General features: G+C 52.4%; 49 protein-coding genes, 1 other RNA gene, 3 pseudogenes and 3 other annotated features (2 of these 56 cut by a window edge). Of the genes and pseudogenes, 29 read left to right on the forward strand and 24 right to left on the reverse strand.

Annotated features, from left to right (window positions below; all coding sequences use genetic code 11):
* The 5 genes from ybaO to amtB form a co-directional block, all read left to right on the forward strand.
* Positions 1 to 234, forward strand: the final stretch of a protein-coding gene (gene ybaO / locus SF0392; protein NP_706341.2) for an LRP-like transcriptional regulator. It extends 312 nt beyond the left edge of the window; only the last 234 of its 546 coding nucleotides appear in the window; its start codon lies off the left edge, out of view; it ends in the stop codon at positions 232 to 234.
* Between the two features lie 29 nt (positions 235 to 263).
* Complete coding sequence (mdlA, locus tag SF0393) at positions 264 to 2,036, forward strand: multidrug transporter membrane protein\ATP-binding protein (RefSeq protein ID NP_706342.1); 1,773 nt, start codon at positions 264 to 266, stop codon at positions 2,034 to 2,036.
* Positions 2,029 to 3,810 (forward strand): multidrug transporter membrane protein\ATP-binding protein, encoded by a 1,782-nt coding sequence (gene mdlB / locus SF0394; protein NP_706343.2) that lies wholly within the window; start codon positions 2,029 to 2,031, stop codon positions 3,808 to 3,810. The genes mdlA and mdlB overlap by 8 nt, the downstream gene beginning before the upstream one ends.
* Positions 3,811 to 3,990: 180 nt before the next feature.
* Positions 3,991 to 4,329 (forward strand): nitrogen regulatory protein P-II 2, encoded by a 339-nt coding sequence (gene glnK / locus SF0395; protein ID NP_706344.2) that lies wholly within the window; start codon positions 3,991 to 3,993, stop codon positions 4,327 to 4,329.
* Positions 4,330 to 4,358: 29 nt separating this feature from the next.
* Positions 4,359 to 5,645: an ammonium transporter gene (gene amtB / locus SF0396; protein NP_706345.1), complete on the forward strand. Its 1,287-nt coding sequence runs from the start codon at positions 4,359 to 4,361 to the stop codon at positions 5,643 to 5,645.
* A gap of 48 nt (positions 5,646 to 5,693) precedes the next feature.
* Here the strand turns inward: amtB and tesB are convergent, their stop codons facing one another.
* Positions 5,694 to 6,554 (reverse strand): acyl-CoA thioesterase II, encoded by an 861-nt coding sequence (gene tesB / locus SF0397; RefSeq protein NP_706346.2) that lies wholly within the window; start codon positions 6,552 to 6,554, stop codon positions 5,694 to 5,696.
* Between the two features lie 217 nt (positions 6,555 to 6,771).
* Here tesB and ybaY point away from each other — a divergent pair, with 217 nt between their 5' ends.
* Both ybaY and SF0399 read left to right on the forward strand, forming a co-directional pair.
* Positions 6,772 to 7,344, forward strand: coding sequence for a hypothetical protein (ybaY, locus tag SF0398; RefSeq protein ID NP_706347.1), 573 nt, complete (start codon positions 6,772 to 6,774; stop codon positions 7,342 to 7,344).
* Positions 7,345 to 7,369: 25 nt separating this feature from the next.
* Positions 7,370 to 8,797: a mobile genetic element, on the forward strand.
* Positions 7,437 to 8,783 (forward strand): insertion sequence IS4 transposase InsG, encoded by a 1,347-nt coding sequence (locus SF0399; protein NP_706348.1) that lies wholly within the window; start codon positions 7,437 to 7,439, stop codon positions 8,781 to 8,783. (Overlaps the previous feature by 1,347 nt.)
* 15 nt (positions 8,798 to 8,812) lie before the next feature.
* On the opposite strand, the gene ybaZ is transcribed toward SF0399, so the two are convergent.
* The gene (gene ybaZ, locus SF0400; protein ID NP_706349.2) at positions 8,813 to 9,124 is read right to left on the reverse strand and encodes a hypothetical protein; all 312 of its coding nucleotides are present in this window, start codon (positions 9,122 to 9,124) and stop codon (positions 8,813 to 8,815) included.
* 154 nt (positions 9,125 to 9,278) lie between these two features.
* Here ybaZ and ffs point away from each other — a divergent pair.
* A non-coding RNA gene (gene ffs / locus SF4554) (4.5S RNA; component of ribonucleoprotein particle) lies at positions 9,279 to 9,392 on the forward strand.
* Between the two features lie 110 nt (positions 9,393 to 9,502).
* Positions 9,503 to 9,856 carry a hypothetical protein gene (gene ybaA / locus SF0401; RefSeq protein NP_706350.1) on the forward strand — a complete coding sequence of 118 codons (354 nt, stop codon included), beginning with the start codon at positions 9,503 to 9,505 and terminating at the stop codon, positions 9,854 to 9,856.
* Between the two features lie 41 nt (positions 9,857 to 9,897).
* Here ybaA and ylaB read toward each other — a convergent pair whose 3' ends face one another.
* From ylaB to acrA, 7 genes and pseudogenes are all read right to left on the reverse strand, one after another.
* Positions 9,898 to 11,448, reverse strand: a complete 1,551-nt coding sequence (gene ylaB, locus SF0402) for a hypothetical protein (RefSeq protein NP_706351.2) — start codon at positions 11,446 to 11,448, stop codon at positions 9,898 to 9,900.
* 163 nt (positions 11,449 to 11,611) lie between these two features.
* Entirely contained in the window at positions 11,612 to 12,082 is a 471-nt protein-coding gene (ylaC, locus tag SF0403) for a hypothetical protein (RefSeq protein NP_706352.2), read from the reverse strand.
* A gap of 115 nt (positions 12,083 to 12,197) precedes the next feature.
* Positions 12,198 to 12,749: a sequence feature (Similar to Escherichia coli K12 transferase gi: 1786664 (184 aa). BLAST with identity of 98% in 183 aa. This CDS ontains frameshift. The sequence has been checked and is believed to be correct.), on the reverse strand.
* Positions 12,198 to 12,749, reverse strand: a pseudogene (ylaD, locus tag SF0404). (Overlaps the previous feature by 552 nt.)
* A gap of 171 nt (positions 12,750 to 12,920) precedes the next feature.
* Positions 12,921 to 13,139 (reverse strand): gene expression modulator, encoded by a 219-nt coding sequence (gene hha / locus SF0405; RefSeq protein ID NP_706353.2) that lies wholly within the window; start codon positions 13,137 to 13,139, stop codon positions 12,921 to 12,923.
* A gap of 25 nt (positions 13,140 to 13,164) precedes the next feature.
* Positions 13,165 to 13,539, reverse strand: a complete 375-nt coding sequence (gene ybaJ, locus SF0406; protein ID NP_706354.1) for an Hha toxicity attenuator — start codon at positions 13,537 to 13,539, stop codon at positions 13,165 to 13,167.
* Positions 13,540 to 14,084: 545 nt separating this feature from the next.
* On the reverse strand, positions 14,085 to 17,234 hold the full coding sequence (acrB, locus tag SF0407; RefSeq protein ID NP_706355.1) for a multidrug efflux system protein AcrB: 3,150 nt from the start codon (positions 17,232 to 17,234) through the stop codon (positions 14,085 to 14,087).
* Between the two features lie 22 nt (positions 17,235 to 17,256).
* Positions 17,257 to 18,450 (reverse strand): multidrug efflux system transporter AcrA, encoded by a 1,194-nt coding sequence (acrA, locus tag SF0408; RefSeq protein ID NP_706356.2) that lies wholly within the window; start codon positions 18,448 to 18,450, stop codon positions 17,257 to 17,259.
* A 141-nt stretch (positions 18,451 to 18,591) separates the two neighbouring features.
* Here acrA and acrR point away from each other — a divergent pair, with 141 nt between their 5' ends.
* Complete coding sequence (gene acrR, locus SF0409) at positions 18,592 to 19,239, forward strand: DNA-binding transcriptional repressor AcrR (RefSeq protein NP_706357.1); 648 nt, start codon at positions 18,592 to 18,594, stop codon at positions 19,237 to 19,239.
* A gap of 127 nt (positions 19,240 to 19,366) precedes the next feature.
* Complete coding sequence (gene aefA / locus SF0410) at positions 19,367 to 22,729, forward strand: hypothetical protein (protein NP_706358.1); 3,363 nt, start codon at positions 19,367 to 19,369, stop codon at positions 22,727 to 22,729.
* Between the two features lie 211 nt (positions 22,730 to 22,940).
* On the opposite strand, the gene ybaM is transcribed toward aefA, so the two are convergent.
* Positions 22,941 to 23,102, reverse strand: a complete 162-nt coding sequence (gene ybaM, locus SF0411; protein NP_706359.1) for a hypothetical protein — start codon at positions 23,100 to 23,102, stop codon at positions 22,941 to 22,943.
* Positions 23,103 to 23,115: 13 nt separating this feature from the next.
* Positions 23,116 to 23,643: a primosomal replication protein N'' gene (gene priC, locus SF0412; protein NP_706360.1), complete on the reverse strand. Its 528-nt coding sequence runs from the start codon at positions 23,641 to 23,643 to the stop codon at positions 23,116 to 23,118.
* 69 nt (positions 23,644 to 23,712) lie between these two features.
* Between priC and ybaN the strand changes: the two genes are divergently transcribed.
* The 8 genes from ybaN (at position 23,713) to hemH (ending at position 31,738) form a co-directional block, all read left to right on the forward strand.
* The gene (gene ybaN / locus SF0413; RefSeq protein NP_706361.1) at positions 23,713 to 24,090 is read left to right on the forward strand and encodes a hypothetical protein; all 378 of its coding nucleotides are present in this window, start codon (positions 23,713 to 23,715) and stop codon (positions 24,088 to 24,090) included.
* A 152-nt stretch (positions 24,091 to 24,242) separates the two neighbouring features.
* Positions 24,243 to 24,794: an adenine phosphoribosyltransferase gene (gene apt, locus SF0414; protein ID NP_706362.2), complete on the forward strand. Its 552-nt coding sequence runs from the start codon at positions 24,243 to 24,245 to the stop codon at positions 24,792 to 24,794.
* Between the two features lie 128 nt (positions 24,795 to 24,922).
* Positions 24,923 to 26,848: a DNA polymerase III subunits gamma and tau gene (gene dnaX / locus SF0415; protein ID NP_706363.1), complete on the forward strand. Its 1,926-nt coding sequence runs from the start codon at positions 24,923 to 24,925 to the stop codon at positions 26,846 to 26,848.
* 52 nt (positions 26,849 to 26,900) lie between these two features.
* Entirely contained in the window at positions 26,901 to 27,230 is a 330-nt protein-coding gene (gene ybaB, locus SF0416; protein NP_706364.2) for a hypothetical protein, read from the forward strand.
* Positions 27,230 to 27,835, forward strand: a complete 606-nt coding sequence (recR, locus tag SF0417; protein NP_706365.1) for a recombination protein RecR — start codon at positions 27,230 to 27,232, stop codon at positions 27,833 to 27,835. The genes ybaB and recR overlap by 1 nt, the downstream gene beginning before the upstream one ends.
* A gap of 109 nt (positions 27,836 to 27,944) precedes the next feature.
* Positions 27,945 to 29,819 carry a heat shock protein 90 gene (gene htpG / locus SF0418; protein ID NP_706366.1) on the forward strand — a complete coding sequence of 625 codons (1,875 nt, stop codon included), beginning with the start codon at positions 27,945 to 27,947 and terminating at the stop codon, positions 29,817 to 29,819.
* A 180-nt stretch (positions 29,820 to 29,999) separates the two neighbouring features.
* Positions 30,000 to 30,644 (forward strand): adenylate kinase, encoded by a 645-nt coding sequence (adk, locus tag SF0419; RefSeq protein ID NP_706367.2) that lies wholly within the window; start codon positions 30,000 to 30,002, stop codon positions 30,642 to 30,644.
* A gap of 131 nt (positions 30,645 to 30,775) precedes the next feature.
* Positions 30,776 to 31,738 carry a ferrochelatase gene (gene hemH / locus SF0420; RefSeq protein ID NP_706368.1) on the forward strand — a complete coding sequence of 321 codons (963 nt, stop codon included), beginning with the start codon at positions 30,776 to 30,778 and terminating at the stop codon, positions 31,736 to 31,738.
* A gap of 137 nt (positions 31,739 to 31,875) precedes the next feature.
* On the opposite strand, the gene ybaC is transcribed toward hemH, so the two are convergent.
* The gene (gene ybaC / locus SF0421) at positions 31,876 to 32,694 is read right to left on the reverse strand and encodes an acetylesterase (RefSeq protein ID NP_706369.1); all 819 of its coding nucleotides are present in this window, start codon (positions 32,692 to 32,694) and stop codon (positions 31,876 to 31,878) included.
* Between the two features lie 151 nt (positions 32,695 to 32,845).
* Here ybaC and gsk point away from each other — a divergent pair, with 151 nt between their 5' ends.
* Positions 32,846 to 34,150, forward strand: coding sequence for an inosine/guanosine kinase (gene gsk / locus SF0422; protein ID NP_706370.1), 1,305 nt, complete (start codon positions 32,846 to 32,848; stop codon positions 34,148 to 34,150).
* Positions 34,151 to 34,282: 132 nt separating this feature from the next.
* Here the strand turns inward: gsk and ybaL are convergent, their stop codons facing one another.
* Complete coding sequence (gene ybaL, locus SF0423; protein ID NP_706371.1) at positions 34,283 to 35,959, reverse strand: cation:proton antiport protein; 1,677 nt, start codon at positions 35,957 to 35,959, stop codon at positions 34,283 to 34,285.
* Positions 35,960 to 36,196: 237 nt separating this feature from the next.
* Complete coding sequence (gene fsr / locus SF0424) at positions 36,197 to 37,417, reverse strand: fosmidomycin resistance protein (protein NP_706372.1); 1,221 nt, start codon at positions 37,415 to 37,417, stop codon at positions 36,197 to 36,199.
* Between the two features lie 217 nt (positions 37,418 to 37,634).
* Between fsr and ushA the strand changes: the two genes are divergently transcribed.
* Positions 37,635 to 39,287, forward strand: a complete 1,653-nt coding sequence (gene ushA, locus SF0425) for a bifunctional UDP-sugar hydrolase/5'-nucleotidase (protein NP_706373.1) — start codon at positions 37,635 to 37,637, stop codon at positions 39,285 to 39,287.
* A gap of 36 nt (positions 39,288 to 39,323) precedes the next feature.
* Here the strand turns inward: ushA and ybaK are convergent, their stop codons facing one another.
* On the reverse strand, positions 39,324 to 39,803 hold the full coding sequence (ybaK, locus tag SF0426; protein ID NP_706374.1) for a hypothetical protein: 480 nt from the start codon (positions 39,801 to 39,803) through the stop codon (positions 39,324 to 39,326).
* Between the two features lie 203 nt (positions 39,804 to 40,006).
* Positions 40,007 to 40,801 carry a ligase gene (gene ybaP / locus SF0427; RefSeq protein NP_706375.1) on the reverse strand — a complete coding sequence of 265 codons (795 nt, stop codon included), beginning with the start codon at positions 40,799 to 40,801 and terminating at the stop codon, positions 40,007 to 40,009.
* Between the two features lie 83 nt (positions 40,802 to 40,884).
* Between ybaP and ybaQ the strand changes: the two genes are divergently transcribed.
* On the forward strand, positions 40,885 to 41,280 hold the full coding sequence (gene ybaQ / locus SF0428; protein NP_706376.1) for a hypothetical protein: 396 nt from the start codon (positions 40,885 to 40,887) through the stop codon (positions 41,278 to 41,280).
* 214 nt (positions 41,281 to 41,494) lie between these two features.
* On the opposite strand, the gene copA is transcribed toward ybaQ, so the two are convergent.
* Positions 41,495 to 43,999: a copper exporting ATPase gene (copA, locus tag SF0429; protein ID NP_706377.1), complete on the reverse strand. Its 2,505-nt coding sequence runs from the start codon at positions 43,997 to 43,999 to the stop codon at positions 41,495 to 41,497.
* A 261-nt stretch (positions 44,000 to 44,260) separates the two neighbouring features.
* Here copA and ybaS point away from each other — a divergent pair, with 261 nt between their 5' ends.
* From ybaS to ybbI, 3 genes are all read left to right on the forward strand, one after another.
* Complete coding sequence (ybaS, locus tag SF0430) at positions 44,261 to 45,193, forward strand: glutaminase (RefSeq protein ID NP_706378.1); 933 nt, start codon at positions 44,261 to 44,263, stop codon at positions 45,191 to 45,193.
* Positions 45,194 to 45,195: 2 nt separating this feature from the next.
* Positions 45,196 to 46,488, forward strand: coding sequence for an amino acid/amine transport protein (gene ybaT, locus SF0431; RefSeq protein NP_706379.1), 1,293 nt, complete (start codon positions 45,196 to 45,198; stop codon positions 46,486 to 46,488).
* A gap of 124 nt (positions 46,489 to 46,612) precedes the next feature.
* Positions 46,613 to 47,020, forward strand: a complete 408-nt coding sequence (ybbI, locus tag SF0432; protein NP_706380.1) for a DNA-binding transcriptional regulator CueR — start codon at positions 46,613 to 46,615, stop codon at positions 47,018 to 47,020.
* Here ybbI and ybbJ read toward each other — a convergent pair whose 3' ends face one another.
* On the reverse strand, positions 47,021 to 47,476 hold the full coding sequence (gene ybbJ, locus SF0433) for a hypothetical protein (protein ID NP_706381.2): 456 nt from the start codon (positions 47,474 to 47,476) through the stop codon (positions 47,021 to 47,023).
* Positions 47,476 to 48,393: a protease gene (ybbK, locus tag SF0434; RefSeq protein ID NP_706382.1), complete on the reverse strand. Its 918-nt coding sequence runs from the start codon at positions 48,391 to 48,393 to the stop codon at positions 47,476 to 47,478. The genes ybbJ and ybbK overlap by 1 nt, the downstream gene beginning before the upstream one ends.
* A 145-nt stretch (positions 48,394 to 48,538) precedes the next feature.
* Between ybbK and ybbL the strand changes: the two genes are divergently transcribed.
* Together ybbL and ybbM are read left to right on the forward strand one after the other, a co-directional pair.
* Positions 48,539 to 49,216, forward strand: coding sequence for an ABC transporter ATP-binding protein YbbL (gene ybbL, locus SF0435; RefSeq protein NP_706383.1), 678 nt, complete (start codon positions 48,539 to 48,541; stop codon positions 49,214 to 49,216).
* Positions 49,176 to 49,982 (forward strand): metal resistance protein, encoded by an 807-nt coding sequence (gene ybbM / locus SF0436; RefSeq protein NP_706384.1) that lies wholly within the window; start codon positions 49,176 to 49,178, stop codon positions 49,980 to 49,982. Before ybbL ends, ybbM begins: the two co-directional genes overlap by 41 nt.
* A 62-nt stretch (positions 49,983 to 50,044) precedes the next feature.
* Here the strand turns inward: ybbM and ybbN are convergent, their stop codons facing one another.
* The 3 genes and pseudogenes from ybbN to tesA all read right to left on the reverse strand — a co-directional run bounded on the left by ybbN (position 50,045) and on the right by tesA (position 52,384).
* Complete coding sequence (ybbN, locus tag SF0437; protein ID NP_706385.1) at positions 50,045 to 50,935, reverse strand: thioredoxin-like protein; 891 nt, start codon at positions 50,933 to 50,935, stop codon at positions 50,045 to 50,047.
* A 24-nt stretch (positions 50,936 to 50,959) separates the two neighbouring features.
* Entirely contained in the window at positions 50,960 to 51,769 is an 810-nt protein-coding gene (gene ybbO / locus SF0438) for an oxidoreductase (RefSeq protein NP_706386.1), read from the reverse strand.
* Positions 51,759 to 52,384 (reverse strand) — a sequence feature (Similar to Escherichia coli K12 acyl-CoA thioesterase I; also functions as protease I gi: 1786702 (209 aa). BLAST with identity of 99% in 208 aa. This CDS contains an in-frame stop codon. The sequence has been checked and is believed to be correct.). Its footprint overlaps the gene before it by 11 nt.
* Positions 51,759 to 52,384, reverse strand: a pseudogene (gene tesA / locus SF0440). It overlaps the preceding feature by 626 nt. Before tesA ends, ybbO begins: the two are co-directional and overlap by 11 nt.
* Here tesA and ybbA point away from each other — a divergent pair.
* Entirely contained in the window at positions 52,352 to 53,038 is a 687-nt protein-coding gene (gene ybbA / locus SF0439) for an ABC transporter ATP-binding protein (RefSeq protein NP_706387.1), read from the forward strand. The pseudogene tesA and the gene ybbA overlap by 33 nt on opposite strands.
* Positions 53,035 to 55,450: pseudogene (locus tag SF0441) on the forward strand. Before ybbA ends, SF0441 begins: the two are co-directional and overlap by 4 nt.
* Positions 55,451 to 56,162: 712 nt before the next feature.
* On the opposite strand, the gene ybbB reads toward SF0441, so the two are convergent.
* A complete protein-coding gene (gene ybbB, locus SF0442; protein NP_706389.1) occupies positions 56,163 to 57,257 on the reverse strand; it encodes a tRNA 2-selenouridine synthase in 1,095 nt (364 codons plus the stop codon).
* A gap of 68 nt (positions 57,258 to 57,325) precedes the next feature.
* A protein-coding gene (ybbS, locus tag SF0443) for a DNA-binding transcriptional activator AllS (RefSeq protein NP_706390.1) crosses the window boundary here: on the reverse strand, positions 57,326 to 57,671 show its 3' portion. The gene runs 581 nt beyond the window's last position; only the last 346 of its 927 coding nucleotides appear in the window; its start codon lies off the right edge, out of view — the gene reads right to left on this strand; it ends in the stop codon at positions 57,326 to 57,328.

The following is a 57,671-nucleotide window of genomic DNA, read 5'->3' on the forward strand; positions in this document are numbered from 1 at the left end:
AGCAGCGAATGGTATTGCCGCTTTGTCACGGTGGTTACCGAAATGCCAGAAGTGCTGGGGGTCTGGCGCATGGCTGGTGAATACGATTATCTGATGCGCGTCCAGGTTGCCGACATGAAACGCTACGACGAGTTTTATAAGCGTCTGGTAAACAGCGTGCCGGGGCTGTCGGACGTCACTTCCAGCTTCGCGATGGAACAGATTAAATACACCACTTCTTTACCCATCGAATAAATATCCAGAATCAGGTCAGGACACAACGCGTGCGATTATTTGCTCAATTAAGCTGGTATTTCCGTCGGGAATGGCGTCGCTATCTTGGGGCTGTCGCCTTGCTTGTCATTATCGCGATGCTGCAACTGGTTCCGCCAAAAGTGGTTGGTATTGTTGTCGATGGCGTGACAGAACAACACTTTACTACCGGGCTGAGCCTGATGTGGATCGCCACCATGGTGCTGATTGCCGTTGTGGTTTATCTCCTGCGTTATGTCTGGCGCGTATTGCTGTTTGGCGCGTCTTACCAACTGGCTGTTGAACTGCGTGAAGATTATTACCGTCAGCTAAGCCGGCAGCACCCGGAGTTTTACCTGCGTCATCGCACGGGTGATCTCATGGCTCGTGCGACCAATGACGTCGATCGCGTCGTGTTTGCCGCCGGAGAAGGGGTGCTGACGCTGGTGGATTCACTGGTAATGGGCTGCGCTGTGTTGATTATGATGTCTACGCAAATTAGCTGGCAGTTGACCTTATTTGCCCTGTTACCGATGCCAGTGATGGCGATCATGATTAAGCGCAACGGCGATGCCTTGCATGAACGCTTTAAGCTGGCACAGGCGGCGTTTTCCAGTCTTAATGACCGCACCCAGGAAAGCCTCACCAGTATCCGCATGATCAAAGCCTTTGGTCTGGAAGATCGCCAGTCGGCGTTATTTGCCGCGGATGCCGAAGATACCGGCAAAAAAAACATGCGGGTGGCGCGTATTGATGCTCGCTTCGACCCGACCATCTATATCGCGATTGGTATGGCGAACTTGCTGGCGATTGGCGGCGGTAGTTGGATGGTGGTGCAGGGCAGTTTAACGCTGGGCCAGCTCACCAGTTTTATGATGTATTTAGGTCTGATGATTTGGCCAATGCTGGCGCTGGCATGGATGTTTAACATTGTGGAACGTGGTAGTGCTGCATACAGCCGTATTCGCGCCATGCTGGCGGAAGCGCCGGTGGTGAACGATGGTAGCGAACCCGTGCCGGAAGGGCGTGGCGAACTGGATGTAAATATTCACCAGTTCACGTATCCGCAGACTGACCATCCTGCGCTGGAAAACGTCAATTTCGCCCTGAAACCCGGTCAGATGCTGGGTATTTGCGGGCCGACTGGTTCCGGCAAAAGTACCCTGTTGTCGCTCATTCAGCGTCATTTCGACGTCAGCGAGGGGGATATTCGCTTTCATGATATTCCTCTGACGAAGTTACAACTCGATAGCTGGCGTAGCCGCCTGGCGGTGGTCAGCCAGACGCCATTCCTTTTTTCTGACACCGTGGCGAATAACATCGCGCTGGGTTGCCCGAATGCCACCCAGCAAGAGATTGAGCATGTCGCGCGGTTAGCCAGCGTACATGACGATATTTTGCGTCTACCGCAAGGTTACGATACAGAAGTGGGCGAGCGCGGCGTGATGCTTTCCGGTGGGCAAAAACAGCGTATCTCCATTGCTCGAGCGTTATTAGTCAACGCGGAAATCCTCATCCTTGATGATGCGCTTTCGGCGGTGGACGGACGCACAGAGCACCAGATCCTGCATAACCTGCGTCAGTGGGGACAGGGAAGAACGGTAATCATCAGTGCCCATCGCCTTTCGGCACTGACGGAAGCCAGTGAAATTATTGTGATGCAGCACGGACATATCGCCCAGCGTGGCAATCATGATGAGCTGGCGCAACAAAGCGGTTGGTATCGCGATATGTATCGCTATCAACAACTGGAGGCGGCGCTCGACGACGTTCCGGAAATTCGCGAGGAGGCCGTCGATGCGTAGTTTTAGCCAACTGTGGCCGACTCTCAAGCGCCTGTTAGCGTATGGTTCGCCGTGGCGTAAACCGCTGGGGATTGCGGTCCTGATGATGTGGGTTGCGGCGGCGGCAGAAGTCAGTGGGCCGCTGCTTATCAGCTATTTTATCGACAATATGGTAGCGAAAAATAACCTGCCGTTGAAAGTGGTTGCAGGGCTGGCTGCGGCGTATGTTGGGCTACAACTGTTTGCCGCCGGGCTACATTACGCGCAGTCGCTGCTGTTTAATCGGGCGGCAGTAGGCGCAGTGCAACAGTTGCGTACCGACGTGATGGATGCTGCGTTACGCCAGCCATTAAGCGAGTTTGATACCCAACCCGTCGGGCAGGTGATTTCCCGCGTCACTAATGACACTGAAGTGATCCGCGATCTCTACGTTACCGTAGTGGCAACTGTCCTGCGCAGTGCCGCACTGGTGGGCGCGATGCTGGTGGCGATGTTCAGCCTCGACTGGCGAATGGCGCTGGTGGCGATAATGATTTTCCCGGTGGTGCTGGTGGTAATGGTGATATACCAGCGTTACAGCACGCCGATTGTCCGCCGTGTGCGCGCCTATCTGGCGGATATCAACGACGGCTTTAACGAAATCATCAATGGCATGAGCGTTATCCAGCAGTTTCGTCAGCAGGCGCGATTTGGCGAACGTATGGGGGAGGCCAGTCGTTCACACTATATGGCTAGGATGCAAACCCTGCGCCTCGACGGTTTTCTGCTGCGTCCGCTGCTGAGTCTGTTTTCATCGCTCATTCTTTGTGGCTTATTGATGCTGTTTGGCTTCTCCGCCAGCGGCACCATTGAAGTGGGCGTGTTGTATGCGTTTATCAGCTATCTTGGGCGACTTAACGAACCCTTAATCGAACTGACCACGCAACAGGCGATGCTGCAACAGGCTGTTGTTGCTGGTGAGCGCGTGTTTGAACTGATGGACGGACCGCGCCAGCAATATGGCAATGATGATTACCCGTTACAGAGTGGCACCATCGAAGTCGATAACGTGTCATTTGCTTATCGCGATGACAATCTGGTGCTAAAGAACATTAATCTCTCTGTGCCTTCGCGTAACTTTGTGGCGCTGGTCGGGCATACCGGCAGTGGTAAAAGTACCCTCGCCAGTTTATTGATGGGCTATTACCCGCTAACGGAAGGTGAGATTCACCTTGATGGTCGTCCATTAAGTTCGCTAAGTCATAGCGCGCTGCGCCAGGGCGTGGCAATGGTGCAGCAAGATCCGGTGGTGCTGGCGGATACCTTCCTCGCTAATGTGACGCTGGGGCGGGATATCTCCGAAGAACGCGTCTGGCAGGCGCTGGAAACCGTGCAACTGGCGGAGCTGGCGCGCAGCATGAGTGATTGTATTTATACGCCGCTGGGCGAGCAGGGAAATAATCTCTCAGTCGGGCAAAAGCAACTGCTGGCACTGGCGCGCGTGCTGGTGGAGACGCCGCAAATCCTGATCCTTGATGAGGCAACCGCCAGCATTGACTCCGGTACTGAACAGGCGATTCAACATGCTCTGGCGGCGGTGCGTGAACATACCACGCTGGTGGTGATTGCTCACCGCTTATCAACTATTATTGATGCCGACACCATTCTGGTGCTTCATCGTGGGCAAGCCGTGGAGCAGGGCACTCACCAGCAACTGCTGGCGGCCCAGGGACGCTACTGGCAGATGTATCAACTGCAACTTGCGGGCGAAGAGCTGGCAGCCAGCGTGCGTGAAGAGGAATCATTGAGCGCCTGAATAGCGCAATATTTCATCGTTGGTGCAAAAATGTAACGCACTGTGCACTGTCATAGTGCGTTTTCATTTTCAATCTTCTTAACTTCCTGCTCTCTTTCTCGTTTTTCATTTCTGGCACACCGCTTGCAATACCTTCTTCGTGTAGCAGAACCATTACCGAATTCTGACCGGAGGGGATCTATGAAGCTGGTGACCGTGATAATCAAACCATTCAAGCTGGAAGACGTTCGTGAAGCGTTATCTTCCATTGGTATTCAGGGCCTGACCGTCACCGAAGTGAAAGGTTTCGGGCGTCAGAAAGGGCATGCCGAGCTGTACCGGGGGGCGGAATACAGCGTCAACTTCCTGCCAAAAGTAAAAATTGATGTGGCGATTGCTGATGACCAACTCGATGAAGTGATCGATATCGTCAGTAAGGCGGCTTACACCGGAAAAATTGGCGACGGCAAAATCTTCGTCGCTGAATTGCAACGCGTCATTCGTATTCGTACCGGCGAAGCCGACGAAGCGGCGCTGTAATCTCTGGCACACAGCAACAGGAACGAAAAATGAAGATAGCGACGATAAAAACTGGGCTTGCTTCACTGGCGATGCTGCCGGGACTGGTAATGGCTGCACCTGCGGTGGCCGATAAAGCCGACAATGCGTTTATGATGATTTGTACTGCGCTGGTGCTGTTTATGACTATTCCGGGGATTGCCCTGTTTTACGGTGGGTTGATTCGCGGCAAAAACGTGCTGTCGATGCTGACGCAGGTGACGGTGACGTTTGCACTGGTCTGTATTCTCTGGGTGGTTTACGGTTATTCGCTGGCGTTTGGTGAGGGCAACAACTTCTTCGGCAACATTAACTGGTTGATGCTAAAAAACATCGAACTGACGGCGGTGATGGGCAGCATTTATCAGTATATCCACGTAGCGTTTCAGGGATCGTTTGCCTGCATTACCGTAGGCTTGATAGTTGGGGCGCTGGCGGAACGAATCCGCTTCTCAGCTGTGTTGATTTTCGTGGTGGTATGGCTGACGCTCTCTTACATTCCGATTGCGCATATGGTGTGGGGCGGTGGTTTGCTGGCTTCTCACGGTGCGCTGGATTTCGCGGGTGGCACGGTGGTGCACATTAACGCAGCAATCGCCGGTCTGGTGGGCGCGTATCTGATAGGCAAACGCGTAGGCTTCGGTAAAGAGGCGTTTAAACCGCACAACCTGCCGATGGTCTTCACCGGGACTGCCATTCTCTATATCGGTTGGTTTGGCTTTAACGCCGGGTCAGTGGGCACGGCGAATGAAATCGCGGCACTGGCATTTGTGAATACTGTGGTCGCAACGGCGGCGGCAATTCTTGGCTGGATCTTCGGTGAATGGGCGCTGCGTGGTAAGCCTTCTCTGCTGGGAGCGTGTTCTGGCGCGATTGCCGGTCTGGTCGGCGTGACGCCAGCGTGCGGCTACATTGGGGTTGGCGGCGCGTTGATTATCGGCGTGGTAGCTGGTCTGGCGGGTTTGTGGGGCGTTACCATGCTCAAACGCTTGCTGCGGGTGGATGATCCCTGCGATGTCTTCGGTGTGCACGGCGTTTGTGGCATTGTCGGCTGTATCATGACCGGGATTTTTGCCGCCAGTTCTCTGGGCGGCGTGGGCTTCGCTGAAGGTGTGACGATGGGCCATCAGTTGCTGGTACAGTTGGAAAGCATCGCCATTACGATCGTCTGGTCCGGTGTGGTGGCATTTATTGGCTACAAACTGGCGGATCTGACGGTTGGCCTACGTGTGCCGGAAGAACAAGAGCGAGAAGGGCTGGACGTCAACAGCCACGGCGAGAATGCCTATAACGCGTAACAAGCACTGCAAAAAATAGCCGGACGGTTTTCACCTCCGGCTATTTTTTTAATTGTGATTACGCATTACCCCTTCCTGAACGGTCGAGGCAACCAGCACGCCGTCTTGGGTATAAAACTCACCGCGCACAAAGCCGCGTGCGCTGGACGCCGAGGTGCTCTCCACGCTATACAGCAGCCATTCATTCAAATTAAACGGGCGATGGAACCACATGGAATGGTCAATGGTGGCAATCTGAATCCCCGGTTCGAGAAAACCGATGCAGTGCGGCTGTAGAGCTACCGGCAGGAAGTTAAGATCAGAAGCGTAACCGAGCAGATACTGATGAACGCGCAGGTCATCCGGCACGCTACCATTTGCGCGGATCCACACCTGACGATGTGGTTCTGCGACGTGACCTTTCAGTGGGTTATGAAACTCCACCGGACGGACTTCCAGCGGACGATCGCAGATGAATTTATCTTTAAGCACTGGCGGCAGCAGGTGCGCCAGCGATTGGGCGATTTGCGTTTCCGAAGGCAGGCCATCAGGCGCTGGCGCGGACGGCATTGTTTTTTGATGTTCGAAACCCGCTTCTGGTGCCTGGAAAGAGGCCGTCATATAAAAAATCGGTTTGCCGTTTTGAATAGCAGCAACCCGGCGGGCGCTGAAGCTGTTACCGTCACGCAGCGTTTCGACATCATAAATAATCGGTTTCTTACTATCGCCTGGGCGAAGAAAGTAGCTGTGAAACGAATGTACCAGCCGCTCTTCCGGGACGGTCTCTTTTGCAGCATACAAGGCCTGACCCACGACCTGGCCGCCAAACACCTGGCGTAAACCTAAATCTTCACTCTGGCCGCGAAAGAGTCCTTCCTCAATTTTTTCCAGATTTAACAATGTCAGTAAATTTTTTAGCGCCTGACTCATATAACTCTCCAGTAACAAAGCTGCCGCAGCAAGCCAAAGTGAGTTGAGTATAACGCAAATTTGCCACTGGTCCGATGGGTGAAATAGTCTGAATTACGGGCTAATTACAGGCAGAAATGCGTGATGTGTGCCACACTTGTTGACGTTACTATTTTGTTAACCACTCTTCCGGCGAGGAAAGTTAGCCCGCTGGTGCATTGATAATAAGGAGAAATGAATGAAACTCGTGCACATGGCCAGTGGTTTAGCGGTTGCGATTGCGTTGGCGGCTTGCGCAGATAAAAGCGCGGATATTCAGACGCCAGCCCCGGCTGCAAATACGTCTATTTCAGCAACACAACAACCTGCTATCCAGCAACCGAATGTCTCCGGTACTGTCTGGATCCGTCAGAAAGTCGCACTGCCGCCTGATGCTGTGCTGACCGTGACACTTTCTGACGCGTCGTTAGCCGATGCACCGTCAAAAGTGCTGGCGCAGAAAGCGGTGCGTACTGAAGGTAAACAGTCACCATTCAGCTTTGTTCTGCCATTTAACCCGGCAGATGTTCAGCCGAACGCGCGTATTCTGTTGAGTGCGGCGATTACCGTGAATGACAAACTGGTATTTATCACCGATACCGTTCAGCCGGTGATCAACCAGGGCGGAACTAAAGCCGACCTGACATTGGTGCCGGTACAGCAAACCGCCGTGCCGGTTCAGGCCAGCGGTGGCGCAACGACTACCGTACCTTCGACTTCACCAACTCAGGTGAATCCGTCTTCGGCAGTTCCCGCTCCTACGCAATATTAAGCGACGTTAACCCTCTCCGCCCGGAGTAATGCCGATCAGTTAAGGATCAGTTGACCGATCCAGTGGCTGTGTAAGAATCCGGAAACGCTCACTTGTTTCCGGATTTTTTTATGCACATTGGACAGGCTCTTGATCTGGTATCCCGTTACGATTCTCTGCGTAACCCACTGACTTCTCTGGGGGATTACCTCGACCCCGAACTCATCTCTCGTTGCCTTGCCGAATCAGGTACTGTAACGCTACGCAAGCGCCGTCTTCCCCTCGAAATGATGGTCTGGTGTATTGTTGGCATGGTGCTTGAGCGTAAAGAACCTCTTCACCAGATTGTGAATCGCCTGGACATCATGCTGCCGGGCAATCGCCCCTTCGTTGCCCCCAGTGCCGTTATTCAGGCCCGCCAGCGCCTGGGAAGTGAGGCTGTCCGCCGCGTGTTCACGAAAACAGCGCAGCTCTGGCATAACGCCACGCCGCATCCGCACTGGTGCGGCCTGACCCTGCTGGCCATCGATGGTGTGTTCTGGCGCACACCGGATACACCAGAGAACGATGCAGCCTTCCCCCGCCAGACACATGCCGGGAACCCGGCGCTCTACCCGCAGGTCAAAATGGTCTGCCAGATGGAACTGACCAGCCATCTGCTGACGGCTGCAGCCTTCGGCGCGATGAAGAACAGCGAAAATGAGCTTGCTGAGCAACTTATAGAACAAACCGGCGATAACACTCTGACGTTAATGGATAAAGGTTATTACTCACTGGGACTGTTAAATGGCTGGAGCCTGGCGGGAGAACACCGCCACTGGATGATACCTCTCAGAAAGGGAGCGCAATATGAAGAGCTCAGAAAACTGGGTAAAGGCGATCATCTGGTGAAGCTGAAAACCAGCCCGCAGGCACGAAAAAAGTGGCCGGGACTGGGAAATGAAGTGACAGCCCGCCTGCTGACCGTGACGCGCAAAGGAAAAGTCTGCCATCTGCTGACGTCGATGACGGACGCCATGCGCTTCCCCGGAGGAGAAATGGCGGATCTGTACAGTCATCGCTGGGAAATCGAACTGGGATACAGGGAGATAAAACAGACGATGCAACTGAGCAGGCTGACGCTGAGAAGTAAAAAGCCGGAGCTTGTGGAGCAAGAGCTGTGGGGTGTCTTACTGGCTTATAATCTGGTGAGATATCAGATGATTAAAATGGCGGAACATCTGAAAGGTTACTGGCCGAATCAACTGAGTTTCTCAGAATCATGCGGAATGGTGATGAGAATGCTGATGACATTGCAGGGCGCTTCACCGGGACGTATACCGGAGCTGATGCGCGATCTTGCAAGTATGGGACAACTTGTGAAATTACCGACGAGAAGGGGAAGGGCCTTCCCGAGAGTGGTAAAGGAGAGGCCCTGGAAATACCCCACAGCCCCGAAAAAGAGCCAGTCAGTTGCTTAACTGACTGGCATTACTCCGCCCGGAGAGGGTTAGTAGTTCCAGCGATAACGCTGCAAGTCGATTTGCCCGCTTCCCGATACCATCACACCTTCTGCCAGTAATGCCTGTCGCTGACGCTGTAAATCCGGCCCGGTTAGCGAAATTGTGCCATGGCGATTAACCACCCGGTGCCAGGGTAAGGTGCTGCCTTCAGGGAGACGCTTTAACACACCGCCCACCTGGCGCGCGGCGCGGGGCGATCCCGCCAGTTTCGCCACATCACCGTAAGTGGTGACATAGCCTTCGGGAATAGCGGCGACGATTTGCCAGACGCGTTGGGGAAATGAATCTTCTTTTTCCATCTTTTCTTCCTGAGGTAATTTTTCAGCATAATCTGGAAAAACGCCCGAGTGAAGTCGCATTGCGCAAGAAACCAGCATCTGGCACGCAATGGGTTGCAATTAGCCGGGGCAGCAGTGATAATGCGCCTGCGCGTTGGTTTTCAACGCTCTCAATGGGGGCTCTGTTGGTTCTCCCGCAATGCTACTCTGTTTACCAGGTCAGGTCCGGAAGGAAGCAGCCAAGGCAGATGACGCGTGTGCCGGGATGTAGCTGGCAGGGCCCCCACCCATTTCTGCCTCCCACCGTTTCGTCAAAAAATCCCAGCATGGCTAAACTTTAACCACAACTGACGTCGCAAGAATTGTCTGGCTGCGCAGTACGCTTCGGAGGTATGTCTGATGAAGTATGTTGATGGTTTTGTGGTTGCCGTTCCTGCCGATAAAAAGGATGCCTATCGGGAAATGGCCGCTAAGGCCGCGCCATTGTTTAAAGAGTTTGGCGCGCTTCGTATTGTCGAATGCTGGGCCAGCGATGTGCCGGATGGCAAAGTGACCGATTTTCGTATGGCGGTGAAAGCGGAAGAGAATGAAGAGGTTGTCTTTAGCTGGATTGAATACCCTTCAAAAGAGGTCCGCGACGCAGCTAATCAAAAGATGATGTCGGACCCACGGATGAAAGAGTTCGGCGAGTCCATGCCGTTTGACGGCAAGCGAATGATCTATGGCGGATTCGAGTCAATCATCGACGAATAGGTAGCGTGACGGGCTGTGCGGCGTGCCGTCAGCCCAAAAATTCACAAATGTTGCTCGGCCCAGCGTAAGAAATCTTCTTTCGGTAATGCCTTGCTGTAGAGCCAGCCCTGACCGTAGTGCACGCCATGCTGGCGTAGCCACTCTTCTTGTTTACTGGTTTCGATTCCCTCCGCTACCATTTTCAGTTTCAGTGTTTTTGCCATTTCGATGATATGCGGCGTGACATTTTTATATTCCAGCGCATCAACGAAAGATTTATCGATCTTCAGAATGTCGACATCCAGATCCTGTAAATAACTTAAACTTGAATACCCCGTACCAAAATCATCAAGATAAATTTCATGGCCCGCCTCCCGGTAGCGAGAAATTATCGGGGCGCTGGTTTTCGGATCGGCAAACTCGCGTTCAGTGAGTTCAAGCGCGATCTGTCTGGGATTAACCTGATAGTGATTGATCATTTCACGCAGCAATTGCGGGATTTTTTCCGAGGTGAGCACGGTGGATTCAAGATTGATCGAAATATGCTGCTGTGGATGCTGACGCAAGCAGTCGCCCATATCTTCAAAGACGCTTCTTATAATCAGTAGCGTCAATGGCTCAGAAAGGCCCGTTTGCTGTGCCAGCGGAATAAAACTATCTGGTGACAACCAACTACCGTCTGTCTGCGGCCAGCGCGCCAGTGCCTCAGCACCGACAATTTTGCCATTGGCTAAGGAGACAATCGGCTGATAGTGCACGCAAATATCACGATTTTCGATAGCATCCTGCAGCCGATGATGCGGTGATTGGATACGGCGCAAAATACGCAGCACAAACATCGCTGCCAGCAGGCCAATCACCAACCCGAGCGGTAACCAAATAAAGACTTGCCGATGCCAGCCTTTCTGCAACATTTTCGTTGAAGCCCAGGTGATGATCGAAATATTCATCTCCAGGAAGGGCAGTATATCGTAAATGATCCCATTATTTTCGATATGCTCACCGGGTGTTTTTTGTAGCCTGGTAATAATTCCCTGAGCAATTTCATCGCTGCTGGTTATGACAACGTTATGGGCATTGCCAATAATGGCGGCATCAATTTGCCATGAACTATAGGGAATGACATCAATAAAGGAAGCGGGGTCGATCATGACGACATAATGTGCCGTTCCCATGGCGACCATGTAACGGATAATGCCTAAATCGTTATGCGATGTTAACCAGACACGATAACCATCTTTCGAAATTTTACCTAGCTCGGGAAAGGTATCGGGCGGACTTTCATGCTCCAGAGACGAACACTGGGGAACGTTGTTATCGATATAAACCACTTCCTGAATATAGCGATAACTGTAAGATACCCGACGCATTTCCATGAGATGGGCTTCGCTACAGGCAGCGCCTTGCCATCTTTCCAGCTCCTGCAGCGCATCTTTCCCTTGTGTCGCCACCTTATTGGCTCGAATAGCGACGCGGGAGGAATAGGTATCCAGCTCTTCAATAAACGATGTTTCTACCTGCTGATGGGCCAGCCAGATGCTTAAGCCGACAGGCAGCAATACTGAAAGAATCAGTACTCCCGAAATAAGGCCGACCAGATGTCGTGTTCTCACCAGCATATCCTTATTAACACAGTGTAGGGAAAGTATATCTGATTGTGGAAAAAGGCTGGCAGGAGATAAGGAGGTAGAGCTGGTATTTCATGAAGTGATGGGTGGAAACGATCATTGTCATTTGACCAGGCGCAGAGCTTTACGCCTGGTATGTAACCCTAACTTAAGATGTTGATTCGGCGCGAGCGAGGGTAAAAATATCGTAAAAAGACAGTTCACCTTTACGGACGATCATTTTTTGCAGTTGTTCCTTATGAACATCCGCGACACGCGGAGAGTTCAAGATGGCTTCAACCAGCGCGGCAGGTACAAAGCGCGTGTTGTACCATTCGCCGTTATAGCAAACGCGGAAATCCAGCACGTCGATATCTTCATAGCGGTAGCGTGGGTAGACATCGAAAAAGAAGAAACCATTAAGCAGGATAAATAATACAACCAGTAGCCAGACAGAGCCTGACAGCGTTTCGGACTGCAACATCACCGCCAGGGTGGCAAAAAAAGCAACGTACATACCGATAAACAGCCCCGGATGTTTACGGATAAAACTGATACTAAAGCGGGGTTTGTTGTCGCGTTTTTCGCGGGTATTCAGAGACTCAATCGTTTCGGTCAGCAGGCGTTGTATTTCGGTCATCGTTTGCCTTCGTGGTATCTGCAACTTTCCAGGGAACACCCTATTTTAACGTGGGAATAGTAGAGGGGAAGTAACAGATCTACCACAATTTTGCATAACAGTTGCGAAAAACCGATTACAATTTTTTAATTATTCTGGCTGGATTACCGCCCACGACAACGTTGTCCGGGACACCTTTTGTGACAACTGCACCTGAAGCTACCACGACGTTATCACCAATGGTCACACCAGGGTTAATGACCGCGCGTCCGCCAATCCAGACGTTATTACCGATGGTGACGGGTTTCCCCAGTTCAGCACCGCTATTACGTGCTACAGGGTCGATGGGATGTGTTGCCGTGTAGATATGAACGCCTGGTGCCAACATACAGTTATCACCGATGCGAATAGGGCAGACATCAAGCATCACGCAATCGAAGTTGGCGAAAAAATTATTGCCGAGAAAAATGTTATAGCCATAATCACAGCGAAACGTTGGCTCAATATAAGCCTCTGTCACCTGACCGAATAAATTAGCGAGAATTTACTGGCGTAATGTGTGCTCTTCCGCCAGGGAATGATTGTATCGGTGAATAAGCTGACGAGCGCGCAGGCGATCGCGAGATAACGTCTCATCTGCCGAGCGATACAACTCACCAGCAATCATCTTTTCTTTTTCTGTGCTCATTACTGACCTCCGGTTGCTGAAAATGCGGCAACACAGTAAGACGAAAAGTCAGTGAAGAGAACGTTCTCATTACATCTGTGTGATAAAGATCACATAGGGTATGTCTTCATGGCGAAAAAGTATAAAATTCTTAATAAACAGCCGGTTATAGCACCGAAAGCGAATTATTTATTAGCGAATAAATTTCCATACTGAGGAAGGGATCTTGTCGTACAGTTTATTCATGGTCAATTCGGCGAGGCGGTGATCTGCGGCTGAGTAAAATACCGCCAGTTCATTATCTGATAATTCGTATTTATTTTTCTCGATAACACGCTCCAGCGTGTCAATTGTCTGGCAACGACGTAAACGCATTAAATAATCGGTTTTTGTTAAAGGTTTTTCGGACATACTTCTACCCATGGTTGTAATAATTCTAACAAGATAAACTCGCAGGATTCTCTTTCGTCGCGTTGACAAAACAACGGAATAGTCGATTACCTGACTTCCGCCATTTCTGAAGAGCCTGCATATTAATACCATAACTGCTGAACAACATAAAGGTGTCATCCAGATATTCGTCGATCTGCTCAATGAGCTTATTGTCTTCATTATACTTAATTTTGTAATTAAGTGCGAAGGTCGCAATATGCTCAATCAGTTCATTCAACTGGAGGTTGATCGCCGAGGTTGGGTCGTTAACCCAACCATGATTGCTTTCTTCAAGGTTTGCAAGACAGTCATGATACAGGGTTTCACAGAGAAACTTAAGCTGTGCGATATCATGTCTTTTGGGTGAGTATTCATCCATAACGCGTCCCCTTCTTAGTGGTTGAACTAACGGACACCTTTCGGGATGGAAAAAACTTACTGACCTAGACTTGCCCTCTCGTTTGTTAGCTTAACTATAAGCCACTCTTTGCAGGTTTTCATCGCATTATTACGAAACATTACAATTAGGAAGGAATCGGGACAGGACTCACTTTTTCATACTAGCACTAACCCGCAGCAGGTAAAAGCAGTTTGCTCGAACTGTTCATAACATTTCAGGATTATCGCCAGATGAAATTGGTGACACTAATACCAGGATTGCTCTGAATATGACGTAATAACCGAGGAATGAATAAAGAATTACCGCAAATAATTAAGAATAGCCTCTAAATGATTATGGATTATTAAATCTATTAGCGCTACTTAATATAAATTAACTAACAATCAGTATTTTTTATGAATTTTATACGTGGTTAATACTGGTTTTCGTATGAGATCCTGAGTTGGTGGTTCAATTACTCCTTAATGTTCGTAGGTTATGCATAAAAAAGGCCGCTTACGCGGCCTTAGTGATTACATGTTGTATCAATGATGATCGACAGTATGGCTGTGCTCGATATCTTCATTCTTGCGGCTAAAGCGGCGGCGAACCACCACAAAGAATACCGGAACGAAGAAGATTGCCAGTACCGTTGCGGTCACCATCCCGCCCATTACACCGGTACCTACTGCGTTCTGCGCGCCGGAACCAGCACCAGTACTGATAACCAGCGGCATAACGCCGAGGATAAACGCCAGCGAGGTCATCAGGATCGGACGTAAACGCATCCGCACCGCATCAAGCGTCGCTTCAATCAGACCTTTACCTTCTTTATCCATCAAGTCTTTGGCGAATTCGACGATAAGTATCGCGTTCTTCGCCGACAACCCAATGGTTGTGAGCAGTCCTACTTGGAAGTAAACGTCATTGGTCAGGCCACGGAAGGTGGCAGCCAGCAACGCACCGATAACCCCCAGCGGAACGACCAGCATAACGGAGAACGGAGTCGACCAGCTCTCGTACAGCGCCGCCAGACACAGGAATACGACAATCAACGAAATCGCGTACAGTGAAGGTGCCTGGTTGCCGGAGAGACGTTCCTGATAGGACATCCCCGTCCAGTCATAGCCAACACCGGTAGGCAGTTTGCTCGCCAGTTGTTCCATCAGCTCCATTGCTTCACCGGTACTTTTACCCGGTGCCGCCTGGCCTAAGATTTCCATGGATGGCAGGCCGTTGTAACGTTCCAGACGCGGCGAACCGTACTCCCAACGAGAAGAGGAGAACGCCGAGAATGGCACCATCTGACCATCAGCAGCACGAACATACCAGTCGCCGATATCATCCGGCAGCATACGGTATTTCGCTTCTGACATGACGTAAACTTTCTTCACACGACCGCGGTCGATAAAGTCGTTCACATAGCTACCGCCCCATGCAGCGCCCAGAGTGGTGTTAATGTCGTTGATAGAAACACCCAGCGCCTGCGCTTTTTCCTGGTCGATATCAATCTTAAACTGCGGGGTATCTTCCAGACCGTTTGGACGTACGCTGGTCAGCATATCAGGGTGCTTCGCTGCTTCTGCAAGCAGCTGGTTACGCGCCTGAGTCAGTTTTTCGTGACCAAGGCCAGCCTGGTCAATCAGCTCAAAGTCAAAGCCGGTTGCAGTACCCAGTTCCACGATTGCGGGCAGGTTAAAGGCGAAAACCATCGCATCTTTGATTTGCGAGAAAGCGCGTGTTGCACGCATGGTAATCGCTTCAACTTTGTTTTCTTCGCCCGGACGATCGGCCCAGTCCTTCAAGGAAACGAACGCAATACCGGTATTCTGACCACGTCCCGCAAAGCCGAAGCCGTTAACGGCGAACACCGACTCAACGTTGTTCTTTTCTTTGGTCAGATAGTAATGCGTTACCTCATTGAGCACTTTCTGCGTACGTTCCTGCGTTGCACCTGCTGGCAGCTGAACCATGGTCATAAATACGCCCTGGTCCTCATCTGGCAAGAAGGAGCTTGGCAGACGCACGAACAGATAGGCCATGCCGACCACGATGATCAGATACAGCACTAGGTAACGCCCCGTACTGCGCAGAATACCGCCTACGCTGTCGGTGTAGTGGTGCGTGCTCTTCTCGAACATGCGGTTCAACCAGCCGAAGAAGCCTTTTTTACCTTCCCCGTGATCGCCTTTGGCAATCGGTTTCAGCATGGTGGCACAAAGAGCCGGAGTCAGGATCAACGCTACCAGTACCGACAGCGCCATTGCTGAAACAATGGTAATAGAGAACTGACGATAGATAGCACCAGTAGAACCGCCAAAGAAGGCCATCGGTACGAATACCGCCGACAGTACCATCGCGATACCGACCAGAGCGCCCTGAATCTGCCCCATCGACTTACGGGTAGCTTCTTTTGGCGGCAAACCTTCTTCCGCCATAACACGCTCCACGTTTTCTACCACAACGATAGCGTCATCCACCAACAAGCCGATGGCGAGCACCATCCCGAACATTGTTAGCGTGTTTATCGAGAAGCCAAAGGCGGCAAGGACGGCAAAGGTCCCGAGCAATACCACCGGTACGGCAATGGTCGGAATCAACGTCGCGCGGAAGTTCTGCAGGAACAGATACATAACCAGGAACACGAGGATGATCGCTTCGACCAGCGTTTTAACCACTTCGTGAATAGAGATTTTCACGAACGGCGTGGTGTCGTACGGGTAAACAATTTTCAGACCCGACGGGAAGAACGGTTCCATCTTCGCCAGTTCAGCACGGATTGCCGCAGCGGTATCCAGCGCGTTTGCACCGGTCGCCAGCTTGATCCCCAGACCGGAAGCAGGTTGGCCGTTAAACTCTGCGATGATGTCGTAGTTCTCACCACCCAGCTCAATCTTCGCCACATCACGCAGCAGTACGCGGGAACCATCCTGATTCACTTTCAGCAGGATTTTGCCGAACTCTTCAGTAGAGGTCAGACGCGTCTGAGCAATAATAGAGGCGTTAAGCTGTTGGCCTTTCACCGGCGGCGTACCACCGAGCTGACCCGCCGCAACCTGGGCGTTCTGCGCTTTGATGGCGGTAATGACATCAACCGGCGTTAGCTGGAATTTGTTCAGCTCATTCGGGTTCATCCAGATACGCATCGCGTACTGTGAACCGAACAACTGAACATCACCCACGCCCGACGTACGGCTGATGGCATCTTTCATATTCGCCGCTACGTAGTCAGAGATATCCTCCTGCGTCATGGTGCCATCGGTGTTGATAACGCCGACAACCATCAGGAAGCTGCTGGATGATTTCTCAACGCTCACCCCTTGCTGCTGAACTTCTTGCGGCAGCAACGGCATCGCCAGCTGCAGTTTGTTCTGCACCTGAACCTGCGCGATATCCGCATCAGTACCAGACTCAAAGGTCAGGGTGATCTGCACGGTACCCGTGGAGTCACTGTTAGAGGACATGTACATCAGGTTATCGATACCCGTCATATTCTGTTCGATAACCTGTGTCACCGTGTCCTGCACTGTTTTCGCATCAGCGCCGGGGTAGAAGCGGGAGATCGTTACTGCCGGCGGTGCAATCGTAGGATATTGCGCCACCGGCAGTTTGAGGATCGCCAGCCCCCCTGCCAACATGATGATAATGGCGATCACCCACGCAAAAATCGGGCGATCGATAAAGAAATTAGGCATGTCTTAACGGCTCCTGTTTAAGTTAAGACTTGGACTGTTCAGGCTGAGCACCGCTTGCGGCTTGCTGGTTATTATCAGCGGTAACTTCTTGTGCTTTTACCTGGACACCAGGACGCACTTTCTGCAGCCCACTTATTACTACGCGATCGCCTGCTTTCAGACCTTCTGTCACCAGCCACTTATCGCCAATAGCCTGGCTTGCAACGATCGGACGGGTTTCCACTTTGTCATCCGCGCCAACTACCAGTACGGTGGCATCACCACGCGGCGTACGGGTTACGCCCTGTTGCGGGACTAAAATAGCGTTTGGATTAAGCCCTTCTTCCAGACGTGCGCGCACGAACATACCCGGCAGCAGAGTGTGATCCGGGTTCGGGAAGATAGCGCGTAGGGTGATAGACCCAGTGGTCTGATCAACGGTAACGTCAGAGAATTCCAGCGTACCGTCCTGCGGGAACTTAATGCCGTCACTGGTGATCAGCGACACTTTGGCTTTGCCGTTCTCTTGTTTCAGCGTGCCATTCGCCAGTTCCTGTTTCAGGCGAAGGAAGTCGTTGCTGGACTGGGTCACATCAACGTAGATCGGATCAAGTTGCTGCACGGTTGCCAGCACAGTCGCCTGACCGTTCTGTACCAATGCGCCTTCCGTCACGTTCGACTTACCAATGCGACCGCTAATCGGAGAGGTGACTTTGGTGTAAGCCAGATTGATCCGCGCAGTTTCAACGGCAGCTTTCGCCGCAGTTACCGCAGCATTCGCCTGTTGCGCATCAGCCAGAGCCTGATCGTACCCTTGCTTACTGATGTACTGAGTACCGAGCAGTTTCTGATAACGATTCACCGTCAATTGCGCGATATTGGCTGCAGCCTGGGCTTTCGCCAGATCACCTTTCGCACTGTCGTATGTCGCCTGATAGGTCGCAGGATCAATCTGATAGAGAGAGACACCAGCTTCGATGTCGCTACCTTCTTTGAAATTACGCTTCAGGATAATCCCGCTAACTTGAGGACGAACTTCTGCGATCCGGTAGGCACTGGTGCGACCTGGAAGCTCGGTTGTGATCTGCAGAGGTTCAGTTTTGACTGTTACTACGCCAACGGCGGGCATCTGCTGGCCACCTTGTTGGGCCTGTTTGTCGTCACATCCTGTTAGGGCTAAGCTGCCTGAGAGCATCAGAACGACCGCCAGAGGCGTAAACCCTCTGTTTTTGTTCATATGTAAACCTCGAGTGTCCGATTTCAAATTGGTCAATGGTCAAAAGTTAATAAACCCATTGCTGCGTTTATATTATCGTCGTGCTATGGTACATACATTCACAAATGTATGTAAATCTAACGCCTGTAAATTCACGAACATATGGCACGAAAAACCAAACAAGAAGCGCAAGAAACGCGCCAACACATCCTCGATGTGGCTCTACGTCTTTTCTCACAGCAGGGGGTATCATCCACCTCGCTGGGCGAGATTGCAAAAGCAGCTGGCGTTACGCGCGGTGCAATCTACTGGCATTTTAAAGACAAGTCGGATTTGTTCAGTGAGATCTGGGAACTGTCAGAATCCAATATTGGTGAACTAGAGCTTGAGTATCAGGCAAAATTCCCTGGCGATCCACTCTCAGTATTAAGAGAGATATTAATTCATGTTCTTGAATCCACGGTGACAGAAGAACGACGTCGATTATTGATGGAGATTATATTCCACAAATGCGAATTTGTCGGAGAAATGGCTGTTGTGCAACAGGCACAACGTAATCTCTGTCTGGAAAGTTATGACCGTATAGAACAAACGTTAAAACATTGTATTGAAGCGAAAATGTTGCCTGCGGATTTAATGACGCGTCGGGCAGCAATTATTATGCGCGGCTATATTTCCGGCCTGATGGAAAACTGGCTCTTTGCCCCGCAATCTTTTGATCTTAAAAAAGAAGCCCGCGATTACGTCGCCATCTTACTGGAGATGTATCTCCTGTGCCCCACGCTTCGTAATCCTGCCACTAACGAATAACCCTGAATCTGACTCCAGGATTTTTCCTGGACATTTTCGTCGTTGCTATTCTGGTTCACTGCGTCGTGATATTCTTGCGGTTTGACTTTTTCAGGTCGTTCTTCAGGTTCAGAAACCTTCATTCATCATGACTATGTTCCAGTATTACAAACGATCACGGCATTTTGTTTTTTCAGCATTTATTGCTTTTGTTTTTGTCTTGTTATGCCAGAACACGGCGTTTGCGCGGGCGTCATCGAATGGTGATCTGCCGACAAAAGCGGACCTGCAGGCGCAACTTGACTCACTAAATAAACAAAAAGATCTTTCTGCTCAGGACAAACTGGTGCAGCAGGATCTGACAGATACATTAGCCACCCTCGATAAAATCGATCGCATAAAAGAAGAGACAGTTCAGCTACGGCAAAAAGTCGCTGAAGCGCCGGAAAAAATGCGCCAGGCGACCGCGGCGTTAACAGCACTTAGCGATGTCGATAACGACGAAGAAACGCGCAAAATTCTGAGTACGCTTTCGTTGCGCCAGCTGGAAACTCGCGTTGCCCAGGCGCTGGACGATTTGCAAAACGCACAAAACGATCTGGCGTCTTATAACAGCCAGCTGGTTTCGTTACAGACGCAGCCCGAACGCGTGCAAAATGCGATGTATAACGCTTCGCAGCAGCTGCAACAAATTCGCAGTCGTCTGGATGGGACTGATGTCGGCGAGACTGCCTTACGTCCCAGCCAGAAAGTGTTAATGCAGGCTCAGCAGGCGTTGCTGAATGCGGAGATTGACCAGCAGCGTAAAAGCCTGGAAGGGAACACCGTCTTGCAGGATACCTTGCAAAAGCAACGTGATTACGTGACGGCGAACAGCGCCCGTCTGGAGCACCAGTTGCAGCTGTTGCAAGAAGCGGTAAACAGCAAGCGCCTGACTTTAACTGAAAAAACGGCGCAGGAAGCCGTCTCCCCGGATGAAGCCGCGCGTATTCAGGCTAATCCGCTGGTGAAACAGGAACTGGAAATTAACCAGCAGTTAAGTCAGCGTCTGATTACCGCGACTGAAAACGGTAATCAGTTGATGCAGCAAAACATTAAAGTCAAAAACTGGCTGGAGCGGGCGCTGCAATCGGAACGCAATATTAAAGAGCAGATTGCCGTCCTGAAGGGCAGCCTGCTGTTGTCTCGTATCCTTTACCAGCAACAACAAACGCTGCCCTCGGCGGATGAACTGGAAAACATGACCAACCGCATCGCGGATTTGCGTCTCGAACAGTTTGAAGTTAACCAGCAGCGTGATGCACTCTTCCAGAGCGATGCGTTCGTCAACAAACTGGAAGAAGGTCACACCAACGAAGTCAACAGCGAAGTTCACGATGCGTTATTGCAAGTGGTTGATATGCGTCGCGAATTGCTGGATCAACTCAACAAACAGTTGGGTAACCAGCTGATGATGGCCATTAACCTGCAAATCAACCAGCAGCAGTTAATGAGCGTATCGAAAAACCTGAAATCCATCCTGACTCAGCAAATCTTTTGGGTGAACAGTAACCGTCCAATGGACTGGGACTGGATCAAAGCGTTCCCGCAAAGCCTGAAAGATGAATTTAAGTCGATGAAAATCACGGTGAACTGGGAAAAAGCCTGGCCTGCCGTTTTTATCGCTTTCCTCGCCGGTTTGCCGCTGCTGTTGATTGCCGGGCTGATCCACTGGCGTCTGGGCTGGCTGAAAGCGTATCAACAGAAACTGGCTTCCGCTGTGGGTTCCCTGCGTAACGATAGCCAGCTCAACACACCAAAAGCGATCCTTATCGACCTGATCCGCGCGCTGCCGGTGTGCCTGATTATTCTCGCGGTTGGCCTGATTCTGTTGACCATGCAGCTCAACATCAGCGAACTGCTATGGTCGTTCAGTAAAAAACTGGCGATTTTCTGGCTGGTGTTTGGCCTGTGCTGGAAGGTACTGGAGAAAAATGGCGTTGCCGTGCGTCACTTCGGCATGCCGGAGCAGCAGACCAGCCACTGGCGTCGGCAAATTGTCCGCATCAGTCTCGCGTTGCTGCCTATCCATTTCTGGTCTGTGGTGGCAGAACTTTCCCCGCTGCATCTGATGGATGATGTGCTGGGGCAGGCGATGATTTTCTTCAACCTGCTGCTGATTGCCTTCCTGGTATGGCCAATGTGCCGCGAAAGCTGGCGTGATAAAGAGTCGCACACCATGCGACTAGTCACCATTACCGTGCTGTCGATTATCCCGATTGCATTGATGGTGCTGACTGCCACGGGTTATTTCTACACCACGCTGCGCCTCTCCGGGCGTTGGATTGAAACCGTTTATCTGGTGATCATCTGGAACTTGCTCTACCAGACGGTATTGCGCGGCTTAAGCGTAGCGGCGCGGCGTATCGCCTGGCGTCGTGCGCTGGCGCGTCGGCAGAATCTGGTGAAAGAGGGCGCAGAAGGTGCCGAACCGCCGGAAGAACCCACCATTGCACTGGAGCAAGTTAACCAGCAGACGCTGCGTATTACCATGTTGCTGATGTTTGCGCTGTTCGGTGTCATGTTCTGGGCAATTTGGTCCGATTTGATCACCGTGTTCAGCTATCTCGACAGCATCACGCTCTGGCATTACAACGGCACTGAAGCTGGCGCTGCGGTGGTGAAAAACGTCACCATGGGCAGTCTGTTGTTTGCGATTATCGCCTCAATGGTGGCCTGGGCGTTGATTCGCAACCTGCCTGGTTTACTGGAAGTGCTGGTGCTCTCGCGACTGAATATGCGCCAGGGCGCGTCGTATGCCATTACTACCATCCTTAACTACATCATTATTGCCGTTGGTGCGATGACGGTGTTCGGATCGCTGGGCGTCTCTTGGGATAAACTCCAGTGGCTGGCCGCAGCATTATCCGTAGGTCTTGGTTTTGGTTTACAAGAAATTTTCGGTAACTTCGTCTCCGGTTTGATCATTCTGTTCGAACGTCCGGTGCGTATTGGCGATACGGTAACCATTGGTAGCTTCTCGGGGACGGTAAGTAAGATCCGTATTCGTGCGACAACGATTACCGATTTCGATCGCAAAGAAGTGATCATCCCGAACAAAGCGTTTGTTACCGAGCGTCTGATCAACTGGTCGTTGACTGACACTACTACGCGTCTGGTGATCCGTCTCGGCGTGGCCTATGGCTCCGATCTGGAAAAAGTGCGTAAAGTGTTACTGAAGGCGGCGACTGAGCACCCAAGGGTGATGCACGAACCAATGCCGGAAGTCTTCTTTACGGCATTTGGTGCCAGCACGTTGGATCATGAGCTGCGTCTGTATGTGCGTGAACTGCGTGACCGTAGCCGTACTGTCGATGAGCTGAACCGTACTATCGATCAGCTGTGCCGTGAAAACGACATCAACATTGCCTTTAACCAGCTTGAAGTGCATCTGCACAACGAGAAGGGCGATGAGGTGACGGAAGTAAAACGCGACTACAAAGGCGACGATCCGACACCAGCGGTTGGGTAATAACCAAAGGGGGCGACATTTAGTTGCCCCGAGATTACTGACAAAGTGCGCGTTGTTCATGCCGGATGCGGCGTGACCGCCTTATCCGGCCTACGAAACCGCAAGAATTCAATATATTGCAGGAGCGGTGTAGGCCTGATAAGCGTAGCGCATCAGGCAGTTTTGCGTTTGCCCGCAATCTTAGGGGACATTTAGCGGCCCCATTTATTTCTCACTTTTCCGCCTCATCATCGTGCGTTAATTTCTTTTCATAATCACGCTTTACAATATCCAGCGCGCGCAGCACGGTACTGGCAGGGATCTGATTTTCCTCCAGCAGCACAATCAAATCGACAGCCAGTTTGACATCGTCAGGGGCATTTTCAAGTGACATACTCTTTCCATTGCTAGCGGGTTAAGCGCGCTAGCCTGTTTTCGATTTTTTCCAGCGCATGGCGGCAGCGTGCCAGGCGCGCTTCATAGGCTTCCACTTCACGATGCAGCGTTTGCTGTTCCACGAGATCGGTCACCCGCGCCAGGCGGGCTCTGCGTTCGGCAACCATCTCACGTAGCCGCCGCTCAAAATCCTGATGCTGAATACGTTTACGCTGCCAGCGGGAAATTTTCGGTGGCGCACTGTCCCACTCGCGCAATGACCAGGCGGAGGCTTCACGCGCGATGGCTTCCAGTTGTGCCGCCAGATGTTCCGCCAGCCAGGCCACTTGCGGCAGCTGTTGCTGCTCAACTGCATGACGAAGCGCAGCCAGATTATCGCCCGCCTCGTCGAGACAAGACTGTAGTGTTGTCGCACGAGTCTGAAAAAGATGCCTGTCGAAACGAGCACTTAGCGTGGCGAACTGTGACACCGGGGCACAACGCTGACGCAGCGTAGCGAGCTGTCCTTCCAGTTTTTCCAGCAGCAGGGCGGTTTTCACGATAAGACCTCAATGAAAATGATAATTGTTATGCTAAAGTAGCCACTATGTAAGCTGACAACACTCAATATGCAACGAATCATTTTAATCATCATTGGCTGGCTGGCGGTAGTGCTGGGTACGCTGGGCGTGGTATTACCGGTATTACCGACGACGCCGTTTATCCTGCTGGCGGCCTGGTGCTTTGCCCGTTCTTCCCCGCGCTTTCACGCCTGGTTGCTGTACCGCTCATGGTTTGGCAGCTATCTACGTTTCTGGCAGAAACATCATGCGATGCCGCGCGGCGTCAAACCGCGGGCGATTTTGCTTATTTTGCTCACGTTTGCCATTTCTCTGTGGTTCGTCCAGATGCCATGGGTGCGCATCATGTTGCTGGTAATTCTCGCCTGTTTGCTTTTCTATATGTGGCGAATTCCGGTGATTGATGAAAAGCAAGAAAAGCACTGAAGCACAACAATCGCAGTTGCAATTATTGCGTACAGCCAGTACATTCTGGCGTTTTCGAGCACAGGCGCAGGCGGTCAAAGGTTAAACAACAGTTACTTTTGATACGTTTAAAACGCGCCGTGAGTACCACCGTAACAAGCAGGCATACACTTATGACCGCGACTGCACAGCAGCTTGAGTATCTCAAAAATAGCATCAAAAGCATTCAGGACTACCCAAAACCCGGCATTCTTTTCCGCGATGTCACCAGCTTACTGGAAGACCCGAAAGCTTACGCTCTCAGCATCGACTTGCTGGTTGAGCGTTACAAAAATGCGGGCATTACCAAAGTTGTCGGCACCGAAGCGCGTGGCTTCTTGTTTGGCGCTCCGGTAGCTCTGGGTCTGGGCGTTGGCTTTGTACCGGTCCGTAAACCGGGCAAACTGCCGCGTGAAACCATCAGTGAAAATTACGACCTGGAATACGGCACCGATCAGCTGGAAATCCACGTTGATGCCATCAAACCGGGCGACAAAGTTCTGGTGGTGGACGATCTGCTGGCAACCGGCGGCACTATCGAAGCGACCGTTAAACTGATCCGTCGTCTGGGTGGTGAAGTGGCTGACGCTGCGTTCATTATCAACCTGTTTGATCTCGGCGGCGAACAGCGTCTCGAAAAACAGGGCATTACCAGCTACAGCCTTGTCCCGTTCCCGGGCCATTAATTATCGCCAGTCTTGTGCTGCCCACGCTACGGACAGCACAAGATGTGCATTCAGCCTCGCCGTTCTGACGGGGCTGTGTTAGCATTACCCCTTCGTGAATCCACCTTCCAGCGTTTCAGAGCCTGCCAATGAGTTATCAGGTTTTAGCCCGAAAATGGCGCCCACAAACCTTTGCTGACGTCGTCGGCCAGGAACATGTGCTGACCGCACTGGCGAACGGCTTGTCGTTAGGGCGTATTCATCATGCTTATCTTTTTTCCGGCACCCGTGGCGTCGGAAAAACCTCTATCGCCCGACTGCTGGCGAAGGGGCTAAACTGCGAAACCGGCATTACCGCGACGCCGTGCGGCGTGTGCGATAACTGTCGTGAAATCGAGCAGGGGCGCTTTGTCGATCTGATTGAAATCGACGCCGCCTCGCGCACCAAAGTTGAAGATACCCGCGACCTGCTGGATAACGTCCAGTACGCTCCGGCGCGTGGTCGTTTCAAAGTTTATCTGATCGACGAAGTGCATATGCTGTCGCGCCACAGCTTTAACGCACTGTTAAAAACCCTTGAAGAGCCGCCGGAGCACGTTAAGTTTCTGCTGGCGACGACCGATCCACAGAAATTGCCGGTGACGATTTTGTCACGCTGTCTGCAATTTCATCTCAAGGCGCTGGATGTCGAGCAAATTCGCCATCAGCTTGAGCACATCCTCAATGAAGAACATATCGCTCACGAGCCGCGGGCGCTGCAATTGTTGGCGCGCGCCGCTGAAGGCAGCCTGCGAGATGCCTTAAGTCTGACCGACCAGGCGATTGCCAGCGGTGACGGCCAGGTTTCAACCCAGGCGGTCAGTGCGATGCTGGGTACGCTTGACGACGATCAGGCGCTGTCGCTGGTTGAAGCGATGGTCGAGGGCAACGGCGAGCGCGTAATGGCACTGATTAATGAAGCCGCTGCCCGTGGTATCGAGTGGGAAGCGTTGCTGGTGGAAATGCTCGGCTTGTTGCATCGTATTGCGATGGTACAACTTTCGCCTGCTGCACTTGGCAACGACATGGCCGCCATCGAGCTGCGGATGCGTGAACTGGCGCGCACCATACCGCCGACGGATATTCAGCTTTACTATCAGACGCTGTTGATTGGTCGCAAAGAATTACCGTATGCGCCGGACCGCCGCATGGGCGTTGAGATGACGCTGCTGCGCGCGCTGGCGTTCCATCCGCGTATGCCGCTGCCTGAGCCAGAAGTGCCACGCCAGTCCTTTGCACCCGTCGCGCCAACGGCAGTAATGACGCCAACCCTGGTGCCGCCGCAATCAGCGCCGCAGCAGGCACCGACTGTACCGCTCCCGGAAACCACCAGCCAGGTGCTGGCGGCGCGCCAGCAGTTGCAGCGCGTGCAGGGAGCAACCAAAGCAAAAAAGAGTGAACCGGCAGCCGCTACCCGCGCGCGGCCGGTGAATAACGCTGCGCTGGAAAGACTGGCTTCGGTCACCGATCGCGTTCAGGCGCGTCCGGTGCCATCGGCGCTGGAAAAAGCGCCAGCCAAAAAAGAAGCGTATCGCTGGAAGGCGACCACTCCGGTGATGCAGCAAAAAGAAGTGGTCGCCACGCCGAAGGCGCTGAAAAAAGCGCTGGAACATGAAAAAACGCCGGAACTGGCGGTGAAGCTAGCGGCAGAAGCCATTGAGCGCGACCCGTGGGCGGCACAGGTGAGCCAACTTTCGCTACCAAAACTGGTCGAACAGGTGGCGTTAAATGCCTGGAAAGAGGAGAGCGACAACGCAGTATGTCTGCATTTGCGCTCCTCTCAGCGGCATTTGAACAACCGCGGTGCACAGCAAAAACTGGCTGAAGCGTTGAGCATGTTAAAAGGTTCAACGGTTGAACTGACTATCGTTGAAGATGATAATCCCGCGGTGCGTACGCCGCTGGAGTGGCGTCAGGCGATATACGAAGAAAAACTTGCGCAGGCGCGCGAGTCCATTATTGCGGATAATAATATTCAGACCCTGCGTCGGTTTTTCGATGCGGAGCTGGATGAAGAAAGTATCCGCCCCATTTGATCGTAAGCACAGCTTACGTTCGTCATCCTTAACGTGATTGAGAGAGAAACCTATGTTTGGTAAAGGCGGTCTGGGTAACCTGATGAAGCAAGCCCAGCAGATGCAAGAAAAAATGCAGAAAATGCAGGAAGAGATCGCGCAGCTGGAAGTTACCGGCGAATCTGGCGCAGGTCTGGTAAAAGTGACCATCAACGGTGCACACAACTGCCGTCGCGTAGAGATCGACCCGAGCCTGCTGGAAGACGACAAAGAGATGCTGGAAGACCTGGTGGCTGCAGCATTCAACGACGCAGCACGTCGTATTGAAGAAACGCAGAAAGAAAAAATGGCCTCTGTATCCTCCGGAATGCAGCTGCCGCCTGGCTTTAAGATGCCGTTCTGATGCAAACCAGCCCGCTGTTAACACAGCTTATGGAAGCACTGCGCTGTCTGCCGGGCGTTGGCCCGAAGTCGGCGCAGCGTATGGCGTTCACGCTGCTTCAGCGCGATCGTAGCGGCGGGATGCGTCTGGCGCAGGCGCTCACCCGGGCGATGTCGGAAATCGGCCACTGCGCCGATTGCCGCACTTTCACCGAACAGGAAGTCTGTAACATCTGTTCGAATCCGCGTCGTCAGGAAAACGGTCAAATCTGTGTGGTGGAGAGTCCGGCGGACATCTACGCCATTGAGCAGACGGGGCAGTTTTCTGGTCGTTATTTTGTGTTGATGGGGCATCTGTCACCGCTGGACGGCATCGGTCCGGATGATATCGGGCTTGATCGTCTGGAACAGCGTCTGGCAGAGGAAAAAATCACTGAAGTGATCCTCGCCACCAATCCCACGGTTGAAGGTGAAGCTACCGCTAACTACATTGCCGAGCTTTGCGCGCAATATGACGTGGAAGCCAGCCGAATCGCTCATGGCGTACCGGTTGGCGGCGAACTGGAAATGGTCGATGGCACCACGCTGTCACACTCCCTCGCCGGGCGTCATAAGATTCGTTTTTAAGCAAACGAGAGCAGGAGCACCTGCTCTCGCTTGAAATTATTCTCCCTTGTCCCCATCTCTCCCTCATCCTGTTTTTAACCTTAAAATGGCATTATTGAGGTAGACCTACATGAAAGGACAAGAAACTCGTGGTTTTCAGTCAGAAGTGAAACAGCTTCTGCACCTGATGATCCATTCTCTCTATTCCAATAAAGAAATCTTCCTGCGTGAGCTTATCTCTAACGCCTCCGATGCGGCGGACAAGCTGCGTTTCCGTGCGCTATCTAACCCGGACCTGTACGAAGGTGATGGCGAACTGCGCGTTCGTGTCTCTTTCGATAAAGACAAGCGCACGCTGACCATCTCCGATAACGGCGTGGGGATGACCCGCGACGAAGTGATTGACCATCTGGGGACTATCGCTAAATCCGGTACCAAATCATTCCTCGAATCCCTGGGTTCTGACCAAGCGAAAGACAGCCAGCTGATCGGTCAGTTTGGTGTTGGTTTCTACTCTGCGTTTATCGTGGCCGACAAAGTGACCGTGCGTACTCGCGCGGCAGGCGAAAAACCAGAAAACGGCGTCTTCTGGGAATCGGCTGGCGAAGGTGAATATACCGTTGCCGATATCACCAAAGAAGATCGTGGTACTGAAATCACCCTGCATCTGCGTGAAGGCGAAGACGAGTTCCTCGATGACTGGCGCGTGCGTTCCATCATCAGCAAATACTCCGACCATATCGCGCTGCCGGTAGAGATCGAAAAACGCGAAGAGAAAGATGGCGAAACCGTTATCTCCTGGGCAAAAATCAACAAAGCGCAGGCGCTGTGGACTCGTAACAAGTCGGAAATCACCGATGAAGAGTATAAAGAGTTCTACAAACACATCGCCCACGACTTTAACGATCCGCTGACCTGGAGCCACAACCGCGTTGAAGGTAAGCAGGAGTACACCAGCCTGCTGTACATCCCGTCCCAGGCTCCGTGGGATATGTGGAACCGTGATCATAAACACGGCCTGAAACTGTACGTTCAACGCGTGTTTATCATGGACGACGCTGAACAGTTCATGCCGAACTATCTGCGCTTCGTGCGTGGTCTGATTGACTCCAGCGATCTGCCGCTGAACGTTTCCCGTGAAATCCTCCAGGACAGCACGGTAACGCGTAACCTGCGCAATGCGCTGACCAAGCGTGTGCTGCAAATGCTGGAAAAACTGGCGAAAGACGACGCGGAAAAATACCAGACCTTCTGGCAACAGTTTGGCCTGGTACTGAAAGAAGGTCCGGCGGAAGATTTCGCTAACCAGGAAGCGATCGCCAAACTGCTGCGTTTTGCTTCTACTTATACCGATTCTTCTGCGCAGACCGTGTCTCTGGAAGACTACGTTTCCCGCATGAAAGAAGGGCAGGAGAAAATCTACTACATCACTGCAGACAGCTATGCGGCAGCGAAGAGCAGCCCGCACCTGGAACTGCTGCGTAAGAAAGGCATCGAAGTTCTGCTGCTTTCCGACCGCATCGATGAGTGGATGATGAACTATCTGACTGAGTTCGACGGTAAACCGTTCCAGTCGGTGTCTAAAGTTGACGAGTCGCTGGAAAAACTGGCTGACGAAGTTGATGAGAGCGCGAAAGAAGCGGAGAAAGCACTGACTCCGTTCATCGACCGCGTGAAAGCTCTGCTCGGCGAGCGCGTGAAAGATGTCCGTCTGACTCACCGTCTGACCGATACGCCAGCGATCGTTTCGACCGACGCGGACGAAATGAGCACTCAGATGGCGAAACTGTTCGCTGCGGCGGGCCAGAAAGTGCCAGAAGTGAAATACATCTTCGAACTGAACCCGGATCACGTACTGGTGAAACGTGCGGCAGATACTGAAGATGAAGCCAAGTTCAGCGAGTGGGTAGAACTGCTGCTGGATCAGGCGCTGCTGGCAGAACGCGGCACGCTGGAAGATCCGAACCTGTTTATTCGTCGTATGAATCAGCTGCTGGTTTCCTGATGTCATGCCGGATGACCTTTGTGTCATCCGGCATTTTTCTTTTCATCATCTGTACTTTCCGCAAATTATCTCGCCATTAACCGTTTCAGCCTCAGGTGCCTTTCTTGAGGCAATCGCCTGTTGGTGGTATCGTTTATCGCTTTTTCAAAAAAATCGACACATTTTAAGGGGATTTTCGCAATGCGTATCATTCTGCTTGGCGCTCCGGGCGCGGGGAAAGGGACTCAGGCTCAGTTCATCATGGAGAAATATGGTATTCCGCAAATCTCCACTGGCGATATGCTGCGTGCTGCGGTCAAATCTGGCTCCGAGCTGGGTAAACAAGCAAAAGACATTATGGATGCTGGCAAACTGGTCACCGACGAACTGGTGATCGCGCTGGTTAAAGAGCGCATTGCTCAGGAAGACTGCCGTAATGGTTTCCTGTTGGACGGCTTCCCGCGTACCATTCCGCAGGCAGACGCGATGAAAGAAGCGGGCATCAATGTTGATTACGTTCTGGAATTCGACGTACCGGACGAACTGATTGTTGATCGTATCGTAGGCCGCCGCGTTCATGCGCCGTCTGGTCGTGTTTATCACGTTAAATTCAATCCGCCGAAAGTAGAAGGCAAAGACGACGTTACCGGTGAAGAACTGACTACCCGTAAAGACGATCAGGAAGAAACCGTGCGTAAACGTCTGGTTGAATACCATCAGATGACTGCACCGCTGATCGGCTACTACTCCAAAGAAGCGGAAGCGGGTAACACCAAATACGCGAAAGTTGACGGTACCAAGCAGGTTGCTGAAGTTCGCGCTGATCTGGAAAAAATCCTCGGCTAATCAAGCCGCAGCAGATCTGCTTTCGGGCAGGTCTGCTTATCCACCTCAGGCAATACCTCTCACAGCAATTAGTTCTTCTTCCTCACTTTTCCGCTACAATTATCAACAAGTTGAATCGATAAGAGGCGGTAATGCGTCAGACTAAAACCGGTATCCTGCTGGCAAACCTGGGTACGCCCGATGCCCCCACACCTGAAGCGGTAAAACGCTATCTGAAACAATTTTTAAGCGACAGACGCGTGGTTGATACCTCACGGTTGTTATGGTGGCCGTTGCTGCGCGGCGTGATTTTGCCGCTGCGCTCGCCGCGTGTGGCGAAGCTGTACGCCTCTGTCTGGATGGAAGACGGCTCGCCGCTGATGGTTTACAGCCGCCAGCAACAGCAGGCGTTGGCACAACGTTTACCGGATACGCCAGTGGCGCTGGGCATGAGCTACGGCTCGCCATCACTGGAAAGCTCCGTCGATGAACTCCTGGCAGAGCATGTAGATCATATTGTGGTGCTGCCGCTTTATCCGCAATTCTCCTGTTCTACGGTCGGTGCGGTATGGGATGAACTGGCACGCATTCTGGCGCGCAAACGTAGCATTCCGGGGATATCGTTTATTCGTGATTACGCCGATAACCACGATTACATTAATGCACTGGCGAACAGCGTACGCGCTTCTTTTGCCAAACATGGCGAACCGGATCTGCTGCTGCTCTCTTATCATGGCATTCCCCAGCGTTATGCAGATGAAGGCGATGATTACCCGCAACGTTGCCGCACAACGACTCGCGAACTGGCTTCCGCACTGGGGATGGTACCGGAAAAAGTGATGATGACCTTTCAGTCGCGCTTTGGCCGGGAACCCTGGCTGATGCCTTATACCGACGAAACGCTGAAAATGCTCGGAGAAAAAGGCGTAGGTCATATACAGGTGATGTGCCCGGGCTTTGCTGCGGATTGTCTGGAGACGCTGGAAGAGATTGCCGAGCAAAACCGTGAGGTCTTCCTCGGTGCGGGCGGGAAAAAATATGAATATATTCCAGCGCTTAATGCCACGCCGGAACATATCGAAATGATGGCTAATCTTGTTGCCGCGTATCGCTAAAGCTGAGCGGTAAAGAACTGAGCGCCGTCGCGAAGAGCCTCGTCGGCGGTTTTCATCATCCGTGAATAATGCAAAAAGGCATGCAGCGTACCTGGGTAGAGTTTGAACTCACAGGGCTGCTGATGCGCCGCTAACGTCTAGTAAAGCAGACGGCTGTCATCCAGCAGCGGATCGAACTCCGCCCCGGCAATAAAACAGGGCGGAACTTCGCGAGTGAGATCATTATTAAACAGACAGTAATACGGTGACTCGCGGTCCGCGTCGTTGCTTAAATACGCCTCTTCATACATCTGCAAATCCTGTTGCGTTAAGCCATCCCAGACACCGCCCAACAGACGACGAGTCACGGAATCCCGTAATCCGTAAAGCCCATACCACAGCAAAACACCCGCAATTTTACCGCAATCGATCTGTTTATCACGCAACCACAACGCACTGGCGAGCGCCAGCATGGCACCTGCGGAATCACCGGCAAAGCCAATGCGGGACATATTGATTTGATAATCCTCCGCCTGCTGGTGGAAATAACAACAAGCAGCCACAATTTCCTCTATCGCTTGTGGAAAACGCGCTTCAGGTGAAAGGGTGTAATTAATACCAATCACCGTACATTGGCTGTAGCTTGCCAGCAGGCGCATGATGCGATCGTGGGTATCGAGATTGCCGAGAATAAAACCGCCTCCATGCAAATAAAATAGCGTCGCCGGGCTATCTGGCTGCGGACAAAAGAGACGTGTTTCCACCTGCCCATATTTTGTTGGAACCATGTAAGCTCTGGTTGCCATTTCTGGAGCGCCCGCATTCCAGAATCGGCGCTCAAGCGTGTAATACTGTCGTTGCTCAGCAATCGTTCCCGTTGCGGGCCAGGACGGTAAATCCGGCTGAAGAGTATTCACAACGGTCTTCATTTCAGCAGAAATAAGGTCCAGAACAGGTAGTTTGTTTTCCGGCTTCATACAAAAACTCCTTTCAAATTACGTCATTGTAAGGAACCACTGCCATGAAAATGCGATCCCGCCTGCTGATATTGAAACTGGCTGCGTCTCGCGCGCTCCCGTCAGATTGTGTTAACATTCGCCGCTCAGTTAACCACCCGTAAAAACAACCATGAAATTTCCCGGTAAACGTAAATCCAAACATTACTTCCCTGTAAATGCACGCGATCCGCTGCTTCAGCAATTCCAGCCAGAAAACGAAACCAGCGCCGCCTGGGTCGTAGGTATTGACCAGACGCTGGTCGATATTGAAGCGAAAGTGGATGATGAATTCATTGAGCGTTATGGATTAAGCGCCGGGCATTCACTGGTGATTGAGGATGACGTAGCCGAAGTGCTTTATCAGGAGCTAAAACAGAAAAACCTGATTACCCATCAGTTTGCGGGTGGCACCATTGGTAACACCATGCACAACTACTCGGTGCTCGCGGACGACCGTTCGGTGCTGCTGGGCGTCATGTGCAGCAATATTGAAATTGGCAGTTATGCCTATCGTTACCTGTGTAACACTTCCAGCCGTACCGATCTTAACTATCTACAAGGCGTGGATGGTCCGATTGGTCGTTGCTTTACGCTGATTGGCGAGTCCGGGGAACGTACCTTTGCTATCAGTCCAGGCCACATGAACCAGCTGCGGGCTGAAAGCATTCCGGAAGATGTGATTGCCGGAGCCTCGGCACTGGTTCTCACCTCATATCTGGTGCGTTGCAAGCCGGGTGAACCCATGCCGGAAGCAACCATGAAAGCCATTGAGTACGCGAAGAAATATAACGTACCGGTGGTGCTGACGCTGGGCACCAAGTTTGTCATTGCCGAGAATCCGCAGTGGTGGCAGCAATTCCTCAAAGACCACGTTTCTATCCTTGCGATGAACGAAGATGAAGCCGAAGCGTTGACCGGAGAAAGCGATCCGTTGTTGGCATCTGACAAGGCGCTGGACTGGGTAGAGCTGGTGCTGTGCACCGCCGGGCCAATCGGCTTGTATATGGCGGGCTTTACCGAAGACGAAGCGAAACGTAAAACCCAGCATCCGCTGCTGCCGGGCGCTATAGCGGAATTCAACCAGTATGAGTTTAGCCGCGCCATGCGCCACAAGGATTGCCAGAATCCGCTGCGTGTCTATTCGCACATTGCGCCGTACATGGGCGGGCCGGAAAAAATCATGAACACTAATGGAGCGGGGGATGGCGCATTGGCAGCGTTGCTGCATGACATTACCGCCAACAGCTACCATCGTAGCAACGTACCAAACTCCAGCAAACATAAATTCACCTGGTTAACTTATTCATCGTTAGCGCAGGTGTGTAAATATGCTAACCGTGTGAGCTATCAGGTACTGAACCAGCATTCACCTCGTTTAACGCGCGGCTTGCCGGAGCGTGAAGACAGCCAGGAAGAGTCTTACTGGGATCGTTAAGTTATCGTCGGTTCGTAGGCCAGATAAGGCGTTCACGCCGCATCTGGCATTTGGCTCTCGATGCCTGATGCGACGCTGGCGCGTCTTATCATGCCTACATATTTTTCATATTTTACATCCGGCAACCACCGTTTACCCCGTCACCACTTCACCCGCCGGTGGCGTTTCCAGCAGTTCCAGCATAGTACGGGCAATTTCACGTTCACCCATCACTACCTGATTCGCGCCACGTTCGGTGATATACGTCACTTCATCGTCATAATGGGCGCGGGCGATAATCTCAATATCCGGGTTTTTCGCGCGGGCAGACGCCACAATCTCACCCGCTTCATAACCGTTGGGGATCGTCAGGATCAGCCATTTTGCACATTCCAGATGTGCCAGTTGCATAATTTCTTCGTTCGCTGCATTGCCCAATACAGCGCGGACCCCACGCTCTCGCAGCTCATCAACACGGGTTCGTGACGTCTCAATCACCACCAGCGGAATATCAGAGGCGAGCAATTTCTCCCCCAGCAGGCTGCCTACACGACCGTAACCCACCAATAGCGCATGGTTGCAAATATCCACTGGGATCTGTTTCTCTTCTTCGATTGCCTCTTCCAGCGTCTGCTCTTCCAGCGTTTCGGTCTTCGCCAGATATTTCTCCAGTAGTGCGAACAGTACCGGGTTGAGCATAATCGACAGGATCGCCCCTGCCAGTACCAGGTTTTGTCCGGCCTGCGGCAGTAAATTCAATGCCATTCCCAGTCCCGCCAGGATAAACGCGAACTCACCAATCTGCGCCAGGCTGGCGGCGATGGTTAATGCCGTACGTTGGGAGTGACCAAACAGACGGACAAGGAACAGGGCCGCGACCGATTTACCAAACAGAATAATTGCCAGCGTCGCCAGCACTGCCAGCGGTTGCTGAATCAGAATTAACGGATCAAACAACATCCCGACTGAGACAAAAAACAGCACCGCAAACGCGTCGCGCAATGGCAACGTATCGTGGGCGGCACGGTGACTCAATTCAGACTCGTTCAGTACCATCCCGGCAAAGAACGCACCGAGTGCAAAGGAGACATCAAACAGCTCTACCGCACCAAAGGCAATCCCTAACGCCAGCGCCAGCACTGACAGGGTAAACAGCTCGCGAGAACCGGTTGCCGCGCTGCGTGCCATAATCCACGGCACCAGACGGCGACCTACCAGCATCATAATGGCGATAAATGCGATCACCTTGCCGATGGTGATCCCCATATCGACTGCAAGAGTGGCAAAGCCCACATCGCCCTGTTCCATCATTCCTGCCACTGCGGGCAGCAACACCAGCGTCAGAACCATCACCAGGTCTTCCACAATCAACCAACCGATGGCGATTTGCCCACGCTGACTGTCTATTAATTGCCGTTCTTCAAGTGCGCGCAGTAACACCACGGTACTGGCGGTGGAAAGACATAAGCCGAACACGATACCGGTCATTAACGACCAGCCCAGCACGGCGGAGAGCGCCATACCCAGCAGCGTCGCCACGGCTATCTGGGCGATCGCGCCGGGAATGGCGATGGACTTTACCGCCATCAAATCCTTGAGCGAAAAATGCAAACCGACGCCGAACATCAGCAAAATAACGCCCAGTTCAGCCAGTTCCGGCGCAAGCTTGGTATCGGCAACAAAGCCCGGAGTGAATGGTCCTGCCAGCACACCCGCTAACAGATATCCCACCAGAGGAGAAATACGTAGTTTATTGGCCAGCATGCCGAGGATAAAGGCGAGCACAAGGCCGCCAACAATGGTGGTGATAAGCGGGGTGGCGTGATGCATTCCGTCTCCTTTTCCTGGTGGTTATTGTCCATTTTGGGCTGGGAAAACCAAAATTACAGGTAATAGTTTATGACAATTTCATTGATGATGTTTATGAATAATTGTTGAATTTTGCAGAAAAATGGAATTAGCTGCAAAAAAAGCACGGTTCGGAAAACAGAAGGCGGTTTAACAGAGGAAAGGCTTATGGCGACTGTAAAACGATGCAGCCAAAGTTTGCCTTTGGCTGCAATGAAATCAGTCTTTATGCCGGTTATCAGGCAGGAATATGGTCAACATCCCCAATAGTGGCAGGAAAGCACAGATTTTATAGACTAACTCGATGCTGGTGTGATCGGCGATAAGCCCCAGAACTGCCGCTCCCAGACCTCCCATGCCGAAAGCAAAACCGAAAAAGAGTCCAGAAACCATACCGATACGTCCCGGAAGTAGCTCCTGAGCGTAGACCAGAATGGCAGAGAATGCCGAAGCGAGGATAAATCCAATAATCACCGTTAAAACCCCCGTCCAGTGCAGGCGGGCGTAGGGTAAAATCAGCGTAAACGGCGCAACGCCGAGGATAGAGCCCCAAATCACATATTTCCGTCCAATTTTATCCCCTACAGGCCCGCCGATCACCGTACCTGCCGCAACGGCAAACAGGAAGGCAAACAGATGAAGCTGGGCATTCTGGATAGATAATCCGAATTTTTGCATCAGATAAAAGGTGTAATAGCTGCTGATGCTCGCCATATAGAAATATTTCGAGAAAATGAGGATTAACAGAATGCTGACTGCCAGTACCACTTTGTTGCGCGGCAGTGGATTGATTATCGTCGCTTTGGGTTTTCCTTTATTCATTCGGTGCTGTGCCGAGTACCAACGGCTAATTTGCGCCAACACCACGATCGCCAGCAGTGCCGCAAGCACAAACCAGGCAACGTTGCCTTTGCCATAAGGCGCGATAATCACCGCCGCCAGCAAGGGTCCCAGGGAACTGCCAAAGTTGCCGCCGACCTGAAAGATAGATTGCGCCAGGCCATGCCGCCCGCCGGAAGCCATACGGGCTACGCGAGAAGATTCCGGATGAAAGACCGATGAACCGGTACCGACCAGCGCCGCTGCCAGCAGAACTGCGCCAAAACTGCCCGCCAGCGCAAGCAGCACCAGACCACTTAAGGTAAAGCACATGCCAATTGGCAACGACCACGGCATCGGATATTTATCGGTCCAGTAGCCGACCACTGGTTGCAGTAGCGAAGAGGCGAGCTGGAAGGTGAGGGTTATCATGCCAATCTGCATAAATGTCAGAGAAAATTCTGACTGAAGCAGCGGATAAATCGCCAGAATCAGCGATTGGATCATGTCGTTCAGCAGATGTGAGAGGCTGATAGCACCTAAAATACCAAACGATGTTCGGGCCTTGGTCGTTGACGCAGCCGCGCCCGCCACAGGCTGGGTTTGTTCACTCATTGCCATAGGAAAGTCACTTTTTCAGGGTTGCGATGTAAAGAATGATCTTATTTGTGATTATTACCCGACTAACATACCTGTATGCGTCGTCTGAAGGAAGTCTCAACGCCGAATACAGAATTTCTAATCTGGATGCAGATTTATCTTCACCGGACGCAGACTTGTCTATGATGTTGCGTCATACTATTTTTCAACACGTTGAAATCAGGTCAGGGAGAGAAGTATGAAATTATTGCAGCGGGGCGTGGCGTTAGCGCTGTTAACCACATTTACACTGGCGAGTGAAACTGCTCTGGCGTATGAGCAGGATAAAACCTACAAAATTACAGTTCTGCATACCAATGATCATCATGGGCATTTTTGGCGCAATGAATATGGCGAATATGGTCTGGCGGCGCAAAAAACGCTGGTGGATGGTATCCGCAAAGAGGTTGCGGCTGAAGGCGGTAGCGTGCTGCTACTTTCCGGTGGCGACATTAACACTGGCGTGCCCGAGTCTGACTTACAGGATGCCGAACCTGATTTTCGCGGTATGAATCTGGTGGGCTATGACGCGATGGCGATCGGTAATCATGAATTTGATAATCCGCTCACCGTATTACGCCAGCAGGAAAAGTGGGCCAAGTTCCCGTTGCTTTCCGCGAATATCTACCAGAAAAGTACTGGCGAGCGCCTGTTTAAACCGTGGGCGCTGTTTAAGCGTCAGGATCTGAAAATTGCCGTTATTGGGCTGACAACCGATGACACAGCAAAAATTGGTAACCTGGAATACTTCACTGATATCGAATTTCGTAAGCCCGCCGATGAAGCGAAGCTGGTGATTCAGGAGCTGCAACAGACAGAAAAGCCAGACATTATTATCGCGGCGACCCATATGGGGCATTACGATAATGGTGAGCACGGCTCTAACGCACCGGGCGATGTGGAGATGGCACGCGCGCTGCCTGCCGGATCGCTGGCGATGATCGTCGGTGGTCACTCGCAAGATCCGGTCTGCATGGCGGCAGAAAACAAAAAACAGGTCGATTACGTGCCGGGTACGCCATGCAAACCAGATCAACAAAACGGCATCTGGATTGTGCAGGCGCATGAGTGGGGCAAATACGTGGGACGGGCTGATTTTGAGTTTCGTAATGGCGAAATGAAAATGGTTAACTACCAGCTGATTCCGGTGAACCTGAAGAAGAAAGTGACCTGGGAAGACGGGAAAAGCGAGCGCGTGCTTTACACTCCTGAAATCGCTGAAAACCAGCAAATGATCTCGCTGTTATCACCGTTCCAGAACAAAGGCAAAGCGCAGCTGGAAGTGAAAATAGGCAAAACCAATGGTCGTCTGGAAGGCGATCGTGACAAAGTGCGTTTTGTACAGACCAATATGGGGCGGTTGATTCTGGCAGCCCAAATGGATCGCACTGGTGCCGACTTTGCGGTGATGAGCGGAGGCGGAATTCGTGATTCTATCGAAGCAGGCGATATCAGCTATAAAAACGTGCTGAAAGTGCAGCCATTCGGCAATGTGGTGGTGTATGCCGACATGACCGGTAAAGAGGTGATTGATTACCTGACCGCCGTCGCGCAGATGAAGCCAGATTCAGGTGCCTACCCGCAATTTGCCAACGTTAGCTTTGTGGCGAAAGACGGCAAACTGAACGACCTTAAAATCAAAGGCGAACCGGTCGATCCGGCGAAAACTTACCGTATGGCGACATTAAACTTCAATGCCACCGGCGGTGATGGATATCCGCGCCTTGATAACAAACCGGGCTATGTGAATACCGGCTTTATTGATGCCGAAGTGCTGAAAGCGTATATCCAGAAAAGCTCGCCGCTGGATGTGAGTGTTTATGAACCGAAAGGTGAGGTGAGCTGGCAGTAATCCGAAAGTGCCGGATGTTTGCATCCGGCACAATGCTTAATCGCGGCGGGCGATATCAGCAAATTTGGCATCGAGGATCTTTGCCAGATCGCCTGCCGCCAGTTCGATATCCAGTCCGCGCTTGCCGCCGGAAACATAAATAGTGGCAAATTCTTGTGCGGGGGCGTCGATAATCGTTGGCAGACGTTTTTTCTGCCCCAGTGGGCTAATCCCCCCAACCAGGTATCCCGTCGAACGCTGCGCGACCATCGGATCGGCCATCTCAACTTTCTTGGCACCCAGCGCTTTTGCTACTTTTTTAAGATCCAGTTGACCTGCGACCGGCGTAACGGCCACGGCAAGGTGTTTCATATCACCGTTCACTGCCACCAGCAGCGTTTTGTAGACCTGATCCGGATTCAAACCTAATTTTTTGACGACTTCATCGCCAAAATTGGTTTCAGCCGGATCGTGCTCGTAGGTATGGATTTGAAACGAAATCTTGTTTTTTTCGAGTAATTTAACTGCGGGTGTCATGGTAATTTTCCTGCCTTAAACAAAAAAACGAAGCAAGCATACGCCTGATGGCGGTCCAAAAAAAAGAGTCATCTTGCCTAAGAGTATTGGCAGGATGGTGAGATTGAGCGACAATCGAGTTACACCGTCGCTTAAAGTGACGGCATAATAATAAAAAAATGAAATTCCTCTTTGACGGGCCAATAGCGATATTGGCCATTTTTTTAGCGCAACATTTGCGGCAAATTCCCTTCTCCATACAGGTGTAGTGCACCGACCGCGACCACATATCGCCCCGGCGGCATGGCGCGTAATTTATCCCGCCAGGCGAGATTTCGCTGATGCATCAGCACATCGTACAGCGACTGACTGAACGTATTGGGCAGCGTTATATCATTATTTTGCGGCGGTGCATTCAGCCACCAGCTCATCATTTGTTGCAGCAACCGTGCGTTGGTATGCCAGTGGGTCAGCGTATCGTCCAGCAGCGCCAGTCCTTTGTCAGGGAGCTGGAGCAACATGGCAATCTGGTTTTCAGCCCCTTCCAGTTCAATCACGGGTTTATGTTGTTGCTTCGCCGCCTGCAATAGCTGGTAATCGATACCGTATTCTGCCCGCAGCCCCAGTTTTTGTGCCTGCGTCGCCTGAAGAACCATCGCGATTTGCCACAGCGGTTGGGTAGAAAAGAGTGAGGGAGAAATGCCCATCTCCTGGCTAATGTGCTGCAGGTTTTGGAGTTGCTCCTCGCTAATGCGCTCTTCCAGCGCCTCGCAGGCAGGCAAATTAGCAAAAGGCGTATCGCTGGTGGAAACATCCGCCTCGACGATCAGCGCATCGGCGTTTTTGAGCTTTTTGAGCAAACGGGTGGGCAGGGGAGCCATATCGTGGCTACCCATATGAATACTGCCAATCAGATGAGAATGGCGATTGCCGGGGAGGGTGATATCGATGGCAGGCCAGGTGTAATGATTACCGCGCAGCGCGGCCCAAAGCGTTTTTACCCGGTACAACAGATCCATACGACCTCCCTTTGTGAAATATCATGCTAGCGCGCGGTGAGGGATGGCGCAAATGGAGTTGGGGACTTGTTTAATGTGTTTGTATGATTCAGTATGTTCTTGCATCGCTATTCACAGGGAAGCAACAGTTAAAAACCATGAAACAGGCAACAAGAAAACCGACGACACCCGGAGATATTCTTCTCTATGAATATCTGGAACCGCTCGATTTGAAAATCAATGAGTTAGCAGAGTTGCTGCATGTTCATCGTAATCGCGTCAGTGCACTGATCAATAACAATCGTAAACTCACCACTGAGATGGCATTCCGTCTGGCGAAAGTTTTTGATACCACAGTCGATTTTAGGCTAAACCTCCAGGCGGCAGTTGATCTTTGGGAAGTTGAAAACAACATGCGCACCCAGGAAGAATTGGGACGGATTGAAACAGTGGCTGAATATTTGGCACGCCGTGAAGAGCGTGCAAAAAAGGTCGCGTAAGGCCAAAACATCGCTTCATCTCGTAGGCCGGATAAGGCGTTCACGCCGCATCCGGCATCCGAGCACCATTGCCTGATGCGACGCTTACGCGTCTTATCAGGCCTACAAACCTGTGCCTGAACCGTAGGCCGGATAAGGCGTTTACGCCGCATCCGGCAGTCATGCGTCGATGCCAAATGCGCCGCCCTAAAGCAGCGCATCCGCAATGACGTACTTATTCCTTCGGTTTAAACCGCAGCAACCGGTTGGCGTTACTTACTACGGTAATTGACGAGAGCGCCATTGCCGCTCCGGCAACTACCGGGTTAAGCAGTGTTCCAGTAAACGGCCACAAAATACCGGCGGCGACCGGAATACCGATGCTGTTGTAGATAAAGGCACCGAGCAGGTTCTGCTTCATGTTGCGCAGCGTTGCGCGGGAAATCGCGAGCGCATCCGCAACGCCCATCAGGCTATGGCGCATCAGGGTAATCGCCGCGGTTTCAATGGCAACATCACTGCCGCCACCCATCGCAATGCCGACATCCGCCTGGGCCAGCGCTGGCGCGTCGTTAATGCCGTCGCCCACCATTGCCACCTGACGTCCTTCACTTTGCAGACGTTTGATCGCTTCGGCTTTACCGTCCGGCAGCACTCCGGCAATCACTTCATCAATTCCAGCTTCTTTGGCGATCGCATTGGCGGTGGTTGGGTTATCCCCGGTCAACATCACCAGACGATATCCCGCTTTATGCAGGCGTTGCAGCGCCGCCACGCTATCACTACGCAACGGATCGCGTACAGCCAGCAGGGCTACTGCTTTCCCGTCAATCGCCAGCAGCACAGGCGTTGCTCCTTGCGATGCCTGAGCTGAAATATCGGCTTCAATCGCTTTAGTATCGACTTGCTGATCATTTAACAACGCCTGATTACCCAGCAATAACGCATGACCTTCTGCTTCACCGCTCACGCCCAGCCCGCGCAATGTGCGGAAACCGTTGACCTGCGGTAGCTGCATATCGCCTGCTTTATCAAGGATCGCTCGTGCCAATGGATGGCTGGAACCTTGCTCCAGCGCCGCCGCCAGACGCAGCGCCTGCGCTTCGTCAACATCAGCAAATGTTTTCACTGCGACAACCTGCGGCTTCCCTTCGGTCAGCGTCCCGGTTTTATCGAACACGACGGTATCGAGTGTACTGGCGCGTTGCAGCGCGTCGGCGTCCCGCACCAGCACGCCAAACTCAGCCGCCCGCCCGACGCCGGAAATAATCGACATCGGCGTCGCCAGTCCCAGCGCACACGGGCAGGCGATAATCAGCACCGTAGTGGCAATCACCAGGGTATAGACAATCTGCGGTGCCGGACCAAAGAAATACCAGATTGCCGCACTGACAAGCGCAATAACCACTACTACCGGCACAAATATGGCTGAGATTTTATCCGCCAGCTGACCGATTTCTGGCTTGCTGCTCTGGGCCTGGCGCACCATGCGAATGATCCTTGATAGCGTGGTATGGCTGCCAACCGCACTGGCACGAAACAGCACACTGCCGTCCTGTACCACTGTCCCGGCATGGACGCTATCGCCTTCGCCTTTTTGCTGCGGGATTGGTTCGCCCGTCAGCATCGCTTCATCCAGCCATGCTTCGCCCTGGGTAATCTCGCCATCTACCGGCACGCGATCGCCGGTCGTCAGGCGCAGCAACATACCTGGCTGCACTTCTGCCAGAGGCACGCTTTTTTCACCTTCGTCAGTAACCAGGCGCGCCGTCGGTGGGGTTAAATCGAGTAATTTCTCCAGTGCCTTAGAAGAACGCTGACGTGCGCGTGCTTCCAGCATATGGCCGAGATTGATCAGACCGATAATCATCGCACTGGCTTCATAGTAAAGATGTCGCGCTTCCATCGGGAACCACTGCGGCCACAGGTTGACGCTCATCGAATAGAGCCACGCCACGCCCGTTCCCAGCGCCACCAGCGTATCCATCGTCGCTGCACCGTTCAGCAGGCTTTTCCATGCACTGCGGTAAAAATGGCCGCTGGCGAAAACCATCACCGCCAGGGTTATCAGGCCGATAACCAACCACAGGCTGCGGTTGTCGGCGGTGACTATCATGTTATCGCCGATCATCCCCCAGACCATCACCGGGATACCCACCGCCAGTGCGACAATTGCCTGCCAGCGGAAGCGCTTCATCGTAGCGACGGCGGTTTCTTGCTGGCGTTCGCGGCGTTTCGCGTCATCTTCAATCGCTTCCGCGCCGTAGCCCGCTTTTTCCACCGCCTGCACTAAATCTTGTGGGGAGGCACTGCCCATCACCAGCGCAGTACGCTCCGCCAGGTTTACCCGTGCCTGAGTGACGCCCGGTACGCTTTGCAGCGCATTTTGTACGCGGGTGACACAGCTGGCGCAGCTCATGCCGCTCAGCAGCAACTGCTGGCTGTCATCGTCATCGGCGGTCGCTGCCGGAAGCGCCTCAGAAACCGCTGTCAGTGCTTCCGACGGGATTGATGACTCCGCCAGCGGTTTAGCCTTTGGGTGGCTTACAGATGCGTCATAACCCGCTTGTTTGATGGTTTCGATCAGCTGTTCTGCACTGGCAGTCCCGGTAACGTGCGCTTCAGTGATAGACACATCCGCTTGTTCCACATCCGGGCGCTGTTCAAGACTTTCTTTCACGCGTTTAACGCAGTGACCGCAGGACAGGCCGTCCAGGTTCAGGTCGATAGTTTGTGACATAAAACACTCCTTTAAGACAGTTTTGACTGGCTGTGATAAAGGTTAAACCTTCCAGCAAGGGGAAGGTCAAGAAATTAATAAACCAGGCGGGTAAAAGTCCGTAAAGATTAAAAAATCGGCTCGATTTGCATCAGGATTAGACATTTATTTCTTTGTTTTCCTGTAGTTAAGTTGCGGGTGCTAAGTTAAATCAGGATGCCTGAAAATCGGCACTGGGGTGAGGAATTACCTCCCGCATCTATAAAAAGGAGTTAACAAAAGATGTTAGATGCAAACAAATTACAGCAGGCAGTGGATCAGGCTTACACCCAATTTCACTCACTTAACGGCGGACAAAATGCCGATTACATTCCCTTTCTGGCGAATGTACCAGGTCAACTGGCGGCAGTGGCTATCGTGACCTGCGATGGCAACGTCTATAGTGCGGGTGACAGTGATTACCGCTTTGCACTGGAATCCATCTCTAAAGTCTGTACGTTAGCCCTTGCGTTAGAAGATGTCGGCCCGCAGGCGGTACAGGACAAAATTGGCGCTGACCCGACCGGATTGCCCTTTAACTCAGTTATCGCCTTAGAGTTGCATGGCGGCAAACCGCTTTCGCCACTGGTAAATGCTGGCGCTATTGCCACCACCAGCCTGATTAACGCTGAAAACGCCGAACAACGCTGGCAGCGAATTTTACATATCCAACAGCAACTGGCTGGTGAGCAGGTAGCGCTCTCTGACGAAGTCAACCAGTCGGAACAAACAACCAACTTCCATAATCGGGCCATTGCCTGGCTGCTGTACTCCGCCGGATATCTCTATTGTGATGCAATGGAAGCCTGTGACGTGTACACCCGTCAGTGCTCTACGCTCATCAATACTGTTGAACTGGCAACGCTTGGCGCGACGCTGGCGGCGGGTGGTGTGAATCCGTTGACGCATAAACGCGTTCTTCAGGCCGACAACGTGCCGTACATTCTGGCCGAAATGATGATGGAAGGGCTGTATGGTCGCTCCGGTGACTGGGCGTATCGCGTTGGTTTACCGGGCAAAAGCGGTGTAGGTGGCGGTATTCTGGCGGTCGTCCCTGGCGTGATGGGAATTGCCGCGTTCTCACCACCGCTGGACGAAGAAGGCAATAGTGTTCGCGGTCAAAAAATGGTGGCATCGGTCGCTAAGCAACTCGGCTATAACGTGTTTAAGGGCTGATCATGATGAACACGGAAGGTAATAACGGTAACAAACCCCTCGGTCTATGGAACGTCGTTTCCATCGGTATTGGGGCAATGGTGGGGGCGGGGATCTTCGCGCTGCTGGGGCAGGCTGCGTTGCTAATGGAAGCCTCGACCTGGGGCGCCTTTGCTTTTGGCGGTATTGTGGCTATGTTTTCCGGTTATGCCTATGCGCGTCTGGGGGCGAGCTATCCCAGCAATGGCGGTATTATCGACTTTTTTCGTCGCGGATTAGGCAACGGCGTCTTTTCGCTAGCGCTCTCGTTGCTATACCTGTTGACGCTGGCGGTGAGCATCGCCATGGTTGCCCGTGCTTTTGGCGCTTATGCCGTGCAGTTTTTGCATGAAGGCAGCCAGGAGGAGCACCTTATTTTGCTCTACGCGTTGGGGATCATTGCGGTGATGACGCTTTTCAACTCCTTAAGCAACCATGCGGTAGGGCGGCTGGAAGTGATCCTCGTCGGCATTAAAATGATGATCCTGTTATTGCTGATTATTGCCGGTGTCTGGTCGCTGCAACCGGCGCATATTTCCGTCTCTGCGCCCCCCAGCTCCGGTGCGTTCTTCTCCTGTATTGGGATAACCTTCCTTGCCTATGCGGGCTTTGGCATGATGGCGAACGCGGCGGATAAAGTGAAAGATCCGCAGGTCATTATGCCACGGGCGTTTCTGGTGGCGATTGGCGTTACCACGTTGCTTTATATCTCGCTGGCGCTGGTTTTGCTTAGCGATGTATCGGCATTAGAGTTAGAAAAATATGCTGATACCGCCGTAGCGCAGGCTGCTTCTCCGCTGCTCGGGCATGTGGGTTATGTGATCGTCGTCATCGGCGCTTTACTGGCGACGGCTTCAGGCATTAACGCGAACCTGTTCGCCGTGTTTAACATCATGGACAACATGGGCAGCGAACGCGAACTGCCGAAGCTAATGAATAAATCCCTGTGGCGGCAGAGTACCTGGGGCAATATCATCGTCGTGGTGTTGATAATGCTGATGACGGCGGCGCTAAATTTAGACTCACTCGCCAGCGTTGCCAGCGCCACCTTTTTGATCTGCTATCTGGCGGTGTTTGTGGTGGCGATCCGCCTGCGTCATGATATTCACGCCTCGTTGCCGATTCTTATCGTTGGTACGTTGGTGATGTTGTTGGTGATCGTTGGCTTTATCTACAGCCTGTGGTCCCAGGGCAGCCGTGCGTTGATATGGATTATTGGTGCAATCTTACTCAGCCTTATTGTGGCAATGGTCATGAAGCGTAATAAAACCGTATAACACCTCTCTGTGCGCAGTACTTCCTGTATTATTGTGGTGGCGGTCGATATTCGCACTGGCAAAAAAACGTGCTTGAATATCTGTTGAAACCCTTTAACAAAGCACAGGAGGCGTTGCGCGAACGATGAACATCAGCGATGTAGCAAAAATTACCGGCCTGACCAGCAAAGCCATTCGCTTCTATGAAGAGAAGGGGCTGGTGACGCCGCCGATGCGCAGCGAAAACGGTTATCGCACCTACACGCAGCAGCATCTCAACGAACTGACCTTACTGCGCCAGGCACGGCAGGTGGGCTTTAACCTGGAAGAGAGCGGCGAGCTGGTGAATCTGTTTAACGACCCGCAGCGGCACAGCGCCGACGTCAAACGGCGCACGCTGGAGAAGGTGGCGGAGATCGAACGACACATTGAGGAGCTGCAATCCATGCGCGACCAGCTGCTGGCACTGGCGAATGCCTGCCCTGGCGATGACAGCGCCGACTGCCCGATTATCGAAAATCTCTCCGGCTGCTGTCATCATCGGGCAGGGTGATTAAGACGAGACGGCTCGGATATGTAGGGTTATCCCTTCTATCGCAATGACTTCAACATGCGTACCTGCACCGAGATCCTCGCTGGCGCTGACAGGCCATGAACTGTCACCGACGCGCATATGACCGCGCCCGTTGACCAGCGGAGATTCCAGCACAAAACGTCGGCCAATCAGCTGCTGCCCGCGCTGGTTTAAATGACTATCGCTGTGCTTTTGTTCGCGCACCCGCCGCGACAACCATTTCCACCACAGCCAGGCGGCGAGCAGCGTCAGGATGGCAAACATTACCCCTTGCCACTCCCAACCCAGCGGCACCAGCCAGACCACCAGGCCGGTAATCACCGCTGCCACGCCGCTCCACAACAAATAACCATTTCCGCCCAGCATCTCGGCTGCCAGCAGCAACCCGCCGAGACTGAGCCAGAAAATATGTGGATGAACGACCATTAACTCCATCATGGCTGAGTCCGTTTGTTGGCGCTGTCTTTCACCAGCTCGGCAATCCCGGCAATCGACCCCATCAGGCTGCTGGCCTCTAATGGCATCATCACTACTTTGCTGTTACTGGAGGAACCGATCTGCTGTAACGCTTCGGTGTATTTTTGCGCTACGAAGTAGTTCACCGCCTGAATATCACCGGAGGCGATAGCTTCAGACACCATTTTGGTGGCGCGGGCTTCTGCTTCGGCGGAACGTTCACGCGCTTCAGCCTGTAAAAACGCCGACTGACGTTCGCCTTCCGCTTTCAGGATTTGCGACTGTTTTTCACCTTCGGCTTTGAGGATTTCCGCCTGACGGATCCCTTCCGCTTCAAGAATGTAAGCGCGTTTGGTACGTTCCGCTTTCATCTGCGCGTTCATTGAAGAGATAAGCTCTGCCGGTGGGCGCACGTCGCGAATTTCAATACGGGTGACTTTAATCCCCCACGGGTTGGTGGCTTCATCGACAATACGCAGCAGGCGTGAGTTGATGCTGTCGCGCTGAGAGAGCATTTCGTCAAGTTCCATTGAACCCAACACGGTACGGATGTTAGTCATGGTCAGGTTGATGATCGCCAGCTCCAGATTGCTGACTTCATAGGCAGCGCGTGGCGCGTCAATCACCTGAATAAAACAGACTGCGTCGATGGTAACGTTGGCGTTATCTTTCGAGATAACTTCCTGGGAAGGGATATCGAGCACTTGCTCCATCATATTGATCTTGCGACCAATGCGATCCATAAACGGCACCACCAGACTGAGCCCCGGCTGTAACGTTTTGGTATAGCGACCAAAACGTTCTACCGTCCATTGATAGCCCTGCGGCACGATTTTGACGCCCGCGCCGACAATGACCAGCGCGACAAAAATGAGAATCGGGATAAAGATAAGCATCGGAAAAACCTCCTGTTGTACCGTCCATAATCAGCAAAATTGCTGCTTGATTAAACAAATTATACCTGATTACTGAAAGAGAGTTCCCCCTTATTCCTGCGAAGGATAAACTGTTTTTAGTAAAAATCAGAAAAAGGGAACAGCGATGCAGGAAAATAGTCCTTTGCTTCAGCTACAAAACGTAGGATATCTGGCGGGTGATACGAAGATTCTTAATAACATCAATTTTTCGCTGCGTGCTGGCGAATTTAAGTTAATTACCGGTCCTTCTGGTTGTGGCAAAAGTACGCTGCTAAAAATAGTTGCTTCATTGATCAGCCCAACCAGCGGAACGTTACTGTTTGAAGGTGAGGATGTCAGCACACTAAAACCAGAAATCTACCGCCAGCAAGTCTCTTACTGCGCCCAGACGCCGACGCTGTTTGGCGATACGGTATACGATAATCTGATCTTTCCCTGGCAGATCCGTGACCAGCAGCCTGACCCGGCCATTTTTCTCGATTTTCTCGAACGCTTCGCTTTGCCGGACAGCATTTTGACGAAGAATATCGCCGAGCTATCTGGTGGTGAAAAACAACGCATCTCATTGATTCGTAACCTGCAATTTATGCCGAAGGTTTTATTGCTGGATGAAATAACCAGTGCGCTGGATGAAAGTAATAAACATAACGTCAATGAGATGATCCATCGTTATGTGCGCGAGCAAAATATTGCCGTGCTGTGGGTGACACACGATAAAGACGAAATTAATCATGCGGATAAAGTGATTACACTGCAACCGCATGCCGGAGAAATGCAGGAAGCACGCTATGAACTCGCATAATATTACTAACGAATCATTAGCACTGGCATTAATGCTGGTGGTGGTGGCAATCTTAATTAGCCATAAAGAAAAACTGGCGCTGGAGAAAGATATTCTATGGAGCGTCGGGCGAGCGATAATTCAGCTGATTATTGTCGGCTATGTGCTGAAGTATATTTTCAGCGTGGATGATGCCAGCCTGACATTATTGATGGTGTTATTTATCTGCTTTAATGCGGCGTGGAACGCGCAAAAACGCAGTAAATATATTGCTAAAGCTTTTATCTCATCGTTTATTGCCATTACGGTCGGGGCGGGAATTACCCTGGCGGTGCTGATTCTCTCAGGGGCGATTGAATTTATCCCGATGCAGGTGATCCCTGTCGCCGGGATGATTGCCGGTAACGCCATGGTAGCGGTGGGGTTGTGTTACAACAATTTAGGGCAACGGGTCATTAGCGAACAGCAACAGATTCAGGAGAAACTGAGTCTTGGCGCGACGCCGAAGCAGGCTTCAGCGATATTGATTCGCGACAGTATTCGCGCGGCTTTAATTCCGACGGTCGATTCAGCAAAAACGGTTGGCTTAGTGAGTTTACCAGGAATGATGTCCGGGCTGATATTTGCCGGGATTGATCCGGTGAAGGCGATTAAATATCAGATTATGGTGACCTTTATGCTGCTCTCAACCGCCAGCTTGTCGACCATTATTGCCTGCTATTTAACCTATCGTAAGTTTTATAATTCGCGCCACCAGTTGGTGGTGACTCAATTGAAGAAGAAATGATGCGATGCCGGATGCGCAGCATCGCATCCGGCGTTGTGGTTCATGTGCCGAACAACGGAATATCAATACAACAATGCATACAGCTGGCGGCGATACTTCGACGCCAGTGCATCACCCGTACCCAGCGCAGCGAGGATCTCCTGGAACGTTTTACGCGTCTGACCGTCTGCGGCGGTGAGATCTTTACGCAGATGCCCGAACAGCAACTCCAGCGCCTCTTCATTGCGCCCAACCTGATGCAGTTGCAGCGCCAGTTGCGTCGCCAGTGCGGCATCTTCTGGATTCTCCGCCACCTGCTGTTGCAACTGTTGAATTTCCGGCTTATCAGCCGCCTGCTTCAGCAGTTCGATTTGCGCTACCAGCCCCTGGTAGCGGGTGTCCTGATCCTGCAACGGAATGGTTTTCAGCACCGCTTCCGCATCTTCAGAACGGTTCAGCGCAATCAGCGTTTCTGCCAGCAGCAGGCCGATCTCCCCGTTCTGATTCGACAACTGCCAGGCGTCTTTCAGCAATGGCAGGGCATCGGTGTAATTGCCTTCCTGCATCAGTTGCATCGCCTGCTGCGCTTTCAGCTCTTCTTCGCGCGGCAGCACTTTATCCAGCAGGGCGCGGATCGCCTCTTCCGGTTGCGGCCCCTGGAAGCCATCTACCGGTTGCCCGTTCTGGAACAGATACACGGTCGGAATCGCGCGCAGACCAAACTGGGCGGCAATCATCTGCTCCGCGTCGCAGTCCAGCTTCGCCAGAATAAATTGCCCGTTGTACTGCGCCGCGAGGCTTTCCAGGATCGGGGTTAACTGCAAACAGTGCTGGCTACGTTCAGACCAAAAATAGAACAGCACCGGAGTGGTCATCGACTGTTCAAGAACCTGTTGCAGGTTAGATTCGTTAATGTTGACAATATTTTCTACGGACATGGAGTCGCTCTCTGTTGTCGATATTTTCTTTGACATGGGGGCTTAAGCGCGCGCTTCAACTCACCCCTGCAATATTTTGTCCATCACGCGCCCAGGCAGCAGGCGCTCGAGCACCATTACTGCCCAGGTCACCAGCGTTACCGGATAGCGCATCTTCGGCTTCTCGCTAATAAAAGCATGGCGCACTTTGTCGACCACCGCTTCCGGTCCCAACGTAAAGCGGGCGGCGATGCCGGGATTTTCGACTGGTTTATCACTTTGCGTCTGGTTGACGTTGTCGGTGAAGCGAGTACGAATGGGACCGGGTTCGATCAGGCTGACTTTAATTCCGCTGTGGCGTAGCTCCATGCGCAGCGCGTCTGACCACGCCTCCAGCGCATATTTACTGGCCGCGTAAGCGCCACGACCCGGCGTGGAGATTAATCCCATCACCGATGATGTCATCACAATACGCCCTTCACCGTGCGGTAACATCGCGGGTAACAGGCGCATGGTGAGCTGGTGTGCGCCGAAAAAGTTGGCGGAAAACTGCTGTTCCATCTGCGCACGGCTGATGGTGGAAAGGGGGCCATACATGCCGAATCCGGCATTGTTAAAGATCCCATACAGACAATTATCGGTCAGGGCGATCACCTCGTCTGCTGCGCGATTAACACTTTCTGGTGAATCCAGATCGATCAACACGCCGGTAAATCCCATGTTGTTCATACGCTCAACATCATTCGGTTTTCGGCAACCTGCCAGCACATGAAAACCCTGGCGTTTTAATTCGAGCGCGCTTTCCAGGCCAATTCCACTGGAACATCCGGTAATTAAGACCGATTTTTGCATAACTTTACCTGTCAGGATCTCCGTTGCTTTATGAGTCATGATTTACTAAAGGCTGCAACTGCTTCGCCATCCAGTCGGCAATAAACGGCTGGGCGTCGCGGTTGGGATGAATACCGTCATCCTGCATCCATTGTGGCTTGAGGTAGACCTCTTCCATAAAAAAGGGCAGCAGCGGAACATCAAACTCTTTGGCGAGTTTGGGGTAAATGGCGCTAAAGGCTTCATTATAACGGCGACCATAGTTTGCAGGCAGACGTATTTGCATTAACAATGGTTCAGCGTTGGCGGCTTTGACATCCTGCAAAATCTGGCGCAGCGTTTGCTCGGTTTGCTGTGGCTGAAAACCACGCAAACCATCATTGCGCCCAGTTCAACCAGCACCCAACGCGGCTGATGCTGTTTGAGCAGAGCCGGAAGGCGCGCCAGCCCTTGTTGCGAGGTGTCGCCGCTGATGCTGGCATTAACTACCGACGTTTTACTCTGCCACTTATCATTCAACAAGGCAGGCCAGGCCGCGCTGGCAGACATTCGATACCCGGCGCTCAGGCTATCACCCAGAATCAATAACGTGTCCGCTGCGGCGGCACGGAAGGTTAACAGGACCAGGAACAGGAAGGGCAAATGCCAGCGGAAAACATTGTTGAAGTTCATCATCTTAAGAAGTCCGTCGGTCAGGGGGAGCATGAACTCTCCATCCTCACCGGAGTTGAGCTGGTTGTCAAACGTGGCGAGACCATCGCACTGGTGGGCGAGTCGGGATCGGGTAAGTCAACCTTGCTGGCGATCCTCGCCGGGCTTGATGACGGCAGCAGTGGCGAAGTGAGTCTGGTGGGACAACCGCTACATAATATGGACGAAGAAGCGCGGGCAAAGTTGCGCGCGAAGCACGTCGGCTTTGTTTTTCAGTCATTTATGTTAATTCCTACCCTTAACGCGCTGGAAAACGTCGAGCTTCCGGCTCTGCTGCGCGGTGAGAGTAGCGCGGAAAGTCGTAACGGGGCGAAAGCGTTGCTCGAACAGTTAGGGCTGGGTAAACGTCTGGATCATCTTCCGGCACAGCTTTCCGGCGGTGAACAGCAACGAGTGGCGCTGGCACGAGCCTTTAATGGTCGACCTGATGTGCTGTTTGCCGACGAACCCACCGGCAACCTTGACCGCCAGACGGGCGATAAAATTGCCGACCTGCTGTTTTCCCTCAACCGTGAACATGGCACCACGTTGATTATGGTGACCCACGACCTGCAACTGGCGGCACGCTGCGACCGCTGCTTACGGCTGGTGAACGGGCAGTTGCAGGAGGAAGCATGATTGCACGTTGGTTCTGGCGCGAATGGCGTTCGCCGTCGCTATTAATTGTCTGGCTGGCGCTAAGCCTGGCGGTGGCCTGCGTGCTGGCGCTGGGCAATATCAGCGATCGCATGGAGAAGGGCTTAAGCCAGCAAAGCCGTGAGTTTATGGCGGGCGATCGGGCGTTGCGCAGTTCACGCGAAGTGCCGCAAGCGTGGCTGGAGGAAGCGCAAAAGCGCGGCCTGAAAGTCGGCAAGCAGCTGACTTTCGCCACAATGACCTTTGCAGGCGACACACCGCAGCTGGCGAACGTCAAAGCGGTGGATGATATCTACCCGATGTATGGCGGTCTGCAAACTAATCCCCCTGGCCTGAAACCGCAGGCGGGCAGCGTATTGCTGGCCCCACGCCTGATGGCACTGCTTAACCTGAAAACGGGCGACACCATTGACGTGGGCGATGCCACCTTGCGGATTGCCGGAGAAGTGATTCAGGAACCGGATTCCGGTTTTAACCCCTTCCAGATGGCTCCGCGTCTGATGATGAATCTGGCGGATGTCGATAAAACCGGAGCCGTGCAGCCGGGGAGTCGGGTCACCTGGCGTTATAAATTCGGCGGCAACGAGAACCAGCTCGACGGCTATGAGAAATGGTTGTTACCTCAGCTTAAACCCGAACAACGCTGGTACGGTCTGGAACAGGACGAAGGCGCGCTGGGGCGATCGATGGAACGCTCGCAACAGTTCCTGCTGCTTTCGGCGCTTCTGACCTTGCTGCTGGCAGTGGCAGCGGTGGCGGTAGCGATGAATCATTACTGTCGCAGTCGCTACGATCTGGTGGCGATCCTCAAAACGCTGGGGGCAGGGCGAGCGCAACTGCGTAAGCTAATCGTCGGTCAGTGGTTGATGGTGCTGACGCTTTCAGCCGTTACCGGTGGGGCCATAGGCCTGTTGTTCGAAAACGTGTTGATGGTGCTGCTCAAGCCCGTTCTGCCTGCTGCACTACCGCCAGCCAGCCTCTGGCCGTGGCTGTGGGCGCTTGGCACCATGACGGTCATCTCGCTGCTGGTGGGGCTACGACCATACCGCTTGTTGCTGGCAACGCAGCCTTTACGCGTATTACGTAATGATGTGGTCGCGAACGTCTGGCCGCTGAAGTTTTATCTGCCGATTGTCAGTGTGGTGGTTGTGCTGCTGCTCGCCGGATTAATGGGTGGCAGCATGCTGCTTTGGGCGGTGCTGGCGGGCGCGGTAGTACTGGCTTTGCTGTGCGGTGTGCTGGGCTGGATGCTGCTGAATGTACTTCGCCGCATGACGCTGAAATCGCTGCCTCTGCGCCTGGCGGTTAGCCGCCTGTTACGTCAGCCGTGGTCAACGTTAAGCCAGCTTTCGGCATTTTCGCTCTCCTTTATGCTGCTGGCACTGCTGCTGGTGCTGCGTGGCGATCTGCTCGACCGCTGGCAGCAGCAGCTACCGCCAGAAAGCCCGAACTACTTTTTAATTAACATCGCCACAGAACAGGTAGCACCGCTAAAAGCGTTCCTCGCGGAACATCATATAGTCCCGGAATCATTTTATCCGGTAGTGCGGGCGCGGCTGACGGCGATTAATGATAAGCCGACAGAAGGTAATGAAGATGAGGCGCTTAATCGCGAACTCAATCTTACCTGGCAAAATACGCGGCCCGATCATAATCCGATTGTCGCCGGTAACTGGCCGCCAAAAGCCGATGAAGTGTCGATGGAAGAGGGGCTGGCGAAACGCTTAAACGTTGCCCTCGGTGATACCGTGACTTTTATGGGCGATACCCAGGAGTTCCGCGCTAAAGTGACCAGCCTGCGCAAAGTGGACTGGGAAAGTCTGCGGCCTAATTTCTATTTTATTTTCCCTGAAGGGGCATTAGACGGGCAACCGCAGAGCTGGCTTACCAGTTTCCGCTGGGAGAATGGCAACGGCATGTTGACGCAACTCAACCGCCAGTTCCCGACCATTAGCCTGTTAGACATTGGCGCGATTTTAAAACAGGTCGGTCAGGTGCTGGAGCAGGTAAGTCGGGCGCTGGAGGTGATGGTGGTGCTGGTCACCGCCTGCGGTATGTTGCTGTTGCTGGCACAGGTGCAGGTGGGAATGCGCCAGCGTCATCAGGAGCTGGTGGTATGGCGCACACTCGGTGCGGGGAAAAAACTGCTGCGCACGACATTGTGGTGTGATGTTCGCCATGCTTGGGTTTGTTTCCGGCCTGGTGGCCGCAATTGGTGCGGAAACGGCACTGGCAGTGTTGCAGGCGAAAGTGTTTGATTTCCCGTGGGAGCCAGACTGGCGATTGTGGATTGTTCTGCCGTGCAGCGGTGCGCTGCTGCTGTCGCTTTTCGGCGGCTGGCTGGGTGCGCGACTGGTTAAGGGTAAGGCGCTGTTCAGGCAGTTTGTGGGGTGATGACAGGTGTTAGATTGCCTGATGCGCTACGCTTATCAGGCCTACGAAGAGCGTGCAATATATTGATTTTGCAAGATTGTGTAGGCCGGATAAGGCGTTTACGCCGCATCTGGCATGAACAGTGTGCATTTTGGCAATAAATATGAAACCAACTGTCATGTCGGTTTTTTTAAAGGCCGAAGGAGGTAAACCTTCGGCCTTAGCTACGTTTCCTCAGTTATTCAATAAACTGACGGATCAGTTCCAGCAGCGCGATTAGCGCCTTAAGAACGATGAGAACTTTATCGAGAAAAGTTTTCATCCGTTGCTCCCTTAAGGGAGAAAGACAATCACAGCTTACCCTTACGTTGCCTATAACTATGATTTTCTTCATGTGCTAGATGAGGACTGTCTCTCTCCAAATTAGAGCACCAGAATCAGCACCACCTGTATCCTGACCAGGACTTAAAAGTACTTTTCCGCACTGCGGTAATCCCTTGAGGCAGTATCACTACTAGCGTCGGGATTGTATCGCCAACATAGCTGTTTGAATATGTAGGCATCCTGACTTATAATTCACTTGCTAGATGAGGACTGTTTAATTTCTGCCCGGAACCACCAAGTCTTGGGCGGAAAAAATAAAAAAACCGACTGTCATGTCGGTTTTTTTATATCTGTATTCTGGTGCAACCATTTTGTTCTCACGACAATCGCCGTTTCAGAATACCGCCCATCACTGCGCCTTAACCCATACCGCCACTTCCGCCCACTCACCGCGAAAGACAACTTTTTCCGCTTTTTTCTCAAGCTGATAGCGATACATTGGGTCGTAATATTCTTTAAGTAACGGCACCAGCCAGGCCAGATGACCGTCGGTGCTGCCGGTGGTGAGTTGCGTTGTCAGCGCCGTATCCAGCTGGGCAGCGAGTTCGTTATAGCGCTGTAACCCCAGCCGACGCTTAATCGCCGAAAGTCCGTGATGCAGGTATTCGCAATATTCCTGCCAGCCCTGTTCGTCGCCATAAGCGTGGGTAAAATCATGATGCATACGCAAGAAATACTCTTCATTCAGGCGTTCAAGACGGATCTCAAACGGATCTTCTACCACCGCAATCGCCGCCTGAGTCATTCGCTCGCGCAGACATTCCGGCAGGTGATTCGAACCGATCATCCGGCTTTCATCTTCCAGCACCCACAGGCGCAAATCCTGACGGGCGTCGGTTTTTAGCATTTCGGCAGCCAGCAGGTTTTCAAAACTCGCCTGGCTAAGTTGTGGTTGTAACGTGCGACCAAACGCCGAACCGCGATGACGCGCCAGCCCTTCCAGATCAACACCGTTTGGCTGTTGTTGCACTAATAGCGTTTTACCGCTGCCGGTACAACCGCCAATCAGCACTATCGGTTTTTGTGCCAGTTCAATGGTCGCCTGAATCGCGGTCTGGCGCAGTGCCTTATAACCGCCTTCCACCAGCGGATAATCAATCCCCGCTTCATGCAGCCAGCGTTGCACAATATGTGAACGTTGACCGCCACGGGCGCAGCAGAGAATACCTTGCGGATTTTGCAGGCACGCTGCCCGCCAGGCGTACATACGCTGCTGACGAATTTCACCCGCCACCAGTTTATGCCCCAGCGCCAGCGCTGCGTCTGAGCCTTGCTGTTTATAGCAGGTGCCAACGGAGGCGCGTTCATCGTTATCCATTAACGGCAGATTGATAGCGGCGGGCATTGCGCCTTGCTCAAACTCGATAGGGGCGCGAACATCAATAATGGGCGTATCAGCAATCAGCAGGGCACGATAGTCCTGTTCCGTGTGTCTCTCTTGCATAGTTAAAAGTGAACCTCAAATCAGCTTGCGCGCTATTTTACGCGCCAACGCGCAAGGAAACTTGATTTTTAACTGCGTGGGGTGCCGAAAATTTCTAAAAATCCGCTGATTTCCGGCCTGTGTTGGGTAAACAAGGTCACAATATCTTCTACCGCTTTGCAGCTGCCAAATTTGCGCCATGCCAGACTCAATGGCGAAGGAGGGCGCATCGTTGGGATTACCCGGCTGACCAGTTGTTGATTATCGATCATTGACTGGCAAAGTGATTTTGGCAAAAAACCAATGCCAACACCCGCCAGATGGGCGGCGATTTTCGTTTCCATATCGGGAACAATAATCTCTTTTTGCCCCGGCAATCGCCAGGCGACGCGTTTGGTTAAGGTGCCGGCGCTGTCTTCAATATTGACCGCCGGA

Source organism: Shigella flexneri 2a str. 301 (assembly GCF_000006925.2).
In the GTDB taxonomy this organism is placed as follows: Bacteria; Pseudomonadota; Gammaproteobacteria; order Enterobacterales; family Enterobacteriaceae; genus ECMA0423.

Coding starts and splice junctions, on each gene's coding strand:
- ybbK (NP_706382.1), bottom strand. CDS start 48,393: ATGCTTATCTTTATCCCGATTCTCATTTTTGTCGCGCTGGTCATTGTC.
- amtB (NP_706345.1), top strand. CDS start 4,359: ATGAAGATAGCGACGATAAAAACTGGGCTTGCTTCACTGGCGATGCTG.
- ybaZ (NP_706349.2), bottom strand. CDS start 9,124: ATGGAAAAAGAAGATTCATTTCCCCAACGCGTCTGGCAAATCGTCGCC.
- acrA (NP_706356.2), bottom strand. CDS start 18,450: ATGAACAAAAACAGAGGGTTTACGCCTCTGGCGGTCGTTCTGATGCTC.
- ybbB (NP_706389.1), bottom strand. CDS start 57,257: ATGCAAGAGAGACACACGGAACAGGACTATCGTGCCCTGCTGATTGCT.
- ybaB (NP_706364.2), top strand. CDS start 26,901: ATGTTTGGTAAAGGCGGTCTGGGTAACCTGATGAAGCAAGCCCAGCAG.
- ybbM (NP_706384.1), top strand. CDS start 49,176: ATGCCGGAGAAATGCAGGAAGCACGCTATGAACTCGCATAATATTACT.
- ybaJ (NP_706354.1), bottom strand. CDS start 13,539: ATGGATGAATACTCACCCAAAAGACATGATATCGCACAGCTTAAGTTT.
- ybbL (NP_706383.1), top strand. CDS start 48,539: ATGCAGGAAAATAGTCCTTTGCTTCAGCTACAAAACGTAGGATATCTG.
- ybaL (NP_706371.1), bottom strand. CDS start 35,959: ATGCATCACGCCACCCCGCTTATCACCACCATTGTTGGCGGCCTTGTG.
- adk (NP_706367.2), top strand. CDS start 30,000: ATGCGTATCATTCTGCTTGGCGCTCCGGGCGCGGGGAAAGGGACTCAG.
- acrB (NP_706355.1), bottom strand. CDS start 17,234: ATGCCTAATTTCTTTATCGATCGCCCGATTTTTGCGTGGGTGATCGCC.
- ybbN (NP_706385.1), bottom strand. CDS start 50,935: ATGTCAAAGAAAATATCGACAACAGAGAGCGACTCCATGTCCGTAGAA.
- ushA (NP_706373.1), top strand. CDS start 37,635: ATGAAATTATTGCAGCGGGGCGTGGCGTTAGCGCTGTTAACCACATTT.
- dnaX (NP_706363.1), top strand. CDS start 24,923: ATGAGTTATCAGGTTTTAGCCCGAAAATGGCGCCCACAAACCTTTGCT.
- ybaC (NP_706369.1), bottom strand. CDS start 32,694: ATGAAGCCGGAAAACAAACTACCTGTTCTGGACCTTATTTCTGCTGAA.
- ybbO (NP_706386.1), bottom strand. CDS start 51,769: ATGACTCATAAAGCAACGGAGATCCTGACAGGTAAAGTTATGCAAAAA.
- mdlB (NP_706343.2), top strand. CDS start 2,029: ATGCGTAGTTTTAGCCAACTGTGGCCGACTCTCAAGCGCCTGTTAGCG.
- hemH (NP_706368.1), top strand. CDS start 30,776: ATGCGTCAGACTAAAACCGGTATCCTGCTGGCAAACCTGGGTACGCCC.
- ybaM (NP_706359.1), bottom strand. CDS start 23,102: ATGTCACTTGAAAATGCCCCTGACGATGTCAAACTGGCTGTCGATTTG.
- ybaP (NP_706375.1), bottom strand. CDS start 40,801: ATGGATCTGTTGTACCGGGTAAAAACGCTTTGGGCCGCGCTGCGCGGT.
- tesB (NP_706346.2), bottom strand. CDS start 6,554: ATGAGTCAGGCGCTAAAAAATTTACTGACATTGTTAAATCTGGAAAAA.
- gsk (NP_706370.1), top strand. CDS start 32,846: ATGAAATTTCCCGGTAAACGTAAATCCAAACATTACTTCCCTGTAAAT.
- ybaY (NP_706347.1), top strand. CDS start 6,772: ATGAAACTCGTGCACATGGCCAGTGGTTTAGCGGTTGCGATTGCGTTG.
- ybaK (NP_706374.1), bottom strand. CDS start 39,803: ATGACACCCGCAGTTAAATTACTCGAAAAAAACAAGATTTCGTTTCAA.
- hha (NP_706353.2), bottom strand. CDS start 13,139: ATGTCCGAAAAACCTTTAACAAAAACCGATTATTTAATGCGTTTACGT.
- ybbI (NP_706380.1), top strand. CDS start 46,613: ATGAACATCAGCGATGTAGCAAAAATTACCGGCCTGACCAGCAAAGCC.
- ybaS (NP_706378.1), top strand. CDS start 44,261: ATGTTAGATGCAAACAAATTACAGCAGGCAGTGGATCAGGCTTACACC.
- fsr (NP_706372.1), bottom strand. CDS start 37,417: ATGGCAATGAGTGAACAAACCCAGCCTGTGGCGGGCGCGGCTGCGTCA.
- ybbJ (NP_706381.2), bottom strand. CDS start 47,476: ATGGAGTTAATGGTCGTTCATCCACATATTTTCTGGCTCAGTCTCGGC.
- glnK (NP_706344.2), top strand. CDS start 3,991: ATGAAGCTGGTGACCGTGATAATCAAACCATTCAAGCTGGAAGACGTT.
- aefA (NP_706358.1), top strand. CDS start 19,367: ATGACTATGTTCCAGTATTACAAACGATCACGGCATTTTGTTTTTTCA.
- ybbA (NP_706387.1), top strand. CDS start 52,352: ATGCCAGCGGAAAACATTGTTGAAGTTCATCATCTTAAGAAGTCCGTC.
- copA (NP_706377.1), bottom strand. CDS start 43,999: ATGTCACAAACTATCGACCTGAACCTGGACGGCCTGTCCTGCGGTCAC.
- acrR (NP_706357.1), top strand. CDS start 18,592: ATGGCACGAAAAACCAAACAAGAAGCGCAAGAAACGCGCCAACACATC.
- ybaT (NP_706379.1), top strand. CDS start 45,196: ATGATGAACACGGAAGGTAATAACGGTAACAAACCCCTCGGTCTATGG.
- recR (NP_706365.1), top strand. CDS start 27,230: ATGCAAACCAGCCCGCTGTTAACACAGCTTATGGAAGCACTGCGCTGT.
- htpG (NP_706366.1), top strand. CDS start 27,945: ATGAAAGGACAAGAAACTCGTGGTTTTCAGTCAGAAGTGAAACAGCTT.
- apt (NP_706362.2), top strand. CDS start 24,243: ATGACCGCGACTGCACAGCAGCTTGAGTATCTCAAAAATAGCATCAAA.
- ybaA (NP_706350.1), top strand. CDS start 9,503: ATGAAGTATGTTGATGGTTTTGTGGTTGCCGTTCCTGCCGATAAAAAG.
- ybaQ (NP_706376.1), top strand. CDS start 40,885: ATGATTCAGTATGTTCTTGCATCGCTATTCACAGGGAAGCAACAGTTA.
- ylaC (NP_706352.2), bottom strand. CDS start 12,082: ATGACCGAAATACAACGCCTGCTGACCGAAACGATTGAGTCTCTGAAT.
- ybaN (NP_706361.1), top strand. CDS start 23,713: ATGCAACGAATCATTTTAATCATCATTGGCTGGCTGGCGGTAGTGCTG.